This window comes from Pseudomonas sp. CFBP 13602, from assembly GCF_014842725.1.
Taxonomy (GTDB): Bacteria; Pseudomonadota; Gammaproteobacteria; order Pseudomonadales; family Pseudomonadaceae; genus Aquipseudomonas; species Aquipseudomonas baltica.
Genome location: NZ_JACYVT010000014.1, coordinates 1 through 42,554 on the forward strand (window position 1 = coordinate 1; position 42,554 = coordinate 42,554).

Genomic DNA, 42,554 nt, shown 5'->3' on the forward strand with positions numbered 1-42,554 from the left:
GGTGCAGACCCTGCCACCAGCCGGACCGAGCACGGCGCCGACCCCGCCTGCGCCGCCCGCACCGCCTGCACCCAAGCCCCTGCCACGCACCTCGGCCAGCTTCGCGCCGCCGCCCGGTGGTGCCAGTCACTGGGACCCGAACCTGGGCGTCTACGTGCTTGAGGATCAGCCCGACACCTACTACCGGCAGCGTACCTACTACCGGTGGAATGATGGCTGGAGCTGGGCTACCAGTCCCAAGGGGCCTTGGGAAGCCACCGACACCACCGGCGTGCCGGCCGGATTAGGTCGCAAGCATCCCTGAACCCTGGCCGGCGTGAAGCAGGCCAGCCAGCGTTGACCGCCGTTACTGGCCGGTATAGATCTGGTCGAACACGCCACCGTCGTTGAAGTGGGTCTTCTGCACGCTGCGCCAGTCGCCGAAGGTCTTCTCCACCGAGAGGAATTCAACCTTTGGAAAGCGGTCGGTGTACTTGGCCAACACCGCAGGGTCGCGGGGGCGCAGGTAGTTGTTTGCAGCGATCTCCTGGCCTTCGGGCGACCACAGGTACTTCAGGTATTCATCGGCTGCGGCGCGCGTGCCTTTGCGGTCGACCACCTTGTCGACCACGCTGACCGGCGGCTCGGCCTCGGCGGACACGCTGGGGTAGACCACTTCGAACTGATCGCGGCCGAACTCGCGGGCGATCATTTCCGCTTCGTTCTCGAAGGTGATCAGCACATCGCCGATCTGGTTGGTCATGAACGTGGTGGTTGCACCGCGGCCGCCGGTGTCGAGTACCGGCGCCTGCTTGAACAGCTTGCCGACGAAGTCGCGGGCCTTGTTTTCGTCGCCGCCGTTCTTCAGCACATAGCCCCACGCCGACAGGTAGGTGTAGCGGCCGTTGCCGGACGTCTTGGGGTTGGGGACGATGACCTGCACGCCGTCCTTGAGCAGGTCGGGCCAGTCCTTTAGCGCCTTGGGGTTGCCCTTGCGGACGATGAACACGGTCGCCGAGGTGAACGGTGCACTGTTGTTCGGCAGACGCGTGACCCAGTTGTCAGGCACCAGCTTGCCATTGTCGGCCAAGGCATTGATGTCGGTGGCCATGTTCATGGTGATGACATCGGCCGGCAGGCCATCGATCACCGAGCGCGCCTGCTTGCTCGAACCGCCGAAGGACATCTGCACGGTGATCGCTTCGTTGTGTTCAGCCTGCCAGTGTTTCTGGAAGGCGCTGTTGTAGTCCTTGTAGAAGTCGCGCATCACGTCGTACGAGACGTTGAGCAGGCTGGGGGCGGCCTGGGCCAGGCCGGTCAGGGTCAAGCCTGCCGCCAACAGCGAGGCACCGATCAATTTCTTCACTGCAGTTCCCTCTTCGAGCGTTCTTGGAAATAGGCGGCATTATGCCTGCGCGGCTACCTCGAGATGATGGGCACGGTTAGATCAAAAACTGCTGTGCTTATAGCGCTTTTTTGAACAAGGCATTGCCGCATTGCGAGCAGAAGGACGCTGCCTGCTCATGGCTGCCTTTGTGACACACCGCGCACTCGTGCTGCAGGCCTTCGCCACGCATGGCGTTGGCCAGCTCGGCGGTAAAGATGCCGGTGGGCACCGCGATGATCGAATAACCGGTGATCATCACCATAGCCGAGAGCACCTGGCCGATCGGCGTGGTCGGCACGATGTCGCCGTAGCCGACGGTGGTCAGGGTGACGATGGCCCAGTAGATGCCGGTGGGAATGTTGGCGAAGCCGTTCTGCGGCCCTTCGACCACATACATCAAAGTGCCGAATACCGTGACCAGGGTGCTGACGCTGACCAGAAACACGATGATCTTCTGCTTGCTGCCGCGCAGGGCTGCCAGCAGGTAGTTGGCCTGCTTCAGATAAGGGCTGAGCTTGAGTACGCGAAAGATCCGCAGCATGCGCACCACGCGCACGATCATCAGGTACTGGGCGTCGCTGTAGTAGATGGCCAGGATGCCGGGCACGATCGCCAGCAGGTCGATCAGGCCGTAGAAGCTGAACGCGTAGCGCAGAGGCTTGGGCGAACAGTACAGGCGCAGCAGGTATTCGACGGCGAAGATGAAAGTGAAGCCCCATTCGATCCAGGCGAACAGGTCGGCATACTGGCTGTGGACGGTCTCGACGCTGTCGATGATCACCACCAGCAGGCTGGCGAGGATGATCAGCAACAAGGTCTTGTCGAAGCGCCGTCCGGCAGGGGTGTCGCTTTGAAAAACGACGACATACAGGCGATCACGCAGAGTGGTCATAGAAAGGTGCTTCCCGAAGAGGCGCACAGCGTAGGAGCTTTGCCGCGCGGGTGCAAGGCCGTGCGCCAAGCCTTGCCCAGCCTGGGCTAATCCGGCGTACAGCCCTTGAGCACCAGGCGCGTGATGGTGTCGATGGCGGCTTCGTAATCGGCGTCGTCCAGCTTCGCCTTGCCGGTGATCGAAGCGATCTGCCAATCGAAGTCGGCGTAGGTCTGCGTCGCGGCCCAGATGCTGAACATCAGGTGATGCGGATCGACCGGAGCGAGCTGGCCGCGATCGATCCAGGTCTGCAGGCACTGGATGTTGTGCCGGGCCTGGGCATTGAGCAGCTCCACCTGATCGGCGCTCAGGTGCGGCGCGCCATGCATGATTTCACTGGCGAACACTTTCGAGGCGAAGGGCAGGGCGCGGGAGATATGGATCTTCGAGCGGATATAGGCACGCAGCACCTCCTGCGGCTCGCCTGCCGTATCGAACGGCGTGGACGCCTGCAGGATCGGCTCGATGATGCTTTCCAGCACCTCGCGGTAGAGGTTTTCCTTGGACTTGAAGTAGTAGTAGACGTTGGGCTTGGGCACGCCGGCCTTGCTGGCGATGTCGTGGGTCTTGGCGGCGGCGAAACCCTTGTCGGCGAATTCCTCACTGGCCGCGCGCAGAATCAGTGCCTTGTTGCGCTCGCGAATACTGCTCATGGTGGGCAAAAGTCCTTGTTTCTGCGCTGTGGACCCCGGCTGTGCTGCAGGGTCCGCGATGGTAGCACCGGCGTTGCCGGGCCCTCAACAATGGCCCGGCAGGGAACTTAGCCGACCCCCGTGCGTCAGCCACCTAACTTACTCATGAGGATGCTCCCCGTGGCCGCAGGCAATTTGCTGACACTTCTCGACGATATCGCGACTCTGCTCGACGACGTTTCCCTGGCCGCGAAGAAAACCGCCGGGGTGCTGGGCGACGATCTGGCGCTCAATGCCCAACAGGTCACCGGGGTCAAGGCGGATCGTGAACTGCCGGTGGTCTGGGCGGTGGCCAAGGGTTCCCTGCTGAACAAGGCGATCCTGGTACCGGCAGCGCTGTTGATCAGCGCATTCGCGCCCTGGCTGATCACGCCGCTGTTGATGATCGGCGGCGCGTACCTGTGCTTCGAAGGCTTCGAGAAGGTCGTGCACAAGTTCCTGCACAAGGATTCGGCCGCCGACCTCGAGCAGCGCAAGGCCGCCATGGCCGATGCCAAGGTCGACATGGTGGCGTTCGAGAAGGACAAGATCAAAGGTGCGGTGCGCACCGACTTCATCCTCTCGGCGGAGATCATCGTGCTGGCATTGGGCGTGGTGTCCACGAGGCCCTTCCTGGACCAGGTCGGCGTGCTGGTGATCACTGCTGTGCTGATCACCGTAGGTGTCTATGGGTTGGTGGCCGGCATCGTCAAGCTCGACGACGTTGGCCTCTACCTCAAGCAGAAGACCGGCGCGGCCAGTCAGGCGCTGGGCAACGGGCTGCTGTGGTTGGCGCCCGTGCTGATGAAGGTACTGTCGATACTGGGCACCATTGCCATGTTTCTGGTGGGCGGCGGAATCATCGCGCATGGCCTGCCGTTCGTGCATCACCTCAATGAGGCGGCGGTGGCGCTGGCTGGCGGTGGTCTGATGGGCACGCTGGCCAGCACTCTGGTCGACGCGCTGACCGGCATTCTTACCGGCGCCGCCGTATTGGCAGTGGTCAGTCTGGGCAAGAAACTTTTTGTTAAATCCCGCTGACTGATCGAGTGTAATCGTGGCAGCGGGGCACGCTGAGTCTGGGCGCGACAGTGTGCTCCCGGCTCACCGTGTGGGCCGCCGACGCGGCTTGCGCCGCTGCTACAGGGTTGCGATTACTGCCTGGTAATAGAGGTTTTTGCGTAAAGTTTTAAACTATCCAATATATCGTACGCAAACTACGAGTGCTGTGGGTCAAATCAATAGGCCAGTAGTTATTCTTTGCCCGTACAACCATTGATCCGGTTGCGATAATTAAATGGGATTAACGGGGTGTTGTTGTTTCCTACCTATGACGGTGCTGTTCCGAAGTCTCCTCTCCAACAGAAGCGAGCGTGTGCCGATTCATAATTAAATCAGCCTGAGGAAACCACAATGTTCTTGCACAACAAGCGTTTGCAATACACCGTGCGTGTCGCGGCACCCAATCCAGGTTTGGCCAACCTGTTGCTGGAGCAATTCGGCGGTGCCCAGGGCGAACTGGCCGCGGCGGCACGTTACTTTACCCAGGCCCTGGCCGAGGATGATCCGGGCCGCAAGGATCTGCTGATGTCCATCGCCACTGAGGAACTCAGCCATCTGGAGATCGTCGGTTCGATCATCGTCATGCTCAACAAGGGCGCAAAAGGCCAGTTGGCAGAAGGTGTTCAGGAAGAAGGCGAGTTGTATCGTGCAATCAATGGCGCGGGCAACGATTCCCATATCACCAGCCTGCTGTATGGCGCCGGTGCACCCCTGACGAACTCCGCAGGCGTTCCTTGGACCGCTGCTTATATAGATACCATTGGCGAACCGACTGCCGATATGCGCTCCAATATTGCCGCTGAATCACGGGCAAAGATTGTTTACGAGCGCTTGATGAATGTCACCGACGATCCAGGCGTGAAAGAAGCATTGGGATTCTTGATGACTCGGGAAATCGCCCACCAACTGTCATTCGAAAACGCATTGCATGCCATTCAACCCAACTTTCCCCAAGGCAAGTTGCCAGGCATGCCGGAGTTCACCAACAAGTACTTCAATATGTCCGGCGAACCCAATGTACGCGGCCCGTGGAACCAGGGTGAAGAGTGGGAGTTCGTGGCCGAGCCGGAACCGGCCGTGGACGGCGGTGACGGCAGTGCTTCGGTGGTATTGAGCGCCAAGGATGCCAAGGTGCTGGAAGCGTTGAAGTTGCGTACCGAGTCCGATCCGGACGCCAACCCGGTTACCGGCGCGGACCTGGGTTCTGGCAAGGCGCAAAACGATTTGGCCTGATTGCCACTCGGCTATCGCGCTGCAAGAAAAAACCTCCCTGCAGTACGCCTGCCGGGAGGTTTTTTCATCACAGGTTTCAGTTCTGCACGGCTGTCACCGAGCCACCGTCGACGCGCACATTGCTGCCATTGACGAATGACGCTCGCTCCGACACCAGCAGCGCGATCACCGCAGCGACTTCCTCGGCCTTGCCCCGACGTTTTTGCACGATGCCAGGGCGTTCCTCTTCGAGAAAACTCTCGATCGCCTCCTCGAATGAGGTGCCCATCTGCTGCGCGCGCTGCTCCATCATGCCATCGGTCATGGGCGTCTCGATGAAGGCAGGCGCGACGGTGTTGCACAGCACGCCGAATCCGGCTTCCTTGTAGGACAGGTTCTTGACGAACGCCGCCAGCGCAGCCTTGGCCACGTTGTACACCGCTTCCTCCCAGTACGGTTGCACCGCATTCTCCGAGGTAATGCAGACAAAACGTCCCCACTCTCGCTCACGCATTTTCGGAATGGTGGCCCGCGCCACGCGGACGGCGGAAAAGAAGTCAGTGCTCCAGGCTTCCTGGTAATCGGCGTCGGACAAAGCCAGTGGGTCGCCCTTGGCCCCGGTGACGCCAGCGGTGTGGACGACAATGTCGATCTGGCCAAAGCGTGCTTCGGCTTGAGCCACGAGATGGTCGACCTGCTGCTGGTCGGTCACATCGGCTACCACGCTCAGCACTGTCTCGGGCAACAGGGCGGCTACTTGCTCGAGCTTGTCTGCATCGTTGTCGCTCAACACTACAAAAACGCCTTCCTCGCCCAGCAGCCTCGCTGTTGCCAGGCCCAGGCCGCCGCTGCCGCCAGTGATGAGCGCCACACGCCCCTTGATTCCCAGGTCCATACCGGCCTCTCGTTCGCGCAATGAATGTGCAGTTGAGACAGGCACGTCACAGCCGGGATTCAATCATTCTTCATGGATGAGGGCCGGCAGCCGCCGCAGGTCAGAGCGTTTCGATGCGCCATGTTGCGCTGTGCAGCTTGATCCTGCGCGGCTTCAGGCTGGCTGGAGGCGTGTCGGCCAGCGTCTCGAGCAGCGCCTGGGGCTGTTCCATGGGCAGTTCCGCCAATGCCTCAGGCGGCAGCTCCCACCATTGGCTGGCCAGCAGTCGCTCGATGGTCTCGGGGTCGAAGCGGTAGCGAATAACCCGTGCCGGCGTGCCGGCGACGATGGCGTAAGGCGGTACGTCCTTGTTCACAAGCGACTGAGCCCCAACCACGGCACCCGTGCCGATGCTGATGCCGTCCATGAGCATGGCGTCGCGCCCGATCCACACGTCATGGCCCAAGGTGGTCGGGGTACTGACGTAGTAGCCGGCCACTTCGGGAGTACGGGCCGCCCGCAGGGAAAAGAGTTTGCTATGGGTAGACAGCCAGCCCAGCGGGTGGGACTGGCGGCTGTGACCGATGACCGTGCCGGCCGCAATCGAGCAGTAGCGCCCGATCTCGGACACCTCGTGCAACTCGGCACCGCTCATGATGGCGGTGTGTGCACCAATGCTCAGGCGCTGCCCGAACAGCTTGACGTCATGCAGCTTGACGCCTTCTTCCAGGGTCAGCTCGATACCATTGCGCAGGCCCCGGCTGCCGCAGTCAAGGCGACACTTGAGTGCCGCCAGGGCCTTCTTCAGCTTGCGGTCGAGCAGGGCGCGTTTGAGAACGTTCATTGCGTGGGTCCGAATCAGTGAGGCAGACCGCCAGCATATCCCATACGCCGCCTCAGGGAATCAGACGCTCGCTGCGCAGCTTCTCGAACACATCGAAAAACGCCTGGTCACTCGCCTGGAACTCCTTGAAGCCCAAGCGGCGGCTCTTGGAAACGTCGGTCACTACTTCGATGGGCCGGCCCAGGTCGGCGTCGGTGTGCCAAGGTGAAACCAGGCGGTCGATATCGGCTTCCAGCAGGCCATGCTCCTGAGCCAGCTGCTGCCACACCGCCGCATCGTCGGCCATCTGCTCGGCCAGGAGCGTGACCTGCTGCGGAAAGGGCGAAGCCTGCACACCGAACCAGTCGGCGATCTGCTGCCACATCCAGCTCCAGCGAAACACGTCGCCGTTGGTCACGTTGAACGCCTGATTGGCCGCGGCAGGCGTCGTGCTGGCCCACAGCAGTTGTTTGGCCAGTAGGCGAGCATCGGTCATGTCCGTCAGGCTGTCCCACTGCACGCGCGAACCGGGGAACACGAACGGCCGCCCGGTGGCCTTGCAGATCGACGCGTACACCGCCAGGGTGGTTGCCATGTTCATGGCGTTGCCCACCGCGACACCGGTGATGGTGTGGGGGCGATGCACGCTCCAGGTGAAGCCATCGCGCTCGGCGGCGGCGAACACTTCGTCTTCCTGGGCGTAATAGAAGTTCTCGACGTCCAGGCGGCCTTGTTCTTCACGGAAGGGCGTCTGTGGCAGGCTGCCCTTGCCGTAGTTTTCGAACGGGCCCAGGTAGTGCTTGAGGCCGGTCACCAAGGCTACATGCTTGACGCTGCCCGCCGCGCGCAGCGCATCGAGCACGTTGCGCACCATGGCGGCGTTGACACGGATATTCTCCGCTTCGGTATCCTGGCGAGCCCAAGTGGTCAAGAACACGTGGCTGGGCTTCAGCTCGGCCAGTGCCGTGGCCAGGGAGGCTGGGTCCATCAGGTCGGCCTGCACAGGGGTAACCCCTTCGGCCACGTTGGGCTTGCGCGCCAGTCCGGCAACCTGCCAACCCTGATCCAGCAGCAGTCGCGAAGTCGCGCTGCCGACGATACCGCTTGCGCCTACTACCAATGCAGAATGAGTCATGTCGTCTCCAGGTGTGAGTGGATGCTGTGGATGTGGACCGCAACATCCCGCCGGGGACTGCATCGGATGGCCTGTGGTGCGACGTCGCAGTGGTGCTGCAACGAGCGCTAGCGCTCGTCGAGTGCGAAGCGGGTCAGGCAGAAGGTGCCCACGCCGGCGTCCTGCAGACGCTGCGAGCCTTGCAACTCGGGCAGGTCGATGATCGCGGCGGCCTCGAACACCTCGGCCCCCATGCGCCGAACCAGATTGGCCGCAGCGATCAGGGTGCCGCCGGTGGCGATCAAGTCGTCGAACAGCACCAGCGAGTCGCCTTCGCACAGGCTGTCGGCATGCACCTCCAGGAACGCTTCGCCGTATTCGGTCTGGTAACCCTCGCTCAGCACGTGGGCGGGCAGCTTGCCTTGCTTGCGGAACAGGATCAGCGGTTTGTTCAGTTGGTGGGCAACGATGGAACCGATCAGAAAACCGCGCGCATCCATGGCGCCGATATGGCTGAACGGGGCGTCGATGTAGCGATGCACGAAACTGTCGATCACTAGGCGCAGAGCCTTGGGCGACTGGAACAGCGGGGTGATGTCACGAAACACCACGCCGGGCTTGGGGAAATCCGGCACAGGGCGGATCAGGGATTTGAAGCTGTGTTCGTCGAAAACCATCGGTCGTAGCTCTGGCAGGGCAGGGGTTGTGCAGTATAACCCTCAGGGGTGGCCAGTACTGCCCCACCTGCCGTGCTCATTCGAGCACCGTGCCACCGGCCACGGCGCACAGGCGTTGCGCATCGAGGATGCGTACTTCCTTGCCGTGCGCTTCGAGCAGCCCACCGTGCTGGAACCGAGTGAACACCCGCGACACCGTTTCCATCGCCATGCCCAGGAAGTTGCCGATCTCGTTGCGCGACATGCTCAGACGAAACTGCACCGCCGAGTAGCCGCGTGCAGTGTGCCGGGCCGACAGATTGGCCAGGAAGGTCGCGATACGCTCCTCGGCGGTCTTTTTCGACAGCAGCAGCATCATTTGTTGATCGTCGCGGATCTCGCGACTCATCACCCGCATCAGTTGGCGACGCAGCTGCGGCAGTTGCACCGACAGCTCGTCGAGGCGTTCGAAAGGAATCTCGCACACCGACGTGGTTTCCTGTGCCTGCGCGGTCACCGGATACACCAGGCGGTCCATCCCGGACAACCCCAGCAGTTCGCTGGGTAAATGAAATCCGGTGATCTGCTCTTCACCCCTGTCGCTCAGGCTGAACGTCTTCAAGGCACCGGAACGCACGGCATACACGGCTGCGAAGGCTTCCCCCTGGCGAAACAGGAACTCACCCTTCTTCAGCGGGCGGCCGCGCTTGATGATGTCGTCCAGCGCATCCATGTCGGCCAGTTCCAGTGACAGCGGCAGGCACAGCGGCGCCAGGCTGCAGTCCTTGCAGTGGGCCTGATGAGGGGCGCGGTTTTTCGCCGGCTCGGACATTGCTTCGATCCTTGTTGAAACGTATTGATAAGTGCAAGTTCATCCCTGCAAGGGTAACCCAGCCGCGCGCCTGCAAGCCAACAACCGCCTGCACGCTCGGCGCACCCAGGGAACTACAAGTGGCCAACGGGCTCAGCTACAACAGTAAACCCATCACGTCATTGCCCGAGGTAGACATCCATGAAAGCGCTCTTGCATGCCCTGAAGTACACCGGCCTGGTTGGAATGCTCCTCGCTGCCTCGTGCGGTGTGGGGGCTGCGCCGGGCGTCAGTGCCTCGAGCCCGGCGGCGGGTTCCGCTGCCAGCCCCGCAAGCACCACGGCCCCGGCACCTGGCACGGCCTCGACACCCGGCACTGCGCAGCCCCAGGCCAACACCACGCGCAACCCCTCCAGCAGCATGAATCGCGCGCCGGCCACTCGAAGTTCGAGTACGATCCCAAGGCCTGCGCCCTCGGCATCGCCTGAAGGCGGCGATATGCTCCAGCAGCAGCGCCAGCAAAGCGGTGAGCAGATGATCCAGGAACGCAAGGGGCGCGCAGCGGACAGTAATTGATCCCGAAACCGGAGAGACAAGTATGTCGAAGAAGATAGCGTTGGTGACAGGTGCCGGCAGCGGCATTGGCCAGGCAACGGCCCTCGGTTTGGCAGCCGACGGCTTCTGCGTGGTGCTGGCAGGCAGACGTCTGGAGACCGTGCAGGCCGTGGCTCGGAAGATCGCCGAGCAAGGCGGTGAAGCCCTGGCCGTGGCGGCAGATGTGCGTGACAGTGCCAGCGTGGATGCGTTGTTCGCCAGGGTCGAAGAGACTTACGGGCGCCTTGACGTCATCTTCAACAATGCCGGTATCGGCGCGCCCGCAGTGCCCATCGACGAGCTGGACGTGGCCAAATGGGCCGACGTACTGCAGACCAACGTCACCGGGGTTTTTCTGTGTTGTCGCGCGGCGTTCGGGTTGATGCGCCGACAGCAACCGCAAGGTGGCCGGATCATCAACAACGGGTCGATCTCGGCGCACACGCCACGCAGTTTCAGCATGCCCTATACCGCCAGCAAGCACGCCGTGCTGGGCATTACCAAAAGCCTTGCGCTCGATGGTCGCGAGTTCAACATCGCCTGCAGCCAGATCGATATTGGCAATGCCCTCACCGATTTGTCGGCGCGCATGACCAAAGGTGTTCGCCAGGCCAATGGCGACATCGCCGTCGAACCCATGGTCGATATGGTTCACGTTGTCGACGCGGTTCGCTATATCGCCAAGCTGCCTCTATCGGCCAACGTACTCAACATGACCGTCATGGCGACCAACATGCCGTTCGTTGGCCGCGGCTGAAGTGCGCTCTGCCAGCCCGTCGCCTGGCTGGCGCGCACGTTCCACTGTCGATCCAGGCAAGGTTACGGTTTATCATTCGTGCACTTTCACCTGTGTGCGTCCTGCCGGAGCCTTGCTACCGATGTCACTGATCCATCACTCCACCTGCGCGCCGTCCGAAGACGTCAAGAGCCAATTGCTGCAGATGGTGGTCGACTACCTTACCGACATCAGCAGCCTGGGCATTACCCCAAGCAACCCTTTGTACCAGCTGTACCAGTACGGCGTCGGCTATGAAGTGCATCTGTACCTGGAAGCGATGGCCGGAGGGCGTGAGGTAAAACCGGAGCTGGTGCTGGCGTTCGACCCTGCCCAACCGGAAACGCTCGACGGCTTCGCCCTGTTCCTGCGAGCCGCCCATGACCCCGCAGTGTGCACGGTGGCCTACATGGCAGTGCGCATGGCGCGGCGCAGGCAAGGAGTGGCGCGGGCGTTACTCGAGGCCATCCGGGTGCGTCATGCCCACGTCGAACTGGCGTGCGTACTGGGCAAGGTGCCCTGGTTCGAGAATCTGGGCTTTAAGGTAATCGGCGCGCAGGGCCCGCAAGTCAAGCTGAGCAGCGATGGCGGGGCGACCGACCAGCCCATTGCCGTGCTGGATGTCGCACCTGTCTACGCTTCGCTGGAGGTCCGACAGATTCATGCCTATCTGCTCAATCAGCATGGGCGCAAAGCCATGCTCGAGGCCGAAAGAAAACGCGACCGCCAGCTCGACCAGATGACGCGCCAGGCCTCGACATTCGCCAGGGATGCCTTGCAAGGCAAGCCACGCTGACGCGCTTTACCCATCAATGCATGTGCAGTGAGGTCGTCACCTTGCTCAACAGCCGTTCGTTGGTCCACGGCTTTGGCAGAAACTGAACATTCGGCCCCAGATCCAGGTCGCGACCCGAGTAACCCGAGGTCAACAGAATCGGCAGGGTAGGCCAGCGTTCGGCGGCCATCTTGCTCAAGTCGTAGCCGTCCATATGCCCCGGCATACGGATATCGCTGACGACCATGTTGACTTCTCCCGGGTGCGTCTCGAGAAAGTCGTAGCCTTGGTCGGCGGTTGCGAATGCCGTCACCTCGAAACCTGCATCTTCGAGCACCGTCGTCAGCAGGAGGCGGATAAGGTCCTCATCTTCAAGGACTAGAATAGAGGCGGTAGTCATGGGGGCGTCCCTTCAATGATGCATAAGCGTCTGAACAGTCGACTGACGCAACGCGCAAGGGTTCTGTGCCTTAAAAAAAAGACTGACGAAAGGGCATAAACTGTTGCGCACAAGTTACGGATATGCAAAGAAAACGGCGCGTTTCCGCGGCCGCGACCAAAGTCATCATCGGTAGCAATTTGCCGTCGGACGAGCCACTGCCTGGCTGGCCGGTGACAGAGCGCAGGTGCTAACCTGCGGCCCGGCGCTGCGCCGTGGCCGTTTTGCTCGCGCTCTGGGCGGCAGTGCTCCGGGTGCAGCGGTATTCTTTCGAATGAGTCCGATCATGAACAAAGCAACAGGCATCATCGCCGGCATCGTCGTCATGGCCGCGGCCGCCACCCTGGGTGGCGCCTGGTATACTGGCACCCAGTTGGAGCCGGTCCTCGGCAATGCCATCGAGCAGGCCAATCGCGAATTGGCTGCCTCCTTCAGCGTCGACGGCCAGCCGGGCATGCAGATCGAATTGCTGTCCCTGGAGCGGCATTTCTTCACCAGCACCGCGCACTACCGAATCAGACTTCACGGCATGCAGGCCGAGGGCAGGCCCGAAAACCGCGAGTTGTTGCTGATCGATCATATCGAGCACGGGCCGCTGCCCTGGTCACACCTGAAAACGTTCAGGTTGATGCCAGTGATGGCCGCGAGCAACTTCGCCCTCGAGCGCAACGCCGACACCCAAGCCTGGTTTGCCATGAGTCAGGAGCAGCCGCCGTTGCGCGGTCAGGCCAGCATCGGTTACGACGGTGCCAGTGACACGCGCCTGCAACTGTTGCCGCTCGACGCCCGCGAGGGCAATGACACCGTGAAATTTTCCGGTTTGAACGCCCGCCTGGTGTTGAGCGCCGACGCCAGCCATTACAGCCTGACCGGTCGCAGCGAAGAACTGCTGGCCGACATCGAAGGCCAGGCAGGTCGCCTGCAGGCGCAATTCAAAGGCTTGAGCTTCGATACCGGCGGCACCCTGGGTACCTCTGGCCTGTACCTGGGGCACTCGGAACTCAAACTTGCCCAGGCCAGTCTGCAGGGCGCCGAGATCGCCCCCGTCCAGGTGGAAAACCTTGCCGCTTCCAGCCTGATGCAGGAAGTGGAGGGCAAGCTTGACGTCCAGGCCAGCTACAGTATCGGCGCCGTGAACTATGCCAGCCGACCCGTCGGCGCGCTGCAGATGAGCATCAAGCTGGCCAACCTCGATATCGTTGCCAGTCGGCAATTCGGTGATTTCTATCGAACGGTCATCGCGCCGCAGTGGCAGACACCTTTGCCAGATGGAACATTGCCACCCTTGCGCTTGAGCATTGCCCAGCGGCAGCAATTGGAAGCGCTCATCGGCAGGCTGCTGGATGCCAAGCCCCAGTTGCAATTGGAACGCTTGAGCTTGGCCACCGACCACGGCGAAAGTCATTTGAGCATGACGGCTCGCCTGGCCAATCCCGCGCCGGCCAAACCCGGCTCGCCAGCCTATTGGCCCGCACTCATCGCCCATGTGCAGGCGGATCTGCAACTGTCCAAGCCGATGCTGGCAGACGTCGGCAGCCTGCAGGCCAGGCTCCAGGGGCAGACGGACCCGGCCCGTGTGGAACAGGCCGGACGGGATCTGAGCGCTACCGTCGCCGGGCTGGGGCAGATGCTCGGGCTGGTCAAGGACGAAGGCGAGCATTTACGTGCCAGCCTGCGCTACAGCGATGCCGTGGTGGATTTCAACGGCCAGAAGATGCCCCTGTCGCAGTTCGCGCAGATGCTCGGACAGTTCAGCAGCATCGGCCAGCGCTGACGGCAGGCGGCCGCCGTACGCGTCAGTCGCGTTGCGGCGGCAGCATCCGCTCGAGCATGCCGTCCCGGCGCACCGCCACGTGCCATACCGTGGCGGCGACATGCATTATGATCAATCCGTACAGCGCGAATTGCCCCCACACATGTACGGTGTTGGCGAATTTACCCAGCGCCTCGTTCTGGACGAACCCAGGCAGCGACACCAGCCCGAAAAACGGCACGTCCTGGCCATTGCCGGCCATCAGGTAGCCGGTCACTGGCATGGTCAGTAACACGGCGTACAGCAAGCCATGATTCAGATGGGCCAATACCCGCGTACCGGCACCGATCTCCGCTCGATAAGCTGGCGCCCTGTGGCGCCAGCGCCAGGTCAGCCGGATCAGCACCAGAAGGGCGACACTGATGCCCATGGACTCATGTGCCAGGTACCAGAGCACCCGTACCGGACCGGGCGGAAAATTCTCCGCTACCCACACGCACGGCAGCACCAGGCACAGCGCAGCGACCGTCAGCCAATGCAGGGCCTGGGCAAAGCCGTTGTAGCGTTCGATTGCCATGCACTCACTCCTCAATACGTGACACTCACCTGCAATGCCCGGTTGGACCGATCGACCCGAGCGGTGTCACTGTTTGTCAAAGCCCAACCGTCAGTCAAATCCGACACATCGTGTTATGGAAATAACTACCGACAGTCGGAAATGACTAGTGGCATCAGGCTATTATTGGATCCACGCTAAATACTGTCACACATTTGCCGATAGCCCGTGCAACATCACAGCGGACCTACCGGCCATGCAAAAAACCCTGAAATTCAGCCACAAGATTCTCCTGGCCGCTTCGCTCATCGTGACCGCAGCCTTCGCGTTGTTCACGTTCTATAACGATTACCTGCAGCGCAATGCCATTCGTGCCGACCTTGAAAGCTATCTGCACGAAATGGGCAGTGGCACTGCCACGAACATCCAGCACTGGCTCTCGGGACGCATCCTCCTGGCCGAAACCCTGGCCGAGAGCGTTGCCCTCAACCCCAGTCCCGAGGCCATAGGCGCGTTGCTCAAGCAGAAGACCTTGCTGGCCAACTTCGAGTTTGCCTATCTGGGCAATGTCTCGGGAGGTTATTTCCTCGAGCCGCCCGATACCATGCCCGAAGGCTACGATGCGCGCACCCGTCCCTGGTACACCGACGCCATGAACGCGCGCCGGACCATCCTCACCGAACCTTACGTCGATGCCGCGAACGGCAAGACCATCCTCACTATCGCCACCCCATCGCTGAGCGCCAATGGTCAGCCGGTCGGTGTAGTGGGCGGGGATCTGAGCCTCGAGACGCTGGTCAAGACCATCAACTCGCTGGACTTCGACGGCAGTGGCTACGCCTTTCTGGTCAGCGCAGACGGCAAGATCCTGGTCCACCCCGACAACCAGTTGGTGATGAAGTCACTCAAGGACGTGTACCCGCAGCACACACCGCGCATCGGCAGCGACGTCACCGAGGTCGAACGCGATGGCCGTCCGTCCATCGTGACCTTCGCCAAGGTCGAGGGGCTGCCTTCGGTCGACTGGTACATCGGTCTGAGCATGGACAAGGCCAAGGCCTACTCGATGCTCAGCCAGTTTCGCAGCTCGGCGGTGATCGCTACGGTCATTGCCGTGGTCCTCACCATCGCCTTGCTTGGTATGCTCATTCGCCTGCTGATGCAGCCTTTGCACGCAATGGGCCGGGCCATGCACGACATCGCCGAAGGCGAGGGCGACCTGACCCGTCGGCTCACCCTGCACAGCGCCGATGAGTTCGGCGCCCTGGCGCTTTCGTTCAACCGTTTCGTCGAACGCATCCATGACTCGATCCGCGAGGTAGCCTCGGCCACTGGCCAGGTCAACGAAGTGGCGTTGCGCGTGGTCAGTGCCTCGAACTCCTCGATGCTCAACTCCGATCAGCAGGTCAACCGCACCAGCAGCGTGGCCGCCGCCATCAACGAACTGGGCGCCGCCGCGCAGGAAATTGCCCAGAACGCCGCCCTGGCTTCGCAGCACTCCAGTGCCGCGCGCAGCCTGGCCGCCGACGGCCAGGCGGTGGTCGGCCAGACCATCAGCGCCATGAACGTGCTGTCGCAAAAGATCAGCGGCTCGTGCAGCAACATCGAAAGCCTGAACGCCAGCACCGTCAACATCGGTCAGATCCTGGAAGTGATCACCAGCATTTCACAGCAGACCAACCTGCTTGCGCTCAATGCGGCGATCGAAGCGGCGCGCGCCGGCGAAGCCGGGCGGGGCTTTGCCGTGGTCGCCGACGAAGTCCGTAACCTCGCGCACCGCACTCAGGAGTCGGCCCAGCAGGTTCAGGGCATGATCGAGCAGTTGCAGGTGGGCGCACGCCAGGCGGTCATCCTGATGAACGAAAGCCAGGGCCAGAGCGAGTCCAGCGTCACCATCGCCAATCAGGCCGGTGAGCGTCTGGTCAGCGTGACCCAGCGCATCGGCGAAATCGATGGCATGAACCAGTCGGTGGCCACCGCTACCGAGGAGCAGACTGCGGTGGTGGAATCGATCAACGTCGATATCACCGAGATCAACACCCTCAACCAGGAAGGTGTGGAAAACCTGCAGTCCACCCTGCGTGCGTGCGCCGACCTCGAACAGCAGGCCCTGCGGCTCAAGCAACTGGTCGGTAGTTTCCGCATCTGACGCCTGGGTGTGCGCCGGTAGGGCGGCCTTCAGGGATGAGGCCGTCGTACGGGCAACCGCCCTCTACATATCCACGGCAACGCTCAAGGTCAGGTTGCGCGGCTCGCCGGGCATCGCCCAGTAGTTGCTGTAGGATCGCTCGAAGTACTTTTCGTCGAACAGGTTGTTCAGGTTGACCCCCAGGGTGACCTTGTCGCTGGCCTTGTAATGCGCGAGCAAATCGACCGTGTGATAGGCGGGCAACTCGAAACGGCCCCCGGACTCGCCGGACCGATCCCCTACATAGGTGAACGCGGCGCCGATATCGGAACCGCGCAACGGCCCGTCCTGAAACTCATGGACGCCCAGCAGGCTGGCGCTGTTGCGTGCCACGCCAAGCAGGCGGCTGCCCTTGGGCACGCTGGCGTCGCCCTCGGTGACCTCGGCATCAATCCAGGCGTAGGCGCCGATCACACGTAGTGAGTCGGTCAGCTGGCCACTGAACTGCAAGTCGACGCCCTGGCTGCGTGCCTTGCCGATGGCGCGATTGAGGTTGCTCGCCGGGTCCAGCGCCAGCACGTTCTCTTTGTCGATGTGAAACGCCGCCAGGGTCGCGCTCAGGCGCTCGTCGAACAACTCGGCCTTGAGCCCCGCCTCGTAGCCCATGCCTTCTTCAGGGTCGAACGACTTGCCGCCGGCATCCAGCCCGCTGTTGGGCTTGAACGACGTCGAGGCATTGGCGAACAGCCCCCATTGCGGCGTGAGTTGGTAGAGCAGCCCGGCGCGCTGGGTGAAAGCATCCTGGCGCTGCAGGTTGCGATTGCCGGTGGTGTAGTCGGCGATGCGCTGTTCGAAATGTTCATAGCGCATGCCCAGCATGCCGCGCAGTTTGTCGCTGAACACCAGTTGATCCTGCAGATTCAGCGCGTGGCTGCGCACATGCTCGCGAAAATCCGAGCCCGACCGCGCGCCTGTGGGTTTGGGCTGGCCGTACACCGGGTCGAAGATGTCGATTCGGTAGGCACCTGCGGTGGCGGTCACCCGTTCGTTCTTGCGGTAATCCTCATATTCGCTGCCAATCAACAGTTCATGCTGCACGCTGGCCGTGTCGAGGAAACCGCGGAGCTCGACCTGGCTGATGCTGTCGTGCCAATCCATGTCGCGCTCTCGAAAGCGCCGATTGACCGTATGGCCGTCAGCGTTGAGCGCGCGTGCCTCACTGGCATCGCCGCTCAGCTCGCCCTGTTTGTAGTGGCTGGCCACGCGCAGTTGCCAGTCGTCGTTGAGCCGGTGTTCCAGCGCGGCCTGGATGCGGTTGTTGTCGTTGTCGATGAAGCCGTCGTTGGGCTCGCCGAGAAAGGTCCGGCGCGAGCCTCCACCCCAGCCATTGCCCGGCGCTACCACCCCGCGGTCGAACACCGATTGGTGGCGCACCAGCTCGGCCTCCACCAGCAAGGAGGTGTCCGGATCCAGCTGCCAGCTCAGCGATGGTGCCACGTACACCCGCTCGTTCTGCACATGGTCACGGAAGCTGTGGTTGTCTTCCACCGCCAGGTTGACCCGGCTCAGCACCTGGCCCTCGGCATCGAGCGGGGTGTTCAGGTCCAGGCTGGTGCGATAGCGGTCCCAGGAGCCGGCGCTGCCGTACAGGCGCGCGAAGGATTCGGCCTGGGGTTTCTTGCTGACGATGTTGACCGTGCCGCCGGGATCGCCACGTCCGTACAGGCTGGCAGCCGGGCCCTTGAGCACCTCGATGCGTTCGATGCTGGAAACGTCCGGGGTCGCAGGGTAGCCGCGGTTGGCGCTGAAGCCGTCGCGGTAGAATTCCGAGGTGCTGAAGCCGCGCACGCTGTATTCGTAAAGCGTCAGGCCGCCGAAGTTGTTCTGCTGGGACACACCCCCGGCGTATTGCAGGGCACGTTCCACATTGCTGCTGCCCAGGTCCTGAAGCACCTGGACCGGGATCACGCTGACCGCTTGGGGAACGTCCTTGATCGCGGTATCGGTCTTGGTCGCGCTGCCCGAACGGGTCGCGCGGTAGCCGGTGACCGGACCGGTCGCGGTTTCCATATCGCCACCCGCCGTAACGCTGATGGCTTCCAGTTCGAGGGTTTCGGGCGAGGTTTCAGCGTAGGCGGGCATCCCCAGTACGCTGAAGGCGAGGCCGGCCATGGGGGCTAAACGAGGTGAGCGCATGTGCAACGATCCATTATGTTATAGTTATAATATAACGTAATGATTCGTGACGTGCATCTCCCATCTGCGCATTTGCGCTGCTTAGGCCACCCGGCGCAGCGAAATGAACATGGCGTCGTCGGCCAGGATGGCTGCGATCATCGCGCCGGTTTCGGCCAGGCGCCGTGCCAGGTCTTCATCCGGGACGTGCAGGTCCCAGCGCGTCAACAAGTTATTCGTCAGCATCGGCATGGTGTCGACCTCGCGCAGCGCCGCGAGGAAAGCGGCAGGCGGCGGCAGGTACGTGGTGAAGCCATCGCCCTTGAGCGCAGCAGTGTGGATGCCCAATTGCGCGCACACTTGCGCCTTGGCAGCGATGTCGTCACGGTCGGCCTGGCGCGACTGCTCGATCAACGCCGCCAGCGGCGCGTCGATCAAATGCCCACCGGCAATCAACGCCGGTCCAGTGGCCCAGGCTTCGGTCGGGCAATCCTTCATGTCCGGACGCAGTGGAATGTGCGGGTTGATCTCCATCGGATAGATCCGGCACACCAGCGGCCGCTTGGCATAGATGCCGCAGCGATTGTCGGCATCCAGGTTGCGGCAAGGTCCGACGTTGTAGGCGGCGAAGGTGATCGAGACGTAGGCGGGCGCGCTGCCGCACAGCACGGGCAGCGAACGCCGTCTGGCATGTTCCTGTTGCGCGTGGCTGAGGTTCAGGCTGTGCAGCCCGGGGCCGTTTTCCAGGAAGGCTTCGAGCAACACGATCAACTGGCCGCCGTCTTCCGCCCAATGGCGCGCCTCGGACAGCGTCAGCGGTACGTGATGGTCGCTGCAGCATTTGCCACAACCGGTGCAAGAAAAACGTGTGTCCATGCCAACCCCGTCTGTTCGGAAAGAGTGACGAAAACATGGCGTTTCGACACTGATGAACTGGACCGGAGCAGATTCCGTGCCAGCTCCCTTCAGCCGCCCAGCAGGTCGTGGGCGTCGAGCAGCCGGTAGGCCACCTGGGGGTTCTTTTCCAGGCCGCGACGGATAGCGGCCGGGATCGCTTGCCGCGTCTTGCGGCACAGTCCCGGCAGCGCGTCGAGGTGGATAGCGATGCCACGCATGCTGCGCACGGTGCCTGAGCCGGGCGTGACTTCGACACGCAGGCCAAGCTGGTCGAAGATGCGCTGCTGCAAGCGCCGCAGGTCATCCAGGCTGTCCACGTTCTCCAGCCGTTCGAGCAGGCGCTTTTCTTCATCGCGGGTCAGGCGCAGGATGCGCAGGTCGGCATCGGGAACCGCGTGCAGGCGTTCGCGCTCGCAGATGCAAGCGCCGGGTGGGCAGGGTTGGCGAGTGGCAGGGGCCATGGTCATGAGCGCAAGCATAGCCAGACTGCGGGGTATTTGCACTGGGGCTGTCGACATGCCGGGGCCTCGTCCATACTGGCGCAAATCCATCCGTTCCCAAGGCCTTACATGTCCAGAAGCCGGCTCGCCGTGCGCCATGGCGCACTGAGCATCCTCCTTGTATTGCTCGCCGCCTGTTCCAGTCAACGCAGCAACCAACCCCCGGCACCTTCGCCCGAACAGGTGCGTGCCAAGCTCGTGCAGCTGCTGCCCGCCAAGGTCACCGACCGCGAGGGCTGGGCTGCCGATATCGAAACGGCCCTGAACGTGCAGGGCATCCCGGGCAGCGATGAAAACCTGTGCGCGGTGCTGGCCGTGGCCGAGCAGGAATCCACCTTCCAGGTCGACCCCAGCGTGCCGGGGCTGGGCAAGATCGCCCGCCAGGAAATCGACCGCCGCGCCGGCCGGGTGCATGTACCTGGCTTTCTCGTCGACGCTGCGCTGGGCATTCGCTCGGTCGACGGCAAGTCCTATGCGCAACGACTGGAGGCTGCACGCTCGGAGAAACAGCTCAGCGAAATCTTCGACGACTTCACCGGCATGGTGCCCTTGGGCAGGCAGCTGTTCGGCACGTTCAACCCAGTCCGCACCGGCGGGCCGATGCAGGTCAGCATCGACTTCGCCGAGAAGCACCGCGCGCGCTACCCCTACACCGTGGACGGTTCGATTCGCCGCGAAGTGTTCACCCGGCGCGGCGGCATGTATTTCGGCATTGCCCATCTGCTTGGCTATCCGGCCAGCTACGAACGTCCGTTGTACCGCTTCGCCGATTTCAACGCCGGCTGGTACGCAAGCCGCAATGCGGCGTTCCAGAATGCCGTGAACCAGTTGTCCGGCGGCCGTCTGGCGCTCGACGGCGACCTGATTCGCTACGACTCCAGCGCCGCCAGCAACACCGAGCTGGCGGTACGCAATCTTGGCAACCGCTTGAACATGAACGACCGCGACATTCGCCGTGCCCTCGAGGAAGGTGAAACCCTGGATTTCGAAAAGACCACGCTCTTCGAGCGTACCTTCGCCCTGGCCGACAAGGCTGCCGGCAAGCCGGTTCCGCGGGCGATCCTTCCGGGCATCAAACTGCAGAGCCCGAAGATCACCCGCAACCTGACCACGGCCTGGTTTGCCCAACGGGTGGACGAGCGCTACGCCCGCTGCATGCTGCGCGCCCGCTGAGGGCCCCGGGTTCGCTTAGTCGGCGCGCAGCAGCAGCGGCTCGGCCAGGCTGTAGCCAAAGCCGCGCAGGGTCTGCAGGGCTTCGGGGCAATCGAGCTGGGCCAGCTTGCGACGAAGGTTGCACACGTGTCGCTCGATCAGCGCCGTCTTCGGCGCCTGGCCTGCGCCCCACAATTGCTGCTCGATGGACTGCCGGCTGACCGCGCCAGGGTTGCTTGCCAGCATCGCCAGCAAGCGATGCTCGCTGACGGTCAGGCTCTGCTGGCGCTTGCCGCGTCCGACCATCAGCCGCGATGGCGACAACCACAGGCGTGAAGGCGGCAGGGCAGGGGCGCGCGGCCGCGCACGGGACAGTGCCTGCAGACGCGCCAGCACCTCGGCTGTGGCGACCGGCTGCGCCAGGCACGCATCGGCCCCGGCGCGCAGGGCGGCGATACGGGCCTGACGGTCGTCGCCGGCCAGCAGCACCATCAGCGCAGCGCTGCCCCGGTGCGCCAGGCAGTGCTCCAGCGCGCCCTGGCCGGAGCGTTCCAGTGCCAGCACGATGAACCCATATTGGCCTGGCACAAGCGCCTGCGCTGCTGTGGCCGTATCGACCGTGTGCAGTGTTGTGGCGTGTTCCGCCAATGCGCGTTGCAGGGCGTTGTCGGGCGTGTCGCTGATATAGAGCAGGTTCATGTTCACACCAATGCCTTGCTTTGTCGGCACCACAGGGTCATCCGCGTGCCACCTTGTTCGCTGCTGCCCACTTCGAGGGTAAATCCATGCAGCTTGACCACCGCAGCAACGATCGACAGCCCCAGGCCGAAGCCGCTGTGCTGGCCGTCGGCTTCGCAACGATAGAAGCGTTGAAAGATCGCTTCGCGCTCCTCTGGTGCGATACCCGGTCCGCTGTCGCTGATTTCCAAACGTGTGGCGCCGTTTTCCGCCGTGGCGCCAAGCACCACCAGACCGTGCGCCGGAGTGAACTTGATGGCATTGCTGAGCAGGTTGCCCACGGCTTCGAACAGCAGCGCGCGATCGCCATGCAGCATCGGCAGCGTGTCGGGCACGTCCAGACGCAGATTGATGCCCTCGTCCTCGGCCAAAGGCAGATAGAAGTCGTGCAGTTCGTGCAGCAGCGGTTGCGGGTCGAAGGAAATGAAGCCGGAACGTCGGCGGTGGTCTTCGATTTCCGAGATGCGCAACAGCCCACGAAAACGCGCCATCAGCGTGTCGGCTTCAGCGATCACATCGTCCAGTTGCAACGCTTGGCGCGAATCCGCCGGCGCCTCCTGCTGGATGCGATACAACTGGGCGCGCAGGCGGGTCAGGGGGGTACGCAAGTCATGGGCAATGTTGTCGCAGACGCCCTTGACCTCGATCATCAGTTGCTCGATGCGTTCGAGCATCGCATTGACGATCGCCGCCAGCATGTCCAATTCGTCCCGGCGGTCCGAGAGCGGCAGGCGAGTGGTCAGATCACCGGCAACGATCGCATCGGCACTGGCCTCGATGGCGCGGATGCGCCGCAATGGCCTGCGTCGCAGCAGGTGCCAGCCGGCGATCCCGGGAATGATCGTCAGGGAAATCCCCCACAGCAGTGCGCGCAGAATGATGTGGGTCACCGCGAACAACGAACCGTTGTCGCGTACCAGCACTAGCCAGCGACCATCGAGTGTACGCATGGCCACCGCGTCGCAGCTGTTCTGCGGCATCTGCGGGTTGGCGCTGTCCACGCAGCTGTCCAGGTCGTGGATGCGACCGTCCAGCGGCAGGCCCCGCGGCACTTGCAGCAGCTGGCCGGACAACGGCCGCAGTTGCAGGTCGAACAGGCCATAGGCATCGAAGGTGCGATCATCGAATGCTTCGCTGGCAGCCAGCGCCTCGTTCAGCGCTTCACCGTGGAACCGCGAGAACAGATGTTGACGCTGCATCAGGGAGTGCCGCGCCAGGTCGGCGAGGTAGGTCGAGACCTCGTAGTACAACACCCCCATGAGGATGCTGCTCCAGGCCACGAACAGAAAGCTGTAGAGCGCCAGCAGCCGACTGCTGGAAGAACGCCAGCCTTTAGACAGGTTCGGCAATGACATAGCCGGAGCCTCGCACGGTCTTGATCAACGGTGCGGTGCCCGGTGGGTCGATCTTCTTGCGCAAGCGGCCAATGTGCACGTCGATCAGGTTGGTGCCCGGATCGAAGTGATAACCCCAGACTTCTTCGAAGATCATCATGCGCGTCAGGATCTGCCCGGCATTGCGCATCAGAAATTCCAGCAACTTGTATTCGGTGGGCAGCAGGTTCAGCGCCTGTTCGCCACGGCGTGCTTCGCGGGTCATCAGGTCCAGGGTCAGGTCGGCGACGCGCAGCGTGTTGTCGGCGGCGGCCACGGGGTTGTTGCGGCGCAGCAGCACCTCGACCCGAGCCGCCATCTCGTCCGAGGCGAACGGCTTGGTCAGGTAGTCATCGCCACCGGCACGCAGGCCGCGTACGCGCTCGTCGACATCGGACAATGCGCTGATCATCAGAATGGGCGTGCTCACCCCGATGGTGCGCAGGGTCGTCACGATGGCCAGGCCGTCCAGCTCGGGCAGCATGCGATCCAGGGTGATCACGTCGTAGTTGCCGCTCACCGCCTTGACCAGCCCTTCGCGGCCGTTGTCCACCCAGTCGACCTGCAGGCCATGGCTGCTCAGTTCCGCCACGATCTCCCTGGCGGTCACGGCATCGTCTTCGATGGTCAGTACGCGCGTCATGTTGGTCTCTACCCGATGATGTCTGCTGAGGATGGCGGCATTGTGACAACAATCCGCGCACGGCTCGTTGAAGTTTTTTTCATCTTGCGCCACCTCCTCCTTTCTGGGTAACCCCAAGGCAGTTCCGAGGCCGCAGGCCGACGGATAGCACGTTCGCTATGCAGGTTGCTAAAGCCTGGTTGTTTCCGGCCGATGCAACGGTCACAGCCTATAGGGACGCACTCGTCATGAACGCCTTGAACAACATCGCCAGCACCTTGAGCATTCGCCCGTCTGCCCCGAGCAACACTGCCGCGCCGGCGCCCACGGCGGTCGCCGACAGCGAGGCGACGCAGACCGCTGCCGCGCCTGCCGATACCGAGAAAGGCGCGCCGGCCGGTGGCGCTGGCGGCGCGGGCGCAGCCCAGGGCAGCAGTGGTACATCGGACACGATCAAGGCGCTGCAAAAGCAGATTGCCGAGTTGCAGAAGCAGCTTCAGGAACAGCAGCAGGAGATGGCGCGCATCCAGGCCAGCCAGCAAAGCGAAGAAAGCAAAGCGGCCTCCGTGGCCGCCATCCAGGCGCAGGTGGTCGCCACCTCTGCGGCGCTGCAGACCGCCACCGCTGGGCTGCTCCAGGCCATGCAGGAATCCGGCAGCAGCACCGCCGGTTCCATGGTCAGTACCACGGCTTGACGTCCACCCCAGGCTACTTATAAACCCTTGGTCCATGAGCTAGGCTAGGGGCAGACATCACCGAGGAGCTCCCCAATGCTGGCGCCTGCCAAGCCTGTGCATGAAGAAGAGCGCGTACACGCCCTGCATGCGCTGAACATTCTCGACACTCGGCCCGAGGAGCGTTTCGACCGTCTTACCCGCCTGGCCAGGCGGCTGTTCGACGTGCCCATTGCCTTGGTCAGCCTGGTGGACAGCGACCGCCAGTGGTTCAAGTCGTGCCAGGGCATGGCCGCCACTGAAACGCCGCGAGATGTCTCGTTCTGCGCCCATGCCATCCTCAGCGACCAGATCCTCATGATCCCCGATGCCGGCAGCGACGAGCGTTTCCACGACAACCCGTTGGTGACCGGTGAACCCAGGATCCGCTTCTATGCCGGCTGCCCGCTGAAAGTGGGCAATGGCAGCAACGTCGGGACGTTGTGTCTGCTCGATACCCGGCCACGAGTCCTCGACGCCGAGGAACGCGGCCTGCTGCTGGACCTGGCGAGCATGGCCGAGCGCGAGATTGCCGCCTTGCAGCTGGCCAGCATCGACGACCTCACCCAGCTGTCCAACCGGCGCGGGTTCGAAGCCCTGGCCGAGCATGCCTTGAGCATGTGCAGGCGCATGGGCACGCCAGCGTCGCTGCTGTTCTTCGACCTCGATCGCTTCAAGGTCATCAACGACACCTTTGGCCACGCCGAAGGCGACCGCGCCTTGGTCACGTTCGCCCAGGTATTGCGCAGAGTGCTCAGGGAAATGGACATCGTCGGAAGAATGGGCGGGGACGAATTCGTCGCGCTGCTGCTGGGCTCCAATGCCGCCGCAGGCGATGCGGTCATCGAGCGCCTGGGCCGAGCCCTGGCTGACGCCAACGCCGAGCTGCAAGGCCGCTATTCGATCACCTACAGCGTGGGTCGCATCGAGTACGACCCCGGGCGTCACGACAGTGTAAAGCGTCTGCTGGCCGATGCCGACGGCGCCATGTATGCCCGCAAGCAGGCCGCTCGGCGTTCGTGATCGGCGCGGTCAGTCCGCGGCCTGACGCATTTGCTTCTTCTGCGCCTTGTAGTCCATCGCCACCGCCGGCGGTGCACTGCTCTTGCCGGTTTCCACCCATTTGCGCAGGCGGCTGGCGTCGGCAAAGTGGGTGTACTTGCCGAAGGCATCGAGGATCACCATGGCCACCGGTCGACCTCCCATTCGCGTCACCAGCACCAGGCAGTGGCCGGCCATGTTGGTGAAGCCGGTCTTGGTGATCTTGATGTCCCAGTCGTCCTTGTTGATCAAGTGGTCGGTGTTGTGAAAGCCCAATGTATAGCTGGGTTTCTTGAACGCCACGGTCTTTTCCCGCGTGGTGCTCAGCTCGCTCAGCAGCGGATACTGCTGCGCCGCCACCAGCAGCTTGGTCAGGTCGCGTGCGGTCGAGACGTTGCTGGTCGACAGCCCGGTGGGCTCGACATAGCGGGTGTGGGTCATGCCCAACGAGCGAGCCTTGGCATTCATCGCCGCAATGAACGCACCGTAGCCACCCGGATAGTGATGCGCGAGGCTCGACGCCGCACGGTTCTCGGAAGACATCAAAGTAATGAGCAGCATGTCCCGACGATTCAGCTCGCTGCCGAGCTTGACCCGCGAAAACACACCCTTCATTTCCTTGTTCTGGCTGATGTCCACCGAAATCACTTCGCTCATGGACTGTTTGGCATCCAGCACCACCATGCCCGTCATCAATTTGGTCACCGACGCGATGGGCACCACATGGTCGGCGTTGTTCTCGTAGACCACTTTGTTGGTCTGCAGATCGATCAGCAGGGCACTGCCCGAGGCCAGGTGCAACTGCGATGGGTCACGCGGGATGGCGGCTTTTTCCGCCGCTTGCAGGTTCGGGGCGACGACGAAGGTGGTCAAGGCCAGCCACAGGCTGAAAAAAGATAGCGGGGTCTTCACGCGGAGCGCTCACTGAAAAAGAGGTAGATCGGGCTGATGATCGAGGCGGGGTCGAGAGTGTCGAATGTCACACGTCGGAAGTATGGCAAAGCGCCTGCCGATTGTCGCGCTTGTCGGGATGCACCGCGTGAAGAAAAGCTCATCCAGCTCGATGTCCAATGAAAAGCCCCGCAAGGCGGGGCTTTGTCGCAAGCGCAATGAATCAGGCCAACTGAGGGTGCTGCGCCGCAGTGAGTGTGGCGTACGCTTGCTTGGCATGGGGCAGGGAGGGCAGGGGGCCGCTGATAGCCTCGCCGTCGCGCACTACGTACCAGCACGCCAGAAGGCCCAGATCGCGCAACTTTTCCGGGACTGCACTGCCGACTACCGACATGATTCTTAATACAGGCATGAGAGACCTCCGTGGTTCCTGCCGACCACCTTACGAAATCGACCCGCACCTTAGAAATCACCTTGCTCGATAGTCACCATCGACAATCCCTATCGCGCTCACACCGCGCGACTCACCAGCGCGGCGGGCCGTAGTAGACCGGCGGAGGCCCATAGTAGCCGCGCGGTGGCCCGTAGTAACCACGCGGCGGCGGTGGTGCCGCATACACGGGGTAGGGCTGCGCATACACCGGCTGCGACTGGACATACACCGGCTGCTGTACATAGACAGGCTGTTGCACATACACCGGTGGCGGGCTTTGCACATAGACCGGTTGCTGCTCCACATAGACCCGCTGCGGTGCATTGGAGGTGACCACCGCACCGACCACGGCCGCACCCAGTACCACGCCCAATATACCCGGCCCGGCACCCTGCCAGCCGCCGCCATGCGCCAAGGCCTGGCTGGCCATCGCCAATGTGCCGACCAACAGAGCGATCTTGGGAAGTTGACGCATCATGATAGATTCCTCGTGTTTCGCACCCCTGGCGTTCGAACCTGCGATAGGTCCAAAGCATTTCGCCGGGAACACGACTATGACAAAAAATCAGTCGAAAGCGTCCCTGTCCATGGGTAAATTTTGTGTAAGGGCATGGCGTCGTCAGCCCGCTTTCATACGTCACACGCTGCCCGGAGGCCACCGATGTCCATTTCTCCCAACCGCGATACCATCCTGTGCATGTCCCTCGCCGCGCGTCCCGGAACGTTCGGGGTGCGCTTCCACAATCACCTGTACGACCAGTTGGGTCTCGACTACTACTACAAGGCCATGACCACACGCGACCTGCCAGCCGCCATCGGCGGCATGCGCGCCCTGGGCATCCGTGGCTGCGGCGTGTCGATGCCATTCAAGGAAGCCTGCATACCCCTGGTGGACGAGCTGGATGCGTCGGCAGCGGCCATCGAGTCGATCAATACCATCGTCAATGACAACGGTCACCTGAAGGCCTACAACACCGACTATCTGGCCATCTGCCAACTGCTCGACACGCACGGCGTCGATCCCGAAACCACCTTTGCCCTGCGTGGCAGCGGCGGGATGGCCAAGGCCGTGGCTTCGGCATTTCGCGACGCTGGTCTGCGCAATGGCTTGATCATCGCTCGCAACTACGAAACCGGCCGCGCGCTGGCCGACGCCTGCGGTTATCCCTGGCAGGCCGAACTGGGCGATTCGCGTCCGCAACTGCTGGTCAATGTCACACCGATCGGCATGGCCGGCGGCGAGCAGGCCGACGGGCTGTCGTTTGAAACCGCCGCCATAGAAGCGGCGCAGCGGGTATTCGATGTGGTCGCGATGCCTTGGCAGACACCATTGATCAAGGCCGCGGGCGAACTGGGCAAACCGGTGATCACAGGCTTGGAAGTCATTGCCATCCAAGCCCTTGAACAGTTCGTGCTCTACACCGGCGTGCGTCCAACGGCCGAGCAACTGCGTCTGGCCACCGAGTACACCCGCAGCTGATCAGCGCGTCATTCCAGCCGCGACAAGCGCTCTTCCAGTACGGCGATGCGTGCCTCCAGCTCGTCGAGGCGGGTATCGTCAGGCCGCGAACCGCCGCGCTCGGGTGTCGCAGCACGGGCGTTCATGATTGCGTCAATGGCAGCCGGATCGCCCAGGGCGTGGGAGTAACGATCTTCGCGCTGGCCTGCCTGGCGCGGCACATGCACCGCGAAACCGCGGCTGATCAATCGCTCGAGTTGATGCAAGATCTGCTCGCTGTCCTCGAAATCGTGCAGGCGGGCACTGCGCGACAGCAGCTCGCCAACGGTCTGCGGTCCCCGCAGGAACATCAAGCCCATCAGGATGACCTGGGCGGGCACCAGCTCGAGCGCCTTGTCCAGCCGGTGTTCCCAGCGATCGGCACGGCTGCCCATCACCAGTCGGGTCATCTGCCGGCCTTCCAGAGCGCGCAGGCTCTGCCCGATCTGCCCCTGGGTGTACTGGCTCACTGGCTCGCGACTGGTCTTCTGGTTGCAGGCCAGTACCAGCGCATTGAGCGTCAGCGGATAGGTTTCCGGATTGCTGGCCTGCTTCTCGATCAGCGCGCCCAGCACGCGGATCTCGATGGCATCGAGCTGCAGTGGTTCGGAAGCGTTTGTTTCAACGTCGGTCATGGCGAAACCCCAAGCAATCATCGCAGGCAATCATAGACGGCCAGTATGCTATAAAAGCCGCGCGAAAAGACGTCTGCCCGGCTGCCCGCCGCCGCCCGTGGCGCGGCTATGCGCGCGACGGCACGTCATCACCCGGGCGGGCGCCAAATTTGGGGTTGCTGCGCGTCAAAACCGGCCTTAGACTGCCGCCCCTCTTGACCATGTGCCCTGTGGTGCTTGAAGAATTCTGCCTGCGTCGCTTCCGGCGTCGCGAGCTTCCTGTTTTGCCCTAGCGCATTATTCGTTTGCAGAGAAATCAATGACAAAGGAAAAGTTGCTGGCCATGCCGGCTGATGACTACATGAACGCCGAGCAACTGGCCTACTTCACCGAGCTGTTGCAGGCCATGAAGATCGAGACCCAAGAGCGTATCGAGCAAAGCCGTGTAGCCATTGAAAGCCTGGATACGCCGGCCGATCCCGCCGATGCCGCTTCCGTGGAAGAGGAGCGCCACTGGCTGGTCAATGTCATCGATCGCGACCAGCGCCTGCTGCCGCAATTGGAAATGGCTCTGGGCCGGATCAACGACGACAGCTTCGGCTGGTGCGACGACAGTGGCGAGCCGATCGGTCTCAAGCGTCTGCTGATCAGCCCCACCACCAAATACTGCATCGAGGCGCAAGAGCGCCACGAGCAGATCGACAAGCATCAGCGTCAGGCATGATCACGCTCGCGCAGGCACCTCTTACGCCTGCGGATGCAATGCCACGTTGAGCTCATCGACGATGGGCGCCCATTCTGCGTCGCTGTGCAGCTCTTCTTTCAAGAAGTTGCGTTGCTGTTCACTCCAGAAGGGCGCATCTATCAGCTTGGTGTCTTGATCCAGCTGATGCTCGGCAATGAATTTCTGAATATCGGCCTCGTCGCTGGCCAGGCCCAGTTGATCGAAAAGGCCAGTGAGGCTTGGGTTCGGCAGATCCATGATGACTCCTTTGCGGCCGTTTCCGGCCATGATTGAAAGGTTACCCAGTATCTGAGGCGAGGCCCTCGCCAGAGTTCGCTTGCGATGCCGGATTTGTCTGCAGTACTGACGGACAGAAGCACTGGCCTGTGCACCGTTTTCCGTCCAGGCCGCAGCCATGCAACAAACTTCTTGACCGCGGCGGGGTTTGATTCGGTACTATTCGCGGCAGATCACCGTCATGCGCATCATCGCTCGGATCATGTTGGTCGCCGGCTGCTCGATGCAGCCCGGCGCCGCTCAGCCACACATGGCCAGGCCTGCCTTTTTCCTTCGCGGTCATCGGCAATTTTCCCTGCAGCAGGGTCGACGCTGCGCATCCCGGATCAAGGTTCGATCCTTTAGTCTTTCGTTAGCAGGTCGGTGGCAGTCATTGCACGTGCCGCCGACCGTTCGGCGCTCCCCGCGTCTTCAGGTTATTACCACGCGAACAGCGTTCGGTAGTCTGTGTTTCGATTTGAGGATTCTTCATTGGCAGTAAGTAATCTGGATATGCACGCACTGTTTGTGCTCGGCGACTTGCGTGCGAAGTTGGTCAAACTCTTTCAGTCGCGTTTCGTCTATGTCACCGAACAAAGCGCTGAAGGCATCTATATGGCCGAACTCGATACCGAGTCCGCACTGGTGGTCGATGACAAACCCAGGCTCGAACTCAAAGTAGGCGACCATTTTCGCGCCGCGGTCTTGCCCAGTCGCGAAGGTGGCAAGTTCGAACTCAAGTTTCGCGACATCAAGCTTACCGTTTACGGGCTCGGCGAGTATGCCTTCGTCAGCATGGCGCAGGGCGAGGGCATCGTGTTCAAGGAAGGCCAGACGGTGATGCTGGTATTCGCCGCCCACGAGCGCATCGAGGAAAACCTCGGCAAGACCTTGAAGGCGGCAACCGCCAAGGCGGCTAAGTGGCGCAAGGGTGAGTTGGCCTTCAAGGCCAGCGAGTAACGCCTCGGGGAACCTGCGCTACAGTAAGTTGACTTACCCAAGTCATCGACTGTTTACCGAGGAACCCCGCATGAAAGGACTACGTGCCTGGCTGGCCGCTTGTGGCGCCGGCTTCTGGCTATCGACTGCAGCCATCCCGGCTCACGCGCAGCCGGCGCCCATACACTTCGCCGATCTGAACTGGGAAAGCGGCAGCTTCATCACCGAACTGCTGCGCTACATCGTCGAGAAGGGCTACGAGCTGCCCACCGACACCCAGCCCGGCACGACCATCACCCTGGAAACGGCCCTGGCCAAGAACGACATCCAGGTCATTGCCGAAGAGTGGGCGGGGCGCAGCCCGGTATGGGTCAAGGCCGAAGCCGAGGGCAAGGTCATCGGCGTGGGCGATACCGTCAAGGGTGCCACCGAGGGCTGGTTCGTTCCCGAGTACGTGGTCAAGGGTGACGCCGCCAAGGGCATCAAACCGCTCGCGCCAGAGCTGCGCAGCGTCGCCGACCTGGCGCGCTACAAGGACGTCTTCAAGGACCCGGAAAGTCCCGACAAGGGCCGCTTTCTCAATAGCCCGATCGGCTGGACGTCCGAAGTCGTCAACGCGCAGAAACTCAAGGCTTACAAGCTGACTGACGATTATGTCAATTTCCGTTCGGGCTCCGGCGCTGCGTTGGATGCCGAAATCGCGTCGTCGATCCGCCGCGGCAAACCGGTGCTCTTCTACTATTGGTCGCCGACGCCGCTGCTGGGGCGTTACAAGCTTATCCAGCTCGAAGAACCGCCGTTCGATGCGAAGGCCTGGGGCACTCTGACCGATGCCGACAACCCTGCGCCGCTGCCGAGCCGCTCTCTACCTTCCAAGTTGTCCATAGGGGTGTCGAAGGCGTTCCAGCAAGAGTATCCGCAGCTTGTCGATTTCTTCGCCAAGGTCGATCTTCCCATCGATCCCCTGAACAAGGCCCTGGCCGACATGAGCGAAGCCCGCACACCGCCTCGCCAGGCCAGCGAGGCATTCATGAAAGATCATCCAGACGTGTGGAAGGCATGGCTACCCGAAGAGGTCGCCAGCAAGGTCAGCGCCAGCTTCAAGTAGTCAGTGACCACTGTCGCTGCGGTGGCTGCTGACTTCGGCAGGCACCGCTTCCCCCGCGGTACGCTTGCGGAACAGCGCGGCCCGAGCCAGCAGCAGCGTGGTCACTGGCACGGTTATCGACAGTAGAATCGGGATGAGCCAGGCATGCACCACTGGCCCGTGCTTGAGCCAGGAAAAGTACAGGATCGAAGCCAGCGCCACGCACCAGGCGCCCAATGTCGACGCCAGCGCGGGCGGGTGCATGCGTTGGAAGTAGTCCTTGAAGCGCAGCAGCCCCAAGGCGCCGGTGAAGGCGAACACGCTGCTGGCCAGCAGCAATACCGCTGTGGCCACCTCCACCCAGAACGGCAGTATCTGTACCGAATTCATTCGATGACTTCTCCGCGCAGCAGGAATTTGGCCAGCGCAAACGAGCCCACGAAACCGAACAGGGCGATCAGCAGCGCTGCCTCGAAATAGGTGTCACTGGCATAGCGTATACCCAGCACCAGCATGACCAGCATGGCCAGGATATACAGGTAATCCAGGGCCAGTACCCGATCCTGGGCCGAAGGCCCCCGGAACAGTCTCACCAGGGTCAGCAACATGGCCAGGGCAAAGATGAACAGGCTCGCGACAATGGCATTGGACAGCAATGCGCTCATTGGAAAATCTCCATCAGCGGGCGTTCGTAGGTGTCTTTGAATTCCTTGATGAACTGCGCCTCGTCATCCAGATCCAGCACATGCATCAACAGGACGCTGCGATCCAGCGCCAGTTCGGACCACACGGTGCCGGGAATGACGGTGGCGACGGCCGCGAGGGCGGCCAGGCCGTTGGCATTGTGCAACTGCAGCGGAATCTCGATGAAGGCCGAGCGGGGCGCGCGAACGTCCATTGTCCATACCCGCCAGAATACCTGCAGGTTGGAAACCAGCACGCCGCCACCTACGCGCAGCAGCAGTTGCAGCACCACCATGGGCCGACGGATCCGTACCGCCTGAGGCCGCAGGGGCGACATCAGCAACGGCGCCAGCCACCCAAGCAGCGCGGCCAGCAACAGGTTTCCGGCGCTCAGGGACACATTGAGCAGCAACCATAGTACGGCAAGGGCCATAGACAAAAGGGGGGCGGGTAACAGGCGGCTCATGGTTCACCCTCCAGGCTGGCAGCAGTCGGGCTGGGTATTGGCTGAGCGCCCAGCACGGTCATCACGTATTGCTTGGGATCGTCGAGCATCGCCGCCGTGTCCGCCGTGTACCGCAACAGTGGCTCGGCGCGCATCGCCAACACGACGCAAAGCCCCAGCAAGACCATGATCGGCACGCATTCGTTGAGCCGCAGCAACGGTGAAGGCCGCTCGTGGGGCGTCCAGAAGCGCTGCATGCCGACCCGTGCCAGCGCGATCAACGACGCCAGTCCGGAGAGAATCAGCAACGCCAGGTAGGCCCATGCGGTTGCACTCAGGGTCTGCTCGCTGGCTACACCCAGACCCTGCGGGTTGAACAGTGCGGAAATCAGGTTCAGCTTGCCGATGAAGCCGGAGAGCGGCGGCATGCCGATGATCAGCAGTGCGCAGGCAATGAAGCTCAAACCCAGGAAGGCCATGGTCCATGGGATCACCTGACCCACTACGGCTTTCTGCTCGTCATCCAGGTTGATGCCCTTGGGTGGATGCAAGGCCTCGACTGCTGCTGGCAGCGGGTCGGCATCGTACTCCAGCGGGATTTCGTTGGCCGAGCGCGAGCGCTCGATCAACTCGGCCAGCAGGAACAGGGCGCTGAGCGCCAATGTCGAGCTGACCAGATAGAACAGCGCAGCGCCGATCAGTCCACTCTGCCCGAAACCGATGGCCGCCAGCAGGATACCGGCCGACACCATGATGCTCAGGCTGGCCATGCGCTCCAGGCGCTGCGCGGCAACGATGCACACTGCGGCCACGGCGATGGTCGCCAGCCCACCGTAGATCAACCACTGGCCACCGAAGTGCGCCGAGGCCCCGGCCTGTCCGGAGAACAGCAGTGTCCACAGCCGCAGCAGGGTGTAGAAACCCACTTTGGTCATGATCGCAAAGAGGGCCGCAACCGGGGCACTGGCGGCGGAATAGGCCGGCACCAGCCAGAAATTCAACGGCCACATGCCGGCCTTGGCCAGGAAGGCTGTCGCCAGAATGGCCGCACCGGCATGCAGCAAGCCGCGATCCGCCTCGGGCACCAGCGGAATCTTCAACGCCAGGTCAGCCATGTTCAGGGTGCCGGTGACGCCGTAGATCATCGCCGCGCCGATCAGGAACAGCGACGAGGCAAGCAGGTTGATGGCGATGTAGTGCAGCCCTGCCGATACTCGGGCCCTGCCGGAGCCGTGCAGCATCAGGCCATAGGACGCGGCCAGGAGCACTTCGAAGAACACGAACAGATTGAACAGGTCAGCCGTCAGGAACGCTCCGTAGAGCCCCATCAGCTGAATCTGGAACAACGCATGGAAGCTGGCGCCGGCCCGATCCCAGCGCGCCATGGCGAACAGCAGGGCGCAGACCCCGACGATGCCCGTCAGCACCAGCATCAATGCCGAGAGCCTGTCCACCACCAGCACGATACCGAATGGCACCTGCCAGTTGCCGGGCAGGTACACGCCAATCGAACTGGCCTGGCCTTGATCCTGCACCCACCACATCAGGTAACAGGCGATTGCCAGTCCCAGCATGCTGGAAATGACGTTGATCCGCGCTTTCAGCGGACGGTGTTTTTCTCCGAGCAGCATCATCACTGCTGCCGTGAACAACGGCAGCACGATGGGCGCGACGATCAGATGGGGCATCCAGCTCATTCCTTGGGCTCCCGGCCGTCTACGTGGTCAGTGCCGGTGAGGCCCCGCGATGCCAGCAACACCACCAGGAACAACGCAGTCATCGCAAAACTGATGACGATCGCCGTCAGCACCAGTGCCTGGGGCAGGGGGTCGGTGTAGTTGAGCAGGTCCTGCGGCACACCTTCCTTGATGATCGGCTCCTTGCCGATGAACAGGCTGCCCATGCTGAAGATGAACAGGTTCACCCCGTAGGACAGCAGGCAAAGGCCCATGACCACCTGGAACGTCCGCGGACGCAGGATCAACCAGACACCTGACGCAGCCAGGACGCCGATCGCGATTGCAATCACTTCTTCCATCAGACGGCTCCTTTGGGGGCGATGCCCTTGGGCAGGCTCGACGGACGATGACCGCGCACCGACTGGTGGCCCAGGGCGGTCAGGATCAGCAGGGTCGAACCCACTACCACGGTGAATACACCAATGTCGAAAAACAGCGCGCTGGCCACGTGCAAGTCACCCAGCAGCGGCAAGTGCAGGTGCGCGGTGTGCGTCGTCAGGAATGGATAGCCCAGTGCAATCGCACCCAATCCGGTGACGGTCGCGAACAGCAGCCCGGTGCCCATCCAGCGCAAGGGTCGCAGTCGCATCTGGGCCTCGACCCACTGTGTGCCTGCCACCATGTACTGCAGGATGAACGCCACCGACAGCACCAGGCCGGCGACGAAGCCCCCACCCGGTTGATTGTGTCCGCGCATGAACAGGTACATTGACACGATCACGGCCACCGGCAGCAACAGGCGGACCAGAACCGCTGGAACCATCATGAAACCCAGCGCCGTATCGTCCGCGCCACGTGGGTTGATGAGGTCGGTAACCACGTCGGGTGCCAACGAGCGCTGCTGCGCAGGCAACTGCATGCTTTCCTTGGGTGGGCGGAAGCGTCGCAGCAGGGCGAACACGGTCAGTGCCACGGCGGCAAGGACCGTGATCTCGCCCAGGGTGTCGAAACCGCGGAAATCCACCAGCATGACGTTGACCACGTTGGTCCCACCGCCCTGGGGCAGGGCACGGCTCAGGTAGAACTCGGAAATGAAGTTGGGTGTTGCACGGGTAAGCATCGAATAGGACAACAGCGCCATGCCGCCGCCCACGACCAGGGCCAGCACCAGATCGCGCAGGCGCCGCAGCTTGGCGCGGTCGAGAGTGGCTCGTGACGGTGCGACTTCCTCGATCCGCCGAGGCAGCCAGCGCAGGCCCAGCAATATCAATACCGTGGTGACCACTTCCACCACCAACTGAGTGAGCGCCAGATCAGGCGCCGAGAACCAGACGAAGGTGACGCAGGTCATCAGCCCGCACACGCTGACCATGGTCAGCGCAGCCAACCGGTGGTATTTCGCCTGCCAGGCGGCGCCCAGCGCACAGGCAATGGCAATCATCCAGAGAATCACGAACACGCCCGAACCTGGAATTTTCGGTCGATCACCCCAGCTCAGGCCGCTGTAGAACATCGGCGCCATGCCCGCCAGTACGGCGACCAGCACCAGCATGAACAGTTGCGCCTGCAGGCGTCGGGTAGTCAACAGCAGCTCCGCCCTTCGCGCCAGCCGCATCATCACCACCTGGGAACGCTCGAAAAGGCGCTTGCCATTGAAGCGTTCGATCACTGGTGGATAACGCAGGCGACCATGACGGAACTGATTGCGCAACAGTACGTAGAGCAGCACCCCCGCGCCCATTGCGATCAGGCTCATGACCATCGGCGCGTTCCAGCCATGCCAGATAGCCAGGCTGTATTCGGGCAGCTCGCCGCCCACTACCGGCAATGCTGCTGCAGCAAGGAACGGCGCCACCGATTGCGCGGGAAAGATGCCGACCACCAGGCAGGTCAGCACGAGCAACTCCACCGGCGCACGCATCCAGCGCGGTGGTTCGTGGGGCACATGGGGTAGATCGGTCGCTTTCGGACCGAAGAATACGTCCACCGTGAAGCGCAATGAATAGGCGACGCTGAAGATACCGGCCAGCGTCGCCACCACGGGCAGAGCGATCTCGACCCAGGCGGTGGAGCTTATGAACACCGTTTCGGCGAAGAACATTTCCTTGGACAGGAAACCGTTCATCAACGGCACACCTGCCATGGATGCGCTTGCGACCATGGCCAGCGTGGCCGTGAACGGAATCAGACGGAAAAGCCCGCTCAGGCGACGTATGTCCCGCGTGCCGCTCTCATGGTCGATGATGCCCGCTGCCATGAACAGCGAAGCCTTGAACGTCGCATGATTGAGAATGTGGAACACCGCCGCCACGGCGGCCAGCGGGCTGTTGAGCCCCAGCAGCAGGGTGATCAGGCCCAGGTGGCTGATCGTCGAGTAGGCAAGCAGGCCTTTAAGGTCGTTCTGGAACATCGCCGCATAGGCACCAAGCACGAGGGTACATGCTCCCGCCCCACTCACTATCCAGAACCATTGCTCGCTGCCCGAAAGCGATGGCCACAACCGCGCCAGCAGAAACACCCCGGCCTTGACCATGGTTGCCGAGTGCAGATAAGCGGAAACCGGTGTAGGCGCGGCCATCGCATGGGGTAGCCAGAAATGGAACGGAAACTGTGCGCTCTTGGTAAGCGCACCCAGCAGGACCAGAGTCAGCATGACCGGATACAGGCCGTGCGCGCGGATGACGTCGCCCGCCACGAGCACCTTGTCCAGGTCGTAGCTGCCGACGATATGACCCAGCAGCAGCACCCCGGCCAGCAGGCACAGGCCACCTGCGCCGGTCACCATGAGCGCCATGTAGGCGCCGCGGCGTGCATCGGCGCGATGATGCCAGTAACCGATCAGAAGAAAGGAGAACAGGCTGGTCAATTCCCAGAAGAACACCATCTGGATCAGGTTGCCGGAGATCACCAGGCCGAGCATGGCGCCCATGAAGGCCAGGAAGAAGGCGAAGAAGCGTGGTACGGGATCTTGCGGCGACATGTAGTAGCGCGCATAGAGCGCGACCAGCGTGCCGATGCCCAGCACCAGCAGGGAAAAGAGCCAGGCAAACCCGTCCAGGCGCAGCACCAGGTTGAGCCCGAGACTGGGCAGCCAGAGGAATTCCTCGCGTATCACACCGCCGTTGGCGATTTGCGGATACAGCATGGCTACCTGTACCGTGCCGACCAAGGCTACCAGTCCAGCCAGAACCGATTCGGCGTTGCGCGCGTTGTGCGGCAGAATGGCTGCCACGCAACTGCCTACGAAGGGCAGAAGCAATAGTACTATCAAGGACATAGGCTTCTAATCTGCAGGAATATTGAAAACGATCATACGGGCTCACAGGGTGATCACCAACCCGCAAGCTGTGGCAGAATCGTACAGGCATGCTGTAACGACTTGTTTTTTTATGACAAATTTTTACCACCGTTAGCTCCGCCACAATTGCGTCGATCAGCGGGACTACTCACAGCGAGCGCGAAACCCTTTGGTCAAAGACCCCAGTTCCAAAGCTTCGGTGCTTCAGCATGTCAGCCATAACGTGCGGCGCTTGCGTCAGGCCGCCGGACTTTCCCAAGCGGCTCTCGCGGAACAGTCCGGTGTCAGTCGCCGCATGCTGGTGGCCATCGAAGCCGGCGACAACAACGTCAGCCTGACCACTCTGGATCGCGTCGCGCAAGCGCTGGAGGTTGCCTTCAGCGACCTCATCCAGCCTGGCGAGAACCGCGACCCCAGCCGTATCAACGAGCTGGCGTGGGTCGGCACCTTGCCGGGCAGCAGGGCTGTACTCCTGGCCAGTACGGTGGCCAGCAAGGAGGTAGAACTCTGGGAATGGCTGCTGCAGCCCGGCGAATCCTATGCATCTGAGGCGGACGCCGAAGGTTGGAGCGAGCAGATCTACGTCTGCGAGGGACGCCTCACCATCATATTAGCGGGCCGCACCCGCGAACTCGCGGCCGGCGAGTTTTTCGTCTACCCGAGCAATCAGCCCTACGCGTACCGCAACGACAGCGAAACGGCTGTCCGCTTCGTACGTAACGTCGTCATCTGAACTCCTCCAGGCTGCAAGGTGACCGCAACGCCGTCGAGCAGGTGCGAAGCGTCCTTTCTTGAGGTTGCCCCGCGCTGCTGCCTTCGCCATTATCCGTCCACACGATCTGCCTCCAACATCTGCCTACAAGATCCAGCACCCGAACCGGAGCCCGAATGAGCCTGACACCTTCCGCCAGCTTTTCTGTTGCCGAGCGCTTGCGCGACATGCGCGCGCTCATGCTCCGCGAGGGCATAGATGCCTTGCTGGTACCTTCGGCGGACCCGCATCTATCCGAATATCTGCCGGAACACTGGCAGGCCCGCCAATGGTTGTCCGGGTTCCAGGGCTCGGTCGGAACCCTGATCGTGACCGCCGAGTTCGCCGGTCTCTGGGCCGACAGCCGCTACTGGGAGCAGGCACGGGTCGAACTCGCCGACAGCGGCATCGAATTGGTCAAGCTGATCGCCGGGCAACCGGGCCCACTGGATTGGCTGGGCACTCAGGTGCGCGCAGGCGGCACGGTCGCAGTCGACGGCGCGGTCATGGCAATCGCCGCCGCACGGCAGTTGCGAGAAAAGCTCCAGCAGACAGGTGCGTCACTGCGTACCGATACCGACCTTTTCGCTCAGGCCTGGCTCGATCGCCCGGCACTGCCAGCGCAATCGGTCTACGCACACGCCGCACCCTACGCTGTGCGCGAGCGCGGCGAAAAACTGAAGACGCTGCGCGAGCAGATCCAGGCGCATGGCGCCCATTGGCACTTGTTGGCAACCCTTGACGACATCGCCTGGCTGTTTGACCTGCGCGGGTCGGACGTACCCTATAACCCGGTATTCGTCGCATTTGCCTTGATCGGCGAGCGCTCGGCCACGCTGTTCACTGCGCTGTCCAGGGTCGATAGCAGCGTGCGCGACAGCCTGGAGCAGGACGGCATCGAGGTTCGCGACTACGCCGACATCGCATCGGCGCTGGCCGCTGTGCCGGTAGACGAAAAGCTGTTGCTCGACCCGGCCCGCGTCACCGTTGGCATCATCGAAAACCTCGGGACGGGTGTGGCCCTGGTAGAAGCACTCAATCCAACCACCCTGAGCAAATCGCGCAAGACCGCACCCGAAGCGGAACATATCCGCCATGCCATGGAGCAGGACGGGGCGGCACTGTGCGAGTTCTTCGCATGGCTGGAAGGTGCCTGGGGCCGCGAACGTATAACCGAATTGACCATCGACGAGCGGCTGACGGCTGCGCGCGCGTGTCGACCCAATTTTGTCTCGCTCAGCTTCTCGACCATCGCGGCGTTCAACGCCAACGGTGCAATGCCGCACTACCGCGCCACCGAACAGGCCCATGCCGTGATCGAGGGTGACGGTCTGCTGTTGATCGACTCCGGTGGCCAGTATCTAGGTGGTACTACCGACATAACCCGGATGATTCCGGTCGGTGCGCCCACGGCGCAACAGCGGGCGGACTGCACCAGGGTGCTGCAAGGCATGATCGCCCTGTCACGCGCCACTTTTCCCAAGGGCATCCTTTCACCCTTGCTCGATGCCATCGCGCGCGCGCCGATCTGGGCCGATCAGGTCGACTATGGGCACGGCACTGGCCATGGGGTGGGTTATTTCATGAATGTTCACGAAGGGCCGCAAGTCATCGCCTATCAAGCCGCGACGACACCGCAGACGGCCATGCTGCCGGGGATGATCACATCGATCGAACCGGGCACCTACCGTCCTGGGTGTTGGGGTGTGCGTATCGAGAACCTGGTCCTCACCCGCGAAGCCGGCCAAAGCGACTTTGGCCAGTTCCTCGACTTCGAAACCTTGACCCTATGCCCAATCGATACGCGCTGCATAGATGTTCACGAGTTGTCGACAGCTGAGCGCCGATGGCTCAACGACTACCATGCCGAAGTGGCCCGGCGAGTGGCGCCCTTGCTGGCAGGCGCCTCATTGGAGTGGCTGCGCGAGCGCACTCTACCCGTGTGAAGAGCCAGATCAGTCGGCGGCCACGGCAGGGGCGTGTTCGGCACGAATCGTCAGCGTGGCTCCGACTGAGGCCATGATGATCGCGCCTATGGCCAGCCATTGGGTAGGGCTCAGCACTTCATGCAGGAACAACAGCCCCGACAGCGCTCCGATGGCCGGCTCCATGCTCATCAACGTACCGAAGGTTCGCGCAGGCAAGCGCGTCAGTGCGACCATTTCCAGGCTATAGGGTAGCGCCGTGGACAGGATTGCCACGGCGATGGCAGTTGGTATCAATGCCATGTCGAGCAAGGCGCTGCCCGCATGCGCAATACCGATCGGCGCGATGAATACCGCAGCGATCATCACACCCAGTGCGGCGGTTTGCACGCCATTGTCGGCACCGGCTTTCTGCCCGTACAGAATGTACAGCGCCCAGCACACGCCAGCCCCCAGCGCATAACAGACGCCGACCGGATCGAGCCCTGCCTGCGCTTCACCCATGGGTATCAATAGCAGCAGTCCGACGACTGCCAGGGCAACCCAGGCAAAATCCACAGCCTTGCGCGAAGCCAGAATGGCTACCGCCAACGGCCCGGTGAATTCCAAAGCCACGGCGATCCCCAGCGGTACGGTGCGCAGCGACATATAGAAGAGCAGGTTCATGCAGCCAAGGGCGATACCGTAGATCATCACCGTCTGCAGCGTTGTCCAGGTCAGCTTGGCGCGCCATGGGCGCAGCAATACCAGCATGAACAGGCTGGCGAAGATCAGACGCAAAGCGGTCGTACCTTGCGCACCTATCAACGGAAACATGCCCTTGGCCAGCGAGGCACCAGTCTGGATGGACGCCATGGCTATAAGAAGAAGAGCGATAGGGTAGAGCTTGGTGGTCAGCGAAGGCGAAGTCATGTGTCGGCTACTTGGCAGGTGTGAAAGGCATGAGTGCGGCGTATCATGGCCAAGGCGGATGAAATGAGCAATATATTGCCCATTTTATATTTCCTGATCTTTTCCTGTATTGGCTATTGACGCCCGCCGGAATCACTCTATAATTCGCCCCACTTCCGGCGCAGCCGAAACGATAAACTCCTTGTTAATCAATGAGTTGGCCGTTTCAGAAGGTTCGGAAAAGTTTCGATCGTCAAGGTCGAATGCGGTGAAAAAGGCAGTTGACAGCGGTTTGAAACGCTGTAGAATTCGCCTCCCGCTGACGAGTGATCGAAGCGAGTCAAGTGTTTGAAGTTGTTCAGGTTTCTGGCCAAATACTTCAAAATAAACGCTTGACAGGATGTGAGGCTAGCGTAGAATGCGCGCCTCGGTTGAGACGAAAGAATCAACGCACCGCTCTTTAACAATTGAATCAAGCAATTCGTGTGGGTGCTTGTGAGTTAAGACTGTTAGTCAACAAGATTATCAGCATCACAACTACTCCGCGAGAAATCAAAGAGTTACCTCGATCCTTCGGGTTCGAGTGTGCGATTGCTGAGCCAAGTTTATAAGGTTTTCTCAAAACCTGATTGCAGTATTGAACTGAAGAGTTTGATCATGGCTCAGAT

Annotated in this window: 45 protein-coding genes; 17 read left to right on the forward strand and 28 right to left on the reverse strand. The window is 62.1% G+C overall.

Annotation, left to right across the window (positions count from 1 at the left end; genetic code table 11):
* The coding region (locus IFU31_RS21315) for a hypothetical protein (protein WP_192104622.1) at window positions 1–304 on the forward strand (304 nt) is incomplete at its 5' end.
* Between the two features lie 42 nt (window positions 305–346).
* Here IFU31_RS21315 and IFU31_RS21320 read toward each other — a convergent pair.
* The 3 genes from IFU31_RS21320 to IFU31_RS21330 form a co-directional block, all read right to left on the reverse strand.
* Complete coding sequence (locus IFU31_RS21320; RefSeq protein WP_122475851.1) at window positions 347–1,345, reverse strand: sulfate ABC transporter substrate-binding protein; 999 nt, start codon at window positions 1,343–1,345, stop codon at window positions 347–349.
* Window positions 1,346–1,442: 97 nt separating this feature from the next.
* Window positions 1,443–2,258, reverse strand: coding sequence for an ion transporter (locus tag IFU31_RS21325; protein ID WP_122475850.1), 816 nt, complete (start codon window positions 2,256–2,258; stop codon window positions 1,443–1,445).
* 86 nt (window positions 2,259–2,344) lie between these two features.
* Entirely contained in the window at window positions 2,345–2,950 is a 606-nt protein-coding gene (locus tag IFU31_RS21330) for a TetR/AcrR family transcriptional regulator (protein ID WP_192104624.1), read from the reverse strand.
* 159 nt (window positions 2,951–3,109) lie between these two features.
* Here IFU31_RS21330 and IFU31_RS21335 point away from each other — a divergent pair, with 159 nt between their 5' ends.
* Both IFU31_RS21335 and IFU31_RS21340 read left to right on the forward strand, forming a co-directional pair.
* Window positions 3,110–4,009 carry a DUF808 family protein gene (locus tag IFU31_RS21335; protein WP_192104626.1) on the forward strand — a complete coding sequence of 300 codons (900 nt, stop codon included), beginning with the start codon at window positions 3,110–3,112 and terminating at the stop codon, window positions 4,007–4,009.
* A 372-nt stretch (window positions 4,010–4,381) separates the two neighbouring features.
* Complete coding sequence (locus IFU31_RS21340; RefSeq protein ID WP_192104629.1) at window positions 4,382–5,263, forward strand: manganese catalase family protein; 882 nt, start codon at window positions 4,382–4,384, stop codon at window positions 5,261–5,263.
* Window positions 5,264–5,339: 76 nt separating this feature from the next.
* Here the strand turns inward: IFU31_RS21340 and IFU31_RS21345 are convergent, their stop codons facing one another.
* The 5 genes from IFU31_RS21345 to fnr all read right to left on the reverse strand — a co-directional run bounded on the left by IFU31_RS21345 (window position 5,340) and on the right by fnr (window position 9,541).
* Complete coding sequence (locus IFU31_RS21345; protein ID WP_122475843.1) at window positions 5,340–6,137, reverse strand: SDR family NAD(P)-dependent oxidoreductase; 798 nt, start codon at window positions 6,135–6,137, stop codon at window positions 5,340–5,342.
* 100 nt (window positions 6,138–6,237) lie between these two features.
* Window positions 6,238–6,960, reverse strand: coding sequence for a CatB-related O-acetyltransferase (locus tag IFU31_RS21350; protein ID WP_122475841.1), 723 nt, complete (start codon window positions 6,958–6,960; stop codon window positions 6,238–6,240).
* Between the two features lie 52 nt (window positions 6,961–7,012).
* The gene (locus IFU31_RS21355; RefSeq protein ID WP_192104631.1) at window positions 7,013–8,074 is read right to left on the reverse strand and encodes an SDR family oxidoreductase; all 1,062 of its coding nucleotides are present in this window, start codon (window positions 8,072–8,074) and stop codon (window positions 7,013–7,015) included.
* Between the two features lie 107 nt (window positions 8,075–8,181).
* Entirely contained in the window at window positions 8,182–8,730 is a 549-nt protein-coding gene (locus IFU31_RS21360; RefSeq protein ID WP_122475837.1) for an adenine phosphoribosyltransferase, read from the reverse strand.
* Window positions 8,731–8,806: 76 nt separating this feature from the next.
* On the reverse strand, window positions 8,807–9,541 hold the full coding sequence (gene fnr, locus IFU31_RS21365) for a fumarate/nitrate reduction transcriptional regulator Fnr (RefSeq protein ID WP_122475835.1): 735 nt from the start codon (window positions 9,539–9,541) through the stop codon (window positions 8,807–8,809).
* Between the two features lie 180 nt (window positions 9,542–9,721).
* Here fnr and IFU31_RS21370 point away from each other — a divergent pair, with 180 nt between their 5' ends.
* The 3 genes from IFU31_RS21370 to IFU31_RS21380 all read left to right on the forward strand — a co-directional run bounded on the left by IFU31_RS21370 (window position 9,722) and on the right by IFU31_RS21380 (window position 11,685).
* A complete protein-coding gene (locus IFU31_RS21370; protein ID WP_192104633.1) occupies window positions 9,722–10,096 on the forward strand; it encodes a hypothetical protein in 375 nt (124 codons plus the stop codon).
* A 22-nt stretch (window positions 10,097–10,118) separates the two neighbouring features.
* Complete coding sequence (locus tag IFU31_RS21375) at window positions 10,119–10,871, forward strand: SDR family oxidoreductase (protein WP_185794534.1); 753 nt, start codon at window positions 10,119–10,121, stop codon at window positions 10,869–10,871.
* A gap of 121 nt (window positions 10,872–10,992) precedes the next feature.
* Window positions 10,993–11,685 (forward strand): GNAT family N-acetyltransferase, encoded by a 693-nt coding sequence (locus tag IFU31_RS21380; protein ID WP_192104634.1) that lies wholly within the window; start codon window positions 10,993–10,995, stop codon window positions 11,683–11,685.
* 13 nt (window positions 11,686–11,698) lie between these two features.
* Here IFU31_RS21380 and IFU31_RS21385 read toward each other — a convergent pair whose 3' ends face one another.
* Window positions 11,699–12,064, reverse strand: coding sequence for a response regulator (locus IFU31_RS21385; RefSeq protein WP_122475828.1), 366 nt, complete (start codon window positions 12,062–12,064; stop codon window positions 11,699–11,701).
* A 325-nt stretch (window positions 12,065–12,389) separates the two neighbouring features.
* On the opposite strand from IFU31_RS21385, the gene IFU31_RS21390 reads away from it, so the two are divergent.
* Complete coding sequence (locus IFU31_RS21390; RefSeq protein ID WP_192104636.1) at window positions 12,390–13,877, forward strand: YdgA family protein; 1,488 nt, start codon at window positions 12,390–12,392, stop codon at window positions 13,875–13,877.
* A 22-nt stretch (window positions 13,878–13,899) separates the two neighbouring features.
* On the opposite strand, the gene IFU31_RS21395 is transcribed toward IFU31_RS21390, so the two are convergent.
* Window positions 13,900–14,433, reverse strand: coding sequence for a cytochrome b (locus tag IFU31_RS21395; RefSeq protein WP_122475824.1), 534 nt, complete (start codon window positions 14,431–14,433; stop codon window positions 13,900–13,902).
* Between the two features lie 235 nt (window positions 14,434–14,668).
* On the opposite strand from IFU31_RS21395, the gene IFU31_RS21400 reads away from it, so the two are divergent.
* Window positions 14,669–16,561, forward strand: a complete 1,893-nt coding sequence (locus tag IFU31_RS21400) for a methyl-accepting chemotaxis protein (protein WP_185794538.1) — start codon at window positions 14,669–14,671, stop codon at window positions 16,559–16,561.
* Between the two features lie 63 nt (window positions 16,562–16,624).
* On the opposite strand, the gene IFU31_RS21405 is transcribed toward IFU31_RS21400, so the two are convergent.
* From IFU31_RS21405 to IFU31_RS21415, 3 genes are all read right to left on the reverse strand, one after another.
* Window positions 16,625–18,736, reverse strand: coding sequence for a TonB-dependent siderophore receptor (locus IFU31_RS21405; RefSeq protein WP_192104637.1), 2,112 nt, complete (start codon window positions 18,734–18,736; stop codon window positions 16,625–16,627).
* An 81-nt stretch (window positions 18,737–18,817) separates the two neighbouring features.
* Window positions 18,818–19,591: a YkgJ family cysteine cluster protein gene (locus IFU31_RS21410; protein WP_192104638.1), complete on the reverse strand. Its 774-nt coding sequence runs from the start codon at window positions 19,589–19,591 to the stop codon at window positions 18,818–18,820.
* An 89-nt stretch (window positions 19,592–19,680) separates the two neighbouring features.
* The gene (locus tag IFU31_RS21415) at window positions 19,681–20,079 is read right to left on the reverse strand and encodes a hypothetical protein (RefSeq protein ID WP_122475817.1); all 399 of its coding nucleotides are present in this window, start codon (window positions 20,077–20,079) and stop codon (window positions 19,681–19,683) included.
* A 102-nt stretch (window positions 20,080–20,181) separates the two neighbouring features.
* Here IFU31_RS21415 and IFU31_RS21420 point away from each other — a divergent pair, with 102 nt between their 5' ends.
* Window positions 20,182–21,285 (forward strand): DUF1615 domain-containing protein, encoded by a 1,104-nt coding sequence (locus tag IFU31_RS21420; RefSeq protein WP_122475816.1) that lies wholly within the window; start codon window positions 20,182–20,184, stop codon window positions 21,283–21,285.
* A 15-nt stretch (window positions 21,286–21,300) separates the two neighbouring features.
* Here IFU31_RS21420 and IFU31_RS21425 read toward each other — a convergent pair whose 3' ends face one another.
* The 3 genes from IFU31_RS21425 to IFU31_RS21435 are packed head-to-tail and all read right to left on the reverse strand — an operon-like array spanning window position 21,301 to window position 24,018.
* Window positions 21,301–21,963, reverse strand: a complete 663-nt coding sequence (locus IFU31_RS21425; RefSeq protein ID WP_192104639.1) for a response regulator transcription factor — start codon at window positions 21,961–21,963, stop codon at window positions 21,301–21,303.
* A 2-nt stretch (window positions 21,964–21,965) separates the two neighbouring features.
* A complete protein-coding gene (locus IFU31_RS21430) occupies window positions 21,966–23,357 on the reverse strand; it encodes a sensor histidine kinase (protein WP_192104640.1) in 1,392 nt (463 codons plus the stop codon).
* Window positions 23,335–24,018, reverse strand: a complete 684-nt coding sequence (locus IFU31_RS21435) for a response regulator transcription factor (protein WP_122475810.1) — start codon at window positions 24,016–24,018, stop codon at window positions 23,335–23,337. The genes IFU31_RS21430 and IFU31_RS21435 overlap by 23 nt, the downstream gene beginning before the upstream one ends.
* A gap of 227 nt (window positions 24,019–24,245) precedes the next feature.
* Here IFU31_RS21435 and IFU31_RS21440 point away from each other — a divergent pair, with 227 nt between their 5' ends.
* Window positions 24,246–24,692 (forward strand): hypothetical protein, encoded by a 447-nt coding sequence (locus IFU31_RS21440; RefSeq protein WP_122475809.1) that lies wholly within the window; start codon window positions 24,246–24,248, stop codon window positions 24,690–24,692.
* Window positions 24,693–24,767: 75 nt separating this feature from the next.
* The gene (locus IFU31_RS21445) at window positions 24,768–25,733 is read left to right on the forward strand and encodes a sensor domain-containing diguanylate cyclase (protein WP_185794544.1); all 966 of its coding nucleotides are present in this window, start codon (window positions 24,768–24,770) and stop codon (window positions 25,731–25,733) included.
* 9 nt (window positions 25,734–25,742) lie between these two features.
* Here IFU31_RS21445 and pbpG read toward each other — a convergent pair whose 3' ends face one another.
* The 3 genes from pbpG to IFU31_RS21460 all read right to left on the reverse strand — a co-directional run bounded on the left by pbpG (window position 25,743) and on the right by IFU31_RS21460 (window position 27,553).
* On the reverse strand, window positions 25,743–26,663 hold the full coding sequence (pbpG, locus tag IFU31_RS21450; RefSeq protein WP_192053387.1) for a D-alanyl-D-alanine endopeptidase: 921 nt from the start codon (window positions 26,661–26,663) through the stop codon (window positions 25,743–25,745).
* Window positions 26,664–26,865: 202 nt separating this feature from the next.
* Entirely contained in the window at window positions 26,866–27,054 is a 189-nt protein-coding gene (locus IFU31_RS21455; protein WP_122475803.1) for a hypothetical protein, read from the reverse strand.
* Between the two features lie 112 nt (window positions 27,055–27,166).
* Window positions 27,167–27,553, reverse strand: coding sequence for a hypothetical protein (locus IFU31_RS21460; protein WP_192104642.1), 387 nt, complete (start codon window positions 27,551–27,553; stop codon window positions 27,167–27,169).
* A gap of 183 nt (window positions 27,554–27,736) precedes the next feature.
* On the opposite strand from IFU31_RS21460, the gene IFU31_RS21465 reads away from it, so the two are divergent.
* A complete protein-coding gene (locus IFU31_RS21465; RefSeq protein WP_192104644.1) occupies window positions 27,737–28,555 on the forward strand; it encodes a shikimate 5-dehydrogenase in 819 nt (272 codons plus the stop codon).
* Window positions 28,556–28,563: 8 nt separating this feature from the next.
* Here the strand turns inward: IFU31_RS21465 and IFU31_RS21470 are convergent, their stop codons facing one another.
* Window positions 28,564–29,208, reverse strand: coding sequence for a YceH family protein (locus IFU31_RS21470; RefSeq protein ID WP_192058260.1), 645 nt, complete (start codon window positions 29,206–29,208; stop codon window positions 28,564–28,566).
* A gap of 298 nt (window positions 29,209–29,506) precedes the next feature.
* Between IFU31_RS21470 and IFU31_RS21475 the strand changes: the two genes are divergently transcribed.
* Window positions 29,507–29,911 carry a TraR/DksA family transcriptional regulator gene (locus IFU31_RS21475; protein ID WP_122475798.1) on the forward strand — a complete coding sequence of 135 codons (405 nt, stop codon included), beginning with the start codon at window positions 29,507–29,509 and terminating at the stop codon, window positions 29,909–29,911.
* Window positions 29,912–29,932: 21 nt separating this feature from the next.
* On the opposite strand, the gene IFU31_RS21480 is transcribed toward IFU31_RS21475, so the two are convergent.
* Window positions 29,933–30,169 (reverse strand): DUF2789 domain-containing protein, encoded by a 237-nt coding sequence (locus IFU31_RS21480; RefSeq protein WP_122475796.1) that lies wholly within the window; start codon window positions 30,167–30,169, stop codon window positions 29,933–29,935.
* Window positions 30,170–30,679: 510 nt separating this feature from the next.
* Here IFU31_RS21480 and IFU31_RS21485 point away from each other — a divergent pair.
* Both IFU31_RS21485 and IFU31_RS21490 read left to right on the forward strand, forming a co-directional pair.
* Window positions 30,680–31,147: a hypothetical protein gene (locus IFU31_RS21485; protein ID WP_122475794.1), complete on the forward strand. Its 468-nt coding sequence runs from the start codon at window positions 30,680–30,682 to the stop codon at window positions 31,145–31,147.
* 70 nt (window positions 31,148–31,217) lie between these two features.
* Window positions 31,218–32,234: an ABC transporter substrate-binding protein gene (locus IFU31_RS21490; protein WP_192104646.1), complete on the forward strand. Its 1,017-nt coding sequence runs from the start codon at window positions 31,218–31,220 to the stop codon at window positions 32,232–32,234.
* Here the strand turns inward: IFU31_RS21490 and IFU31_RS21495 are convergent, their stop codons facing one another.
* The 6 genes from IFU31_RS21495 to IFU31_RS21520 are packed head-to-tail and all read right to left on the reverse strand — an operon-like array spanning window position 32,235 to window position 38,298.
* Window positions 32,235–32,603, reverse strand: a complete 369-nt coding sequence (locus tag IFU31_RS21495; RefSeq protein WP_122475791.1) for a Na+/H+ antiporter subunit G — start codon at window positions 32,601–32,603, stop codon at window positions 32,235–32,237.
* Window positions 32,600–32,878, reverse strand: a complete 279-nt coding sequence (locus IFU31_RS21500; protein WP_122475789.1) for a K+/H+ antiporter subunit F — start codon at window positions 32,876–32,878, stop codon at window positions 32,600–32,602. The genes IFU31_RS21495 and IFU31_RS21500 overlap by 4 nt, the downstream gene beginning before the upstream one ends.
* On the reverse strand, window positions 32,875–33,363 hold the full coding sequence (locus IFU31_RS21505; protein ID WP_192058265.1) for a Na+/H+ antiporter subunit E: 489 nt from the start codon (window positions 33,361–33,363) through the stop codon (window positions 32,875–32,877). Before IFU31_RS21505 ends, IFU31_RS21500 begins: the two co-directional genes overlap by 4 nt.
* Window positions 33,360–35,039 (reverse strand): monovalent cation/H+ antiporter subunit D, encoded by a 1,680-nt coding sequence (locus IFU31_RS21510; protein WP_192058267.1) that lies wholly within the window; start codon window positions 35,037–35,039, stop codon window positions 33,360–33,362. Before IFU31_RS21510 ends, IFU31_RS21505 begins: the two co-directional genes overlap by 4 nt.
* Window positions 35,036–35,380, reverse strand: a complete 345-nt coding sequence (locus tag IFU31_RS21515; RefSeq protein ID WP_043186251.1) for a Na+/H+ antiporter subunit C — start codon at window positions 35,378–35,380, stop codon at window positions 35,036–35,038. The genes IFU31_RS21510 and IFU31_RS21515 overlap by 4 nt, the downstream gene beginning before the upstream one ends.
* Window positions 35,380–38,298 (reverse strand): monovalent cation/H+ antiporter subunit A, encoded by a 2,919-nt coding sequence (locus IFU31_RS21520; protein ID WP_192104648.1) that lies wholly within the window; start codon window positions 38,296–38,298, stop codon window positions 35,380–35,382. Before IFU31_RS21520 ends, IFU31_RS21515 begins: the two co-directional genes overlap by 1 nt.
* A 190-nt stretch (window positions 38,299–38,488) precedes the next feature.
* Between IFU31_RS21520 and IFU31_RS21525 the strand changes: the two genes are divergently transcribed.
* Both IFU31_RS21525 and IFU31_RS21530 read left to right on the forward strand, forming a co-directional pair.
* Window positions 38,489–39,052 carry a helix-turn-helix domain-containing protein gene (locus tag IFU31_RS21525; RefSeq protein ID WP_122475781.1) on the forward strand — a complete coding sequence of 188 codons (564 nt, stop codon included), beginning with the start codon at window positions 38,489–38,491 and terminating at the stop codon, window positions 39,050–39,052.
* Window positions 39,053–39,207: 155 nt separating this feature from the next.
* Complete coding sequence (locus IFU31_RS21530) at window positions 39,208–41,016, forward strand: aminopeptidase P family protein (protein WP_192104650.1); 1,809 nt, start codon at window positions 39,208–39,210, stop codon at window positions 41,014–41,016.
* Window positions 41,017–41,025: 9 nt separating this feature from the next.
* On the opposite strand, the gene rhtA is transcribed toward IFU31_RS21530, so the two are convergent.
* Entirely contained in the window at window positions 41,026–41,907 is an 882-nt protein-coding gene (gene rhtA, locus IFU31_RS21535; protein WP_192104652.1) for a threonine/homoserine exporter RhtA, read from the reverse strand.
* Window positions 41,908–42,554: the final 647 nt, after the last annotated feature.

Bases quoted from the DNA above. Each gene is read 5' to 3' on its own strand.
- IFU31_RS21435 (WP_122475810.1), bottom strand. From the start codon at position 24,018: ATGACGCGCGTACTGACCATCGAAGACGATGCCGTGACCGCCAGGGAG.
- IFU31_RS21355 (WP_192104631.1), bottom strand. From the start codon at position 8,074: ATGACTCATTCTGCATTGGTAGTAGGCGCAAGCGGTATCGTCGGCAGC.
- IFU31_RS21510 (WP_192058267.1), bottom strand. From the start codon at position 35,039: ATGAGCTGGATGCCCCATCTGATCGTCGCGCCCATCGTGCTGCCGTTG.
- fnr (WP_122475835.1), bottom strand. From the start codon at position 9,541: ATGTCCGAGCCGGCGAAAAACCGCGCCCCTCATCAGGCCCACTGCAAG.
- IFU31_RS21425 (WP_192104639.1), bottom strand. From the start codon at position 21,963: ATGAACCTGCTCTATATCAGCGACACGCCCGACAACGCCCTGCAACGC.
- IFU31_RS21490 (WP_192104646.1), top strand. From the start codon at position 31,218: ATGAAAGGACTACGTGCCTGGCTGGCCGCTTGTGGCGCCGGCTTCTGG.
- IFU31_RS21530 (WP_192104650.1), top strand. From the start codon at position 39,208: ATGAGCCTGACACCTTCCGCCAGCTTTTCTGTTGCCGAGCGCTTGCGC.
- IFU31_RS21350 (WP_122475841.1), bottom strand. From the start codon at position 6,960: ATGAACGTTCTCAAACGCGCCCTGCTCGACCGCAAGCTGAAGAAGGCC.
- IFU31_RS21345 (WP_122475843.1), bottom strand. From the start codon at position 6,137: ATGGACCTGGGAATCAAGGGGCGTGTGGCGCTCATCACTGGCGGCAGC.
- IFU31_RS21360 (WP_122475837.1), bottom strand. From the start codon at position 8,730: ATGGTTTTCGACGAACACAGCTTCAAATCCCTGATCCGCCCTGTGCCG.
- IFU31_RS21500 (WP_122475789.1), bottom strand. From the start codon at position 32,878: ATGAGCGCATTGCTGTCCAATGCCATTGTCGCGAGCCTGTTCATCTTT.
- IFU31_RS21375 (WP_185794534.1), top strand. From the start codon at position 10,119: ATGTCGAAGAAGATAGCGTTGGTGACAGGTGCCGGCAGCGGCATTGGC.
- IFU31_RS21445 (WP_185794544.1), top strand. From the start codon at position 24,768: ATGCTGGCGCCTGCCAAGCCTGTGCATGAAGAAGAGCGCGTACACGCC.
- IFU31_RS21395 (WP_122475824.1), bottom strand. From the start codon at position 14,433: ATGGCAATCGAACGCTACAACGGCTTTGCCCAGGCCCTGCATTGGCTG.
- IFU31_RS21405 (WP_192104637.1), bottom strand. From the start codon at position 18,736: ATGCGCTCACCTCGTTTAGCCCCCATGGCCGGCCTCGCCTTCAGCGTA.
- IFU31_RS21370 (WP_192104633.1), top strand. From the start codon at position 9,722: ATGAAAGCGCTCTTGCATGCCCTGAAGTACACCGGCCTGGTTGGAATG.
- IFU31_RS21520 (WP_192104648.1), bottom strand. From the start codon at position 38,298: ATGTCCTTGATAGTACTATTGCTTCTGCCCTTCGTAGGCAGTTGCGTG.
- IFU31_RS21430 (WP_192104640.1), bottom strand. From the start codon at position 23,357: ATGTCATTGCCGAACCTGTCTAAAGGCTGGCGTTCTTCCAGCAGTCGG.
- IFU31_RS21330 (WP_192104624.1), bottom strand. From the start codon at position 2,950: ATGAGCAGTATTCGCGAGCGCAACAAGGCACTGATTCTGCGCGCGGCC.
- IFU31_RS21455 (WP_122475803.1), bottom strand. From the start codon at position 27,054: ATGCCTGTATTAAGAATCATGTCGGTAGTCGGCAGTGCAGTCCCGGAA.
- rhtA (WP_192104652.1), bottom strand. From the start codon at position 41,907: ATGACTTCGCCTTCGCTGACCACCAAGCTCTACCCTATCGCTCTTCTT.
- IFU31_RS21505 (WP_192058265.1), bottom strand. From the start codon at position 33,363: ATGAGCCGCCTGTTACCCGCCCCCCTTTTGTCTATGGCCCTTGCCGTA.
- IFU31_RS21410 (WP_192104638.1), bottom strand. From the start codon at position 19,591: ATGGACACACGTTTTTCTTGCACCGGTTGTGGCAAATGCTGCAGCGAC.
- IFU31_RS21340 (WP_192104629.1), top strand. From the start codon at position 4,382: ATGTTCTTGCACAACAAGCGTTTGCAATACACCGTGCGTGTCGCGGCA.
- IFU31_RS21440 (WP_122475809.1), top strand. From the start codon at position 24,246: ATGAACGCCTTGAACAACATCGCCAGCACCTTGAGCATTCGCCCGTCT.
- IFU31_RS21400 (WP_185794538.1), top strand. From the start codon at position 14,669: ATGCAAAAAACCCTGAAATTCAGCCACAAGATTCTCCTGGCCGCTTCG.
- IFU31_RS21475 (WP_122475798.1), top strand. From the start codon at position 29,507: ATGACAAAGGAAAAGTTGCTGGCCATGCCGGCTGATGACTACATGAAC.
- IFU31_RS21380 (WP_192104634.1), top strand. From the start codon at position 10,993: ATGTCACTGATCCATCACTCCACCTGCGCGCCGTCCGAAGACGTCAAG.
- IFU31_RS21390 (WP_192104636.1), top strand. From the start codon at position 12,390: ATGAACAAAGCAACAGGCATCATCGCCGGCATCGTCGTCATGGCCGCG.
- IFU31_RS21480 (WP_122475796.1), bottom strand. From the start codon at position 30,169: ATGGATCTGCCGAACCCAAGCCTCACTGGCCTTTTCGATCAACTGGGC.
- IFU31_RS21385 (WP_122475828.1), bottom strand. From the start codon at position 12,064: ATGACTACCGCCTCTATTCTAGTCCTTGAAGATGAGGACCTTATCCGC.
- IFU31_RS21325 (WP_122475850.1), bottom strand. From the start codon at position 2,258: ATGACCACTCTGCGTGATCGCCTGTATGTCGTCGTTTTTCAAAGCGAC.
- IFU31_RS21420 (WP_122475816.1), top strand. From the start codon at position 20,182: ATGTCCAGAAGCCGGCTCGCCGTGCGCCATGGCGCACTGAGCATCCTC.
- IFU31_RS21460 (WP_192104642.1), bottom strand. From the start codon at position 27,553: ATGATGCGTCAACTTCCCAAGATCGCTCTGTTGGTCGGCACATTGGCG.
- IFU31_RS21495 (WP_122475791.1), bottom strand. From the start codon at position 32,603: ATGAATTCGGTACAGATACTGCCGTTCTGGGTGGAGGTGGCCACAGCG.
- IFU31_RS21465 (WP_192104644.1), top strand. From the start codon at position 27,737: ATGTCCATTTCTCCCAACCGCGATACCATCCTGTGCATGTCCCTCGCC.
- IFU31_RS21515 (WP_043186251.1), bottom strand. From the start codon at position 35,380: ATGGAAGAAGTGATTGCAATCGCGATCGGCGTCCTGGCTGCGTCAGGT.
- IFU31_RS21470 (WP_192058260.1), bottom strand. From the start codon at position 29,208: ATGACCGACGTTGAAACAAACGCTTCCGAACCACTGCAGCTCGATGCC.
- IFU31_RS21415 (WP_122475817.1), bottom strand. From the start codon at position 20,079: ATGACCATGGCCCCTGCCACTCGCCAACCCTGCCCACCCGGCGCTTGC.